Origin of the sequence: Terrabacter sp. C0L_2, assembly GCF_036352015.1 — a bacterium.
Lineage (GTDB): Bacteria > Actinomycetota > Actinomycetes > Actinomycetales > Dermatophilaceae > Terrabacter > Terrabacter tumescens.
Genome location: NZ_CP143557.1, coordinates 3,305,286 through 3,361,026, shown reverse-complemented (window position 1 = coordinate 3,361,026; position 55,741 = coordinate 3,305,286). Strand labels below are relative to the sequence as shown.

Annotated in this window: 53 protein-coding genes, 5 tRNA genes and 1 pseudogene (2 of these 59 only partly in view); 39 read left to right on the top strand and 20 right to left on the bottom strand. The window is 71.7% G+C overall.

The genetic code is table 11. From position 1 onward, the window contains the following. Positions 1-702: the 5' end (the start) of an acyl-CoA dehydrogenase family protein gene (locus U5C87_RS15380; protein WP_330473393.1), read on the bottom strand. It extends 939 nt beyond the left edge of the window; only the first 702 of its 1,641 coding nucleotides appear in the window; its start codon is at positions 700-702; its stop codon lies off the left edge, out of view. 121 nt (positions 703-823) lie between these two features. Between U5C87_RS15380 and U5C87_RS15375 the strand changes: the two genes are divergently transcribed. From U5C87_RS15375 to U5C87_RS15360, 4 genes are all read left to right on the top strand, one after another. Continuing rightward, positions 824-2,023, top strand: coding sequence for a YihY/virulence factor BrkB family protein (locus U5C87_RS15375; RefSeq protein WP_443082134.1), 1,200 nt, complete (start codon positions 824-826; stop codon positions 2,021-2,023). A 90-nt stretch (positions 2,024-2,113) separates the two neighbouring features. Beyond that, positions 2,114-2,186: transfer RNA gene (locus U5C87_RS15370), tRNA-Gly, on the top strand. A gap of 28 nt (positions 2,187-2,214) precedes the next feature. After that, positions 2,215-2,285: transfer RNA gene (locus tag U5C87_RS15365), tRNA-Cys, on the top strand. A gap of 44 nt (positions 2,286-2,329) precedes the next feature. Beyond that, positions 2,330-2,404, top strand: a tRNA-Val gene (locus U5C87_RS15360). A gap of 152 nt (positions 2,405-2,556) precedes the next feature. Here the strand turns inward: U5C87_RS15360 and U5C87_RS15355 are convergent. The 5 genes from U5C87_RS15355 to U5C87_RS15335 all read right to left on the bottom strand — a co-directional run bounded on the left by U5C87_RS15355 (position 2,557) and on the right by U5C87_RS15335 (position 7,529). Next, entirely contained in the window at positions 2,557-2,748 is a 192-nt protein-coding gene (locus U5C87_RS15355; protein WP_330473391.1) for a DNA-binding protein, read from the bottom strand. Positions 2,749-2,804: 56 nt separating this feature from the next. Continuing rightward, the gene (locus U5C87_RS15350) at positions 2,805-3,161 is read right to left on the bottom strand and encodes a DUF1622 domain-containing protein (RefSeq protein ID WP_330473390.1); all 357 of its coding nucleotides are present in this window, start codon (positions 3,159-3,161) and stop codon (positions 2,805-2,807) included. Between the two features lie 208 nt (positions 3,162-3,369). Continuing rightward, on the bottom strand, positions 3,370-5,073 hold the full coding sequence (gene glpD, locus U5C87_RS15345) for a glycerol-3-phosphate dehydrogenase (protein WP_330476702.1): 1,704 nt from the start codon (positions 5,071-5,073) through the stop codon (positions 3,370-3,372). A gap of 23 nt (positions 5,074-5,096) precedes the next feature. Then, the gene (gene glpK / locus U5C87_RS15340; RefSeq protein ID WP_330473389.1) at positions 5,097-6,611 is read right to left on the bottom strand and encodes a glycerol kinase GlpK; all 1,515 of its coding nucleotides are present in this window, start codon (positions 6,609-6,611) and stop codon (positions 5,097-5,099) included. Positions 6,612-6,716: 105 nt separating this feature from the next. After that, entirely contained in the window at positions 6,717-7,529 is an 813-nt protein-coding gene (locus U5C87_RS15335; RefSeq protein WP_443082065.1) for an MIP/aquaporin family protein, read from the bottom strand. A gap of 231 nt (positions 7,530-7,760) precedes the next feature. Between U5C87_RS15335 and U5C87_RS15330 the strand changes: the two genes are divergently transcribed. Together U5C87_RS15330 and glpK (U5C87_RS15325) are read left to right on the top strand one after the other, a co-directional pair. Then, a complete protein-coding gene (locus tag U5C87_RS15330; protein ID WP_330473387.1) occupies positions 7,761-8,528 on the top strand; it encodes an IclR family transcriptional regulator in 768 nt (255 codons plus the stop codon). Continuing rightward, positions 8,525-10,039 (top strand): glycerol kinase GlpK, encoded by a 1,515-nt coding sequence (glpK, locus tag U5C87_RS15325; protein WP_443082064.1) that lies wholly within the window; start codon positions 8,525-8,527, stop codon positions 10,037-10,039. Before U5C87_RS15330 ends, glpK (U5C87_RS15325) begins: the two co-directional genes overlap by 4 nt. Before the next feature lie 28 nt (positions 10,040-10,067). Here glpK (U5C87_RS15325) and U5C87_RS15320 read toward each other — a convergent pair whose 3' ends face one another. After that, positions 10,068-11,456 (bottom strand): DUF1254 domain-containing protein, encoded by a 1,389-nt coding sequence (locus tag U5C87_RS15320; RefSeq protein ID WP_330473385.1) that lies wholly within the window; start codon positions 11,454-11,456, stop codon positions 10,068-10,070. A 40-nt stretch (positions 11,457-11,496) separates the two neighbouring features. Continuing rightward, positions 11,497-11,841 (bottom strand): hypothetical protein, encoded by a 345-nt coding sequence (locus tag U5C87_RS15315; RefSeq protein WP_330473384.1) that lies wholly within the window; start codon positions 11,839-11,841, stop codon positions 11,497-11,499. Between the two features lie 91 nt (positions 11,842-11,932). Between U5C87_RS15315 and U5C87_RS15310 the strand changes: the two genes are divergently transcribed. Both U5C87_RS15310 and U5C87_RS15305 read left to right on the top strand, forming a co-directional pair. Beyond that, complete coding sequence (locus U5C87_RS15310; RefSeq protein ID WP_330473383.1) at positions 11,933-12,406, top strand: ArsR/SmtB family transcription factor; 474 nt, start codon at positions 11,933-11,935, stop codon at positions 12,404-12,406. After that, on the top strand, positions 12,403-13,335 hold the full coding sequence (locus tag U5C87_RS15305; RefSeq protein WP_330473382.1) for a cation diffusion facilitator family transporter: 933 nt from the start codon (positions 12,403-12,405) through the stop codon (positions 13,333-13,335). The genes U5C87_RS15310 and U5C87_RS15305 overlap by 4 nt, the downstream gene beginning before the upstream one ends. A gap of 94 nt (positions 13,336-13,429) precedes the next feature. Here the strand turns inward: U5C87_RS15305 and U5C87_RS15300 are convergent, their stop codons facing one another. Continuing rightward, positions 13,430-14,938, bottom strand: coding sequence for a helix-turn-helix domain-containing protein (locus U5C87_RS15300; protein ID WP_330473381.1), 1,509 nt, complete (start codon positions 14,936-14,938; stop codon positions 13,430-13,432). Between the two features lie 155 nt (positions 14,939-15,093). Here U5C87_RS15300 and U5C87_RS15295 point away from each other — a divergent pair, with 155 nt between their 5' ends. The 5 genes from U5C87_RS15295 (at position 15,094) to U5C87_RS15275 (ending at position 18,977) form a co-directional block, all read left to right on the top strand. Beyond that, positions 15,094-16,170 (top strand): amidohydrolase family protein, encoded by a 1,077-nt coding sequence (locus tag U5C87_RS15295; protein WP_330473380.1) that lies wholly within the window; start codon positions 15,094-15,096, stop codon positions 16,168-16,170. Positions 16,171-16,172: 2 nt separating this feature from the next. After that, positions 16,173-16,988 (top strand): iron-sulfur cluster assembly protein, encoded by an 816-nt coding sequence (locus tag U5C87_RS15290; protein ID WP_330473379.1) that lies wholly within the window; start codon positions 16,173-16,175, stop codon positions 16,986-16,988. Next, complete coding sequence (locus tag U5C87_RS15285) at positions 16,985-18,019, top strand: NAD(P)-dependent alcohol dehydrogenase (protein ID WP_330473378.1); 1,035 nt, start codon at positions 16,985-16,987, stop codon at positions 18,017-18,019. Before U5C87_RS15290 ends, U5C87_RS15285 begins: the two co-directional genes overlap by 4 nt. An 11-nt stretch (positions 18,020-18,030) precedes the next feature. Beyond that, a complete protein-coding gene (locus U5C87_RS15280; RefSeq protein ID WP_330473377.1) occupies positions 18,031-18,543 on the top strand; it encodes a DUF1097 domain-containing protein in 513 nt (170 codons plus the stop codon). Positions 18,544-18,650: 107 nt separating this feature from the next. After that, entirely contained in the window at positions 18,651-18,977 is a 327-nt protein-coding gene (locus tag U5C87_RS15275) for a putative quinol monooxygenase (protein ID WP_330473376.1), read from the top strand. A gap of 65 nt (positions 18,978-19,042) precedes the next feature. Here the strand turns inward: U5C87_RS15275 and U5C87_RS15270 are convergent, their stop codons facing one another. From U5C87_RS15270 to U5C87_RS22665, 3 genes and pseudogenes are all read right to left on the bottom strand, one after another. After that, a complete protein-coding gene (locus U5C87_RS15270; RefSeq protein WP_330473375.1) occupies positions 19,043-19,291 on the bottom strand; it encodes a hypothetical protein in 249 nt (82 codons plus the stop codon). A 141-nt stretch (positions 19,292-19,432) separates the two neighbouring features. Continuing rightward, positions 19,433-20,185 (bottom strand): hypothetical protein, encoded by a 753-nt coding sequence (locus U5C87_RS15265; protein ID WP_330473374.1) that lies wholly within the window; start codon positions 20,183-20,185, stop codon positions 19,433-19,435. 704 nt (positions 20,186-20,889) lie between these two features. Then, positions 20,890-21,171 (bottom strand): annotated as a pseudogene (locus U5C87_RS22665) (hypothetical protein); the annotation flags it as partial. 218 nt (positions 21,172-21,389) lie between these two features. Between U5C87_RS22665 and U5C87_RS15255 the strand changes: the two are divergent. Both U5C87_RS15255 and U5C87_RS15250 read left to right on the top strand, forming a co-directional pair. Beyond that, entirely contained in the window at positions 21,390-22,217 is an 828-nt protein-coding gene (locus U5C87_RS15255; RefSeq protein WP_330473372.1) for a DUF6325 family protein, read from the top strand. Between the two features lie 90 nt (positions 22,218-22,307). After that, positions 22,308-22,616, top strand: coding sequence for an SHOCT domain-containing protein (locus U5C87_RS15250; protein WP_330473371.1), 309 nt, complete (start codon positions 22,308-22,310; stop codon positions 22,614-22,616). A 51-nt stretch (positions 22,617-22,667) separates the two neighbouring features. Here U5C87_RS15250 and U5C87_RS15245 read toward each other — a convergent pair whose 3' ends face one another. Beyond that, positions 22,668-23,498: a class II glutamine amidotransferase gene (locus tag U5C87_RS15245; protein WP_330473370.1), complete on the bottom strand. Its 831-nt coding sequence runs from the start codon at positions 23,496-23,498 to the stop codon at positions 22,668-22,670. A gap of 183 nt (positions 23,499-23,681) precedes the next feature. On the opposite strand from U5C87_RS15245, the gene U5C87_RS15240 reads away from it, so the two are divergent. The 7 genes from U5C87_RS15240 to U5C87_RS15210 all read left to right on the top strand — a co-directional run bounded on the left by U5C87_RS15240 (position 23,682) and on the right by U5C87_RS15210 (position 28,047). Continuing rightward, positions 23,682-23,754, top strand: a tRNA-Gly gene (locus U5C87_RS15240). Between the two features lie 148 nt (positions 23,755-23,902). Continuing rightward, entirely contained in the window at positions 23,903-24,871 is a 969-nt protein-coding gene (ligD, locus tag U5C87_RS15235; RefSeq protein ID WP_330473369.1) for a non-homologous end-joining DNA ligase, read from the top strand. A gap of 61 nt (positions 24,872-24,932) precedes the next feature. Beyond that, the gene (locus tag U5C87_RS15230; RefSeq protein ID WP_330473368.1) at positions 24,933-25,415 is read left to right on the top strand and encodes a glutathione peroxidase; all 483 of its coding nucleotides are present in this window, start codon (positions 24,933-24,935) and stop codon (positions 25,413-25,415) included. Positions 25,416-25,431: 16 nt separating this feature from the next. Further along, complete coding sequence (locus U5C87_RS15225) at positions 25,432-26,484, top strand: anthranilate synthase component I family protein (RefSeq protein ID WP_330473367.1); 1,053 nt, start codon at positions 25,432-25,434, stop codon at positions 26,482-26,484. Between the two features lie 61 nt (positions 26,485-26,545). After that, positions 26,546-27,391, top strand: coding sequence for an aminotransferase class IV (locus U5C87_RS15220; protein ID WP_330473366.1), 846 nt, complete (start codon positions 26,546-26,548; stop codon positions 27,389-27,391). Then, positions 27,388-27,870: a TIGR02611 family protein gene (locus tag U5C87_RS15215; RefSeq protein WP_330473365.1), complete on the top strand. Its 483-nt coding sequence runs from the start codon at positions 27,388-27,390 to the stop codon at positions 27,868-27,870. Before U5C87_RS15220 ends, U5C87_RS15215 begins: the two co-directional genes overlap by 4 nt. A 103-nt stretch (positions 27,871-27,973) precedes the next feature. Continuing rightward, positions 27,974-28,047: transfer RNA gene (locus U5C87_RS15210), tRNA-Val, on the top strand. 101 nt (positions 28,048-28,148) lie between these two features. Here the strand turns inward: U5C87_RS15210 and U5C87_RS15205 are convergent. Next, positions 28,149-28,823, bottom strand: a complete 675-nt coding sequence (locus tag U5C87_RS15205; RefSeq protein WP_330473364.1) for a DUF427 domain-containing protein — start codon at positions 28,821-28,823, stop codon at positions 28,149-28,151. A 265-nt stretch (positions 28,824-29,088) separates the two neighbouring features. Between U5C87_RS15205 and U5C87_RS15200 the strand changes: the two genes are divergently transcribed. From U5C87_RS15200 to U5C87_RS15185, 4 genes are all read left to right on the top strand, one after another. Continuing rightward, positions 29,089-30,462 (top strand): phosphoribosyltransferase family protein, encoded by a 1,374-nt coding sequence (locus U5C87_RS15200; RefSeq protein WP_330473363.1) that lies wholly within the window; start codon positions 29,089-29,091, stop codon positions 30,460-30,462. Continuing rightward, the gene (locus tag U5C87_RS15195) at positions 30,459-31,796 is read left to right on the top strand and encodes an erythromycin esterase family protein (protein ID WP_330473362.1); all 1,338 of its coding nucleotides are present in this window, start codon (positions 30,459-30,461) and stop codon (positions 31,794-31,796) included. Before U5C87_RS15200 ends, U5C87_RS15195 begins: the two co-directional genes overlap by 4 nt. An 89-nt stretch (positions 31,797-31,885) precedes the next feature. Next, positions 31,886-32,236, top strand: coding sequence for a hypothetical protein (locus U5C87_RS15190; RefSeq protein ID WP_330473361.1), 351 nt, complete (start codon positions 31,886-31,888; stop codon positions 32,234-32,236). Positions 32,237-32,276: 40 nt separating this feature from the next. Beyond that, positions 32,277-32,798, top strand: a complete 522-nt coding sequence (locus U5C87_RS15185; RefSeq protein WP_330473360.1) for a flavin reductase family protein — start codon at positions 32,277-32,279, stop codon at positions 32,796-32,798. Positions 32,799-32,858: 60 nt separating this feature from the next. Here the strand turns inward: U5C87_RS15185 and U5C87_RS15180 are convergent, their stop codons facing one another. Together U5C87_RS15180 and U5C87_RS15175 are read right to left on the bottom strand one after the other, a co-directional pair. Continuing rightward, positions 32,859-34,811 carry an acyl-CoA dehydrogenase family protein gene (locus U5C87_RS15180; RefSeq protein WP_330473359.1) on the bottom strand — a complete coding sequence of 651 codons (1,953 nt, stop codon included), beginning with the start codon at positions 34,809-34,811 and terminating at the stop codon, positions 32,859-32,861. A 21-nt stretch (positions 34,812-34,832) separates the two neighbouring features. After that, a complete protein-coding gene (locus tag U5C87_RS15175) occupies positions 34,833-35,534 on the bottom strand; it encodes a TetR/AcrR family transcriptional regulator (protein WP_330473358.1) in 702 nt (233 codons plus the stop codon). Positions 35,535-35,633: 99 nt separating this feature from the next. Here U5C87_RS15175 and U5C87_RS15170 point away from each other — a divergent pair, with 99 nt between their 5' ends. From U5C87_RS15170 to U5C87_RS15160, 3 genes are read left to right on the top strand one after another with little or no spacing between them, the layout of a single operon-like run. Next, the gene (locus tag U5C87_RS15170) at positions 35,634-36,950 is read left to right on the top strand and encodes an acetyl-CoA C-acetyltransferase (protein WP_330473357.1); all 1,317 of its coding nucleotides are present in this window, start codon (positions 35,634-35,636) and stop codon (positions 36,948-36,950) included. A gap of 1 nt (position 36,951) precedes the next feature. Then, positions 36,952-38,271, top strand: a complete 1,320-nt coding sequence (locus tag U5C87_RS15165; protein ID WP_330473356.1) for a 3-oxoacyl-ACP reductase — start codon at positions 36,952-36,954, stop codon at positions 38,269-38,271. 7 nt (positions 38,272-38,278) lie between these two features. Then, entirely contained in the window at positions 38,279-39,136 is an 858-nt protein-coding gene (locus U5C87_RS15160; protein WP_330473355.1) for a MaoC family dehydratase, read from the top strand. A gap of 45 nt (positions 39,137-39,181) precedes the next feature. On the opposite strand, the gene U5C87_RS15155 is transcribed toward U5C87_RS15160, so the two are convergent. Continuing rightward, complete coding sequence (locus U5C87_RS15155) at positions 39,182-40,084, bottom strand: GCN5 family acetyltransferase (RefSeq protein ID WP_330473354.1); 903 nt, start codon at positions 40,082-40,084, stop codon at positions 39,182-39,184. Positions 40,085-40,352: 268 nt separating this feature from the next. Here U5C87_RS15155 and thrS point away from each other — a divergent pair, with 268 nt between their 5' ends. After that, positions 40,353-42,338: a threonine--tRNA ligase gene (thrS, locus tag U5C87_RS15150; protein WP_330473353.1), complete on the top strand. Its 1,986-nt coding sequence runs from the start codon at positions 40,353-40,355 to the stop codon at positions 42,336-42,338. A gap of 100 nt (positions 42,339-42,438) precedes the next feature. Here the strand turns inward: thrS and U5C87_RS15145 are convergent, their stop codons facing one another. Further along, complete coding sequence (locus U5C87_RS15145; protein ID WP_330473352.1) at positions 42,439-42,939, bottom strand: hypothetical protein; 501 nt, start codon at positions 42,937-42,939, stop codon at positions 42,439-42,441. Positions 42,940-43,172: 233 nt separating this feature from the next. Between U5C87_RS15145 and U5C87_RS15140 the strand changes: the two genes are divergently transcribed. Next, positions 43,173-46,454: a GH92 family glycosyl hydrolase gene (locus U5C87_RS15140; protein ID WP_330473351.1), complete on the top strand. Its 3,282-nt coding sequence runs from the start codon at positions 43,173-43,175 to the stop codon at positions 46,452-46,454. Here the strand turns inward: U5C87_RS15140 and U5C87_RS15135 are convergent. Beyond that, complete coding sequence (locus U5C87_RS15135) at positions 46,433-47,356, bottom strand: prolipoprotein diacylglyceryl transferase (protein WP_330473350.1); 924 nt, start codon at positions 47,354-47,356, stop codon at positions 46,433-46,435. The two genes, U5C87_RS15140 and U5C87_RS15135, sit on opposite strands and share 22 nt — an antisense overlap. A 526-nt stretch (positions 47,357-47,882) precedes the next feature. Between U5C87_RS15135 and U5C87_RS15130 the strand changes: the two genes are divergently transcribed. The 6 genes from U5C87_RS15130 (at position 47,883) to pdxS (ending at position 52,953) form a co-directional block, all read left to right on the top strand. Next, a complete protein-coding gene (locus U5C87_RS15130) occupies positions 47,883-48,437 on the top strand; it encodes an HIT family protein (protein ID WP_330473349.1) in 555 nt (184 codons plus the stop codon). 98 nt (positions 48,438-48,535) lie between these two features. Beyond that, positions 48,536-49,159 carry a phosphatidylinositol phosphate synthase gene (gene pgsA / locus U5C87_RS15125; RefSeq protein WP_030146166.1) on the top strand — a complete coding sequence of 208 codons (624 nt, stop codon included), beginning with the start codon at positions 48,536-48,538 and terminating at the stop codon, positions 49,157-49,159. Beyond that, complete coding sequence (locus U5C87_RS15120; protein ID WP_330473348.1) at positions 49,156-50,169, top strand: phosphatidylinositol mannoside acyltransferase; 1,014 nt, start codon at positions 49,156-49,158, stop codon at positions 50,167-50,169. The genes pgsA and U5C87_RS15120 overlap by 4 nt, the downstream gene beginning before the upstream one ends. Beyond that, entirely contained in the window at positions 50,166-51,338 is a 1,173-nt protein-coding gene (locus tag U5C87_RS15115; protein WP_330473347.1) for a glycosyltransferase family 4 protein, read from the top strand. The genes U5C87_RS15120 and U5C87_RS15115 overlap by 4 nt, the downstream gene beginning before the upstream one ends. Further along, a complete protein-coding gene (locus U5C87_RS15110) occupies positions 51,335-51,886 on the top strand; it encodes a hypothetical protein (RefSeq protein ID WP_330473346.1) in 552 nt (183 codons plus the stop codon). Before U5C87_RS15115 ends, U5C87_RS15110 begins: the two co-directional genes overlap by 4 nt. A 218-nt stretch (positions 51,887-52,104) precedes the next feature. Then, positions 52,105-52,953, top strand: a complete 849-nt coding sequence (gene pdxS, locus U5C87_RS15105) for a pyridoxal 5'-phosphate synthase lyase subunit PdxS (RefSeq protein ID WP_229674830.1) — start codon at positions 52,105-52,107, stop codon at positions 52,951-52,953. A 233-nt stretch (positions 52,954-53,186) separates the two neighbouring features. Here the strand turns inward: pdxS and kynU are convergent, their stop codons facing one another. Next, positions 53,187-54,440, bottom strand: a complete 1,254-nt coding sequence (gene kynU, locus U5C87_RS15100) for a kynureninase (RefSeq protein ID WP_330473345.1) — start codon at positions 54,438-54,440, stop codon at positions 53,187-53,189. A gap of 238 nt (positions 54,441-54,678) precedes the next feature. Between kynU and pdxT the strand changes: the two genes are divergently transcribed. Continuing rightward, entirely contained in the window at positions 54,679-55,335 is a 657-nt protein-coding gene (gene pdxT, locus U5C87_RS15095; protein ID WP_330476701.1) for a pyridoxal 5'-phosphate synthase glutaminase subunit PdxT, read from the top strand. After that, positions 55,332-55,741 carry the 5' portion of a YebC/PmpR family DNA-binding transcriptional regulator gene (locus U5C87_RS15090; protein ID WP_030146158.1) on the top strand. 352 nt of this gene lie beyond the right edge of the window, so the window shows 410 of its 762 coding nt (coding positions 1-410); it begins with the start codon at positions 55,332-55,334; its stop codon lies off the right edge, out of view. The genes pdxT and U5C87_RS15090 overlap by 4 nt, the downstream gene beginning before the upstream one ends.

The window sequence follows — 55,741 nt, the reverse complement described above, 5'->3', positions numbered from 1 at the left end:
CGGAGCCTGCGCCAGGACGAGGAAGACGTCGCTCATCGGGGCCGAGCAGAACCACTTGTGGCCCGTCAGGCGGTACGTCTCGCCCGGCAGGGGGCCTCCCGGGGCGGGCACGGCGCGGGTGGTGTTGGCACGCACGTCCGAGCCGCCCTGCTTCTCGGTCATGCCCATCCCCGAGAGCGCGCCCGACTTCTGCGAGACGGGGCGGAGGCCGGGGTCGTAGCTGCGGCTCGCCAGGGCGGGGAGCCAGCGGGCACCCAGGCTGGCGTCGTGCCGCAGGGCCGACCCCGCGGCATACGTCATCGAGACGGGGCAGCCGTGTCCCGCCTCGACGCGGGACCACATGACGAAGCCGGCGGCGCGGCGCACGTGGGCGCCCGACGCCGCGGGCGAGGTCCACGGCTCGGCGGTGAGGCCGGCACCGACCGCCTGCGTCAGCAGCCAGTGCCACGAGGGGTGGAACTCCACCTCGTCGACGCGGTGGCCGCGCGCGTCGTGAGTGCGCAGGACCGGCACGTTGGCGTCGGCGAGCCTCGCGTGCTCCTGCGCCCGCTCGGTGCCGGCGAGGGCGCCGAGGGGTCCCAGCTCGGCGAGGGCCGCCGGCCCGGCCCAGCGCTCGACGGCCTCGCGCAGCGCGACGTCCTCGGCGAGGAAGTCGCGTCCCACGAAGGGCGGCACCTGGTTGGTCACCTCGTGTGTGCTCACCCCGCCGAGACTAGGCGTCGGCCGACCCTGGGGTCCCGCTGGTCGCGTGTCGCGCCGGTCACGCGTCCTGCGCACGGCCGCACCCCGGTTAGCCTCGGACACGATGAGCGCGCGGACGAGGATGCGGACAGTGGTGGAGCGGGTCCCGTGGGGCCTCCCGCTCGCGAGGCTGACGCTCGAGACGATCCGGGTGTGCCTGCGCTACCGCGTCACCGGTCTCGCGGCCGAGGGCGCCTTCTTCATGCTGCTCAGCCTGCCGCCCCTCGTGCTCGGGCTCTTCGGCGGTCTCGGCTTCGTCGGGGGCTGGATCGGGACCGACACGATCAACAGCATCGTCTCCGCGATCCAGGTGTACGCCTCGCGCTTCCTCACCGAGTCGAGCATCAACGAGCTGCTCCTGCCGACCATCGACGACGTGCTCCGCGACGGACGCGTCGACATCATCTCGGTCGGCTTCATCCTCTCGCTGTGGTCGGGCTCGCGTGCCCTTAACGTCTTCGTCGACACCGTCTCGATCATGTACGGGCAGAAGGACGCTCGGGGGATCGTGCACATGCGCGCCTTCAGCCTGCTGCTCTACACGTTCGGCATCCTCTCCGCGGTCGTCGTGCTGCCGCTCATGCTCCTGGGGCCCGGGCTGCTGGCCTCCTGGCTGCCGGACGCCGCCGCGACCGTCACCAAGGCGCTCTACTGGCCGACGCTGATCGTCTTCAGCGTGCTGCTGCTCGCCTCGATGTACCACGTCTCGACGCCGCAGCGCAGCCCGTGGCGGCGCAACGTCCCGGGCGCCGTCCTCGCCATGGCGATCTGGATCGGCGCGTCGTTCGTCGTGCGCATCTCGCTCGAGGCGTCGATGGGCGGGTCGTCGATCTACGGCCCGCTCAGCACTCCGATCGTGCTGCTCATCTGGTTGTACGCGTTGGCCGTCGCCATCCTCATCGGCGCGGGCCTCAATGCGGCCGTGCGCAGCCTGTGGCCCGTCGACCTGCACGAGGGCGCCGACGTGCGACTCGTCAACTGGGCGATGGAGGGGGCCGGGGGACTGCTGACGAAGGTCGAGGGTCATGGGGGCCCGGCCGACGCCGACCCGCCGGCCGCGTACGACGGTGTCGACGAGCCGGGTGACGGCACAGCCGTCTCCGCCTCGGGCAGGGGCCGGCGCGAGCGGGACCAGCAGTTCGAGAGCACGGACCACGGCCCCATCAAGACGGCGATCCAGCGCGGCGTCGGGGACGGATCTCCGCCTGTACCGGGGACCCCCGACGGGAGCTCCGACGGGCGCTCCGACGGGCGCTCGAAGAGGGCCTCGGGACGCGGCTGAGCGCGCTCTGGAGCCGATTTTGTGTCTCGTGGATCGATCGGCTAATGTCTACCAAGCACGCAGCGGGGAAGTTACACCGCTGGTGTTTCCGCGGACGTAGCTCAGTTGGTAGAGCGCAACCTTGCCAAGGTTGAGGTCGCCGGTTCGAGCCCGGTCGTCCGCTCGGAGGCAAAGATCCACTTGCCTTCCACGGTGGAGTGGCCGAGAGGCGAGGCAGCGGCCTGCAAAGCCGCGTACACGGGTTCAAATCCCGTCTCCACCTCGGTGAGACACCACGTAGTATCCAGCAGGACAAGCAAGACCCACGGGCGATTGGCGCAGCGGTAGCGCGCTTCCTTGACACGGAAGAGGTCACTGGTTCAAACCCAGTATCGCCCACCAGCACGAGACAGCCCCTGACCAGCGGAGACGCCGGACGGGGGCTTTTCTCATGCGCGGGCCATGGAGGGCGTGCTCTGACCATCCGGAGGGCCGGCGCCTGGAGAGGCAACGAGAACCTCGTCAGGCGGAAGGCCTCGAGTGCTTCGCCGGGGCTACGAGCGCAAGGAGAGCCCCTCCGAGCCGAGCGCCTCGTTGAGGATGCGCAGCGCGCTGGGGCCGAAGCCGTGGAGGGCGAGCAGCTCGTCCTCGCTGTGGTCGACGAGCTGGTCGAGGCGCGTCACGCCGATCGATGCGAGTGCGCGCGTCGCGGGCGCGCCGATGCTCGGCAGCTCAACGTCAGGCATGCAGCCATGCCAGGCCCGAGCTCCGTCCAGGCGATGCCTCGCGCGGGGGAGGAGGTCTACTCGCTGGGCCGGTCGGGGGCCGGCTTCTGCCACGGCCAGCGCCCGGTGATCTCGAGCTCCAGGGAGAAGCTCAGGAAGGTCCGGATGGCCACGATCAGTGCCAGCACGAGCACGCTCGACAGCGTGGGTGTCACGGCCACCGTGCGGATGATGTCGGCGGCGACGAGCAGCTCGAGGCCGAGCAGGATGGAGCGCCCGAGCTGCTGGCGGAACTGACGGTAGGTGTCTGACGAGCCGGACCGAGCGCTCCGAGCCGCGCGCACCGCAGCCGCCAGCGCCCCGACCACGAGGACCGCGACTCCGGCCGAGTCGATCGCCTTGCCGACCCACTCGATGGTCTCGGTGAAGCCCACGTCGGGTCCTCTCTGAGTCTGCGCCGGAAGCTGGCCCTCCGCCGTCGACGGCGTGGGGTCGAGCCCAGTATGGCGTGGCCCGGTCAGGTCGTGACGACGGTCGGCGTCGTTCCCCCATCTCGAGGCCGGCGGCCCGGGGAGCGGGGAGCGGACGTGCGTGTGGACGTATGCCGCGTGGCGCGCCACGCGGCATACGTCCACGCGGTGTTCACGCGGTGTCGGCCGCAGCCACCCCGTCGCTTCTGACGTCAGGCGCTCCGAGGCGGGCGGCGTCGGCGGTGCGGTCGTCGAGCTCGGACTGCGACTGCAGCTCCGCGTCGAGTCGCGCGTGGTAGTGCCCGACCTCACCGGCCGCAGTGGCTTCGTCCCACCCGAGGATCGGTGCGACGAGGGCGGCGACGTGGCTCGCGCACGCTCGGCCGCGGTCGGGGGTCTCGATGGAGATCCGGGTGCGGCGCGTGAGGATGTCGTCCAGGTGCAGGGCTCCCTCCGCGAGCGCTGCGTAGGCGATCTCGGCCTTGAGGTAGGTCGGGGCGCCCTCGAGCGGTTCCCCGAGCTCCGGCTGGTCGCTCACGAGCGCCAGCACCTCCTCTGTGAGGGATCCGTAGCGGTGCAGCAGGTGCTCGAGCCAGGCGACGTGGAGACCGGCTCGCCGGGCCCGCACGTGACGCTGGTTCCACGCGGCGGTGTAGCCCTCGGCCCCGACCAGGGGTACCCGGTCGGTGCACGACGGGGGCACCTTCGACGGCAAGGACTCCACCGCCGCGTCGACGGCGTCCTGGGCCATGACGCGGTAGGTCGTGTACTTGCCACCGGCCACCATGACCAGCCCGGCCACGGGGCTCGCGACCGCGTGCTCGCGCGAGAGCTTGCTCGTGGCCTCCGACTCGCCCTGGAGCAGCGGCCTCAGTCCGGCATAGACGCCGACGATGTCGTCGTGCGTCAACGGCGTCTGGAGCAGCCGGTTCGCGTGGCCGAGGAGGTAGTCGATGTCGCTGCGACTGGCCGCCGGGTGGGCGAGGTCGAGGTCCCAGTCGGTATCGGTCGTCCCGATGATCCAGTGCGTGTCCCAGGGGATGATGAACAGCACGCTCTTCTCGGTGCGGCTGATGATGCCCGTGGTGGCCTGGATGCGGTCGCGCGGCACGAGGATGTGGACGCCCTTGGAGGCGCGGACGTTGAACTGCCCCCGGCCACCGACCATCTCCTGGATCTCGTCGGTCCAGACGCCGGCGGCGTTGATCGTCCGCTTCGCGCGCACCTCGTGCTCGGCGCCCGTCTCGAGGTCGCGGACCGTCGCTCCGACGACCCGGTCTCCCTCGCGCAGGAAGCCGGTGACCCGGACGCTCGTGGCGCAGAGCGCGCCGTACTGTGCGGCCGTGCGCGCGACCATCATGGTGTGCCGGGCGTCGTCGACCTGGCCGTCGTAGTACTGCACCGCGCCTACGAGAGCGTCCTTGCGCAGCGACGGGAAGGCCCGCAGCGCCTGCCGCTTCGTGAGGTGCCGGTGACCGGGCACCCCGTGGCGGCCGCCCATGGTGTCGTAGAGCAGCACGCCGCTGCCGACGTAGGGGCGCTCCCAGAGCCGGTGTTGCAGCGGGTAGAGGAACGGCACGGCGCGCGCCAGGTGCGGCGCGAGGGTGTTGAGGATGAGCGAGCGCTCCCTCAGTGCCTCGCGGACGAGCGAGAAGTTGAGCTGCTCGAGGTAGCGCAGTCCGCCGTGGATGAGCTTCGAGCTGCGCGAGGACGTGCCGGCGGCATAGTCCCTTGCCTCGACGAGCCCGACGCGCAGTCCCCGTGTCACGGCGTCGAGAGCGGCCCCCGCGCCGGTGACACCACCACCGATGACGAGCACGTCGAGCTCCTCCTCGGCCATCTGGCGCAGCGCCTCGTCACGGCCGGCGCGGTTCATGGGGGTCGCCTGCGTCTCCACGCTCACACCTCCACCCAGTCCAGGGTCCGCTCCACGGCCTTGCGCCAGCCGCGGTAGCCGTCCTCTCGCTCCTCCTCGGTCCACGAGGGGTCCCACCGCTTGCTCTCGTTCCAGTTCTGGCGCAGCTCGTCGGGGGTCTCCCAGAAGCCCACGGCCAGCCCGGCGGCATACGCAGCGCCCAGCGCCGTCGTCTCGGCGACGACCGGCCGGCTCACCGTGACGCCGAGGACGTCGGCCTGGATCTGCATGCAGAGGTCGTTGGCGGTCACGCCTCCGTCGACCTTGAGCACCTCGAGCTTGACGCCGGAGTCCTTCTCCATCGCGTCCGCGACGTCGCGGCTCTGGTAGCAGATCGCCTCGAGGGTCGCCCGGGCGATGTGCGCGTTGGTGTTGTAGCGGGAGAGCCCGACGATCGCGCCGCGGGCGTCCGAGCGCCAGTACGGTGCGAACAGGCCGGAGAAGGCGGGCACGAAGTAGCAGCCGCCGTTGTCCGGCACCTGGCGGGCGAGCGACTCGCTGTGGCTGGCGCCCTGGATGATGCCGAGCTGGTCGCGCAGCCACTGGACCGCCGAGCCCGTGACGGCGATCGACCCCTCGAGGGCGTAGACGGGCTTGGCGTCGCCGAACTGGTAGCAGACGGTCGTCAGCAGCCCGTTCTTCGAGCGCACGAGCTCCTCGCCGGTGTTGAGGAGCAGGAAGTTGCCCGTGCCGTAGGTGTTCTTGGCCTCGCCGGCGGCAAGACACACCTGGCCGACCATGGCGGCCTGCTGGTCACCGAGCGCGGCCGAGAGCGGCACCTCCCCACCGAGCGGGCCGTGGGCGAGGGTCTTGCCGTAGAAGCCGGGGTCGGAGGACGGCCGGATCTCCGGCAGCATCTGGCGCGGCACCCCGAAGATCTCGAGGAGCTCGTCGTCCCACTCGAGGGTCTCGAGGTCCATCAGCATGGTCCGGCTGGCGTTGGTGACGTCCGTGACGTGCACGCCCCCCTCGACGCCTCCGGTGAGGTTCCACAGCAGCCAGCTGTCGGTGGTGCCGAAGAGGGCGTCCCCGCGCTCCGCTGCCTCGCGGGCTCCGGGCACGTTCTCGAGGATCCACTGGATCTTGCCGCCGGAGAAGTAGGTCGCCGGGGGCAGCCCGGCGCGGCTGCGGATGAGCTCGCCACGCTCGTCCTTGTCGAGGGCCGCGGCGATCTTGTCGGTGCGCGTGTCCTGCCAGACGATCGCGTTGTAGAAGGGGCGACCGGTGCGCTTGTTCCAGACGACCGTGGTCTCGCGCTGGTTGGTGATGCCGAGGGCGGCCAGGTCGGAGGCGCACAGTCCCTTGCCGTTCATGACGGTCTGCAGGACCGCGCTCGTGCGCTCCCAGATCTCGACGGGGTTGTGCTCGACCCAACCGGGCCGAGGCATGATCTGCTGGTGCTCGAGCTGGTGCCGGGCGATCTCGTTGCCCCCGTGGTCGAAGATCATGCACCTGGTGCTCGTCGTTCCCTGGTCCACCGCGGCGACGTAGTCAGCCATGGTTACTCCTCCTTGAGTCGGTCGTGCGTGTATGCCGTGTATGCCGTGTGCTGGCGTGTGGTCTGCGCGTCGGGAACGGGAGTCCCTCTGCACGAGCGGGTTTCGTCAGGAGACGCTGGCCCGCTCCGGGTGTGCGTGGGGCTCTCCCGCCGGCACTTCGCCGACCTCGTTCGGCTCGTCGTCGTCGGGCAGGTAGCGCTCGACCAGGCCGACGTAGGCGCCGGCACCGAGCAGGCCGCCGATGACCGGGGCCACGATCGGCACCCAGAAGTAGAGGGCGCCGTTCTGGTCCTCGAAGGCGGTCCCGTATCCGGTGAGGAACGACGCGAGCCTCGGGCCGAAGTCGCGGGCCGGGTTGATCGCGTAGCCGGCGTTGGCGCCCCAGGCCATCCCGATCGCCACGACGATGAGCCCGATGATGAAGGGTGACATCCACTGCACCGGCGCGCTGTTGCGCACATCGGTCACGGCGAGGATGAGGAAGAGCAGGATCGCCGTGCCGATGACCTGGTCCATGAAGGCGCTGCCGATGCTGATGGGCAGTGACCCGTTGCCCGGCAGGGTCGAGAAGATGCCCTGGGTCGCGATCGTGTGGCCCGGGTCGACGTTCGCGATCGCGTCGGCGTAGGCGAACCTCACGATGAGCGCGGCGACGAAGGCCCCGAGCGTCTGGACCAGCGCGTAGGGGAGCACCTTGCGCCACTCGAACCCCTTGAACACGGCGAGCGCCACGGTGACCGCCGGGTTGAGGTGGGCGCCGCTGATCCGGGCGGCGACGTAGACGCCGAACGTCACGCCGAGGCCCCACGCCCACGCGATCGAGTCGTGGCCACCGAGGCCGTCCTTGCCGGTCACGACCTGCGCCACGACGCCCACCCCGAAGAGGATGAGGACCATGGTGCCGAGGAACTCTGCCACGAGCTCTCCCGTGAGAGTGCGTCTGTGAAGACCGTCCATGTCGACTCCTTTGTCGTTGAATCTGCTTGCGGTTCGGGCGGATCGCCCGTCTTGCAGTCAATGACCGGAAACGTACGAAGCGTCACGCGGTCCGACAACGCCGTGCGTTCGCCATCGCCGAACGTCCGGGCGTTCGCCATCGTCGAACGAGCGCCCCTTTCGGCCGATCCGTCCCCGACCTACGCTCGTGACATGTCCGGACCCGTGCAGTCGGTGGAGCGCGCGGCCGCCATCGTCCAGCTGCTGGCCTCCACGGAGGAGCCACTGGGGCTGGCGCAGATCGCGGCCGCGCTCTCCCTGGCCAAGACCACGGCGCACGGCCTCCTGGGGACGCTGTGTGACGTCCGGTTCGTCGAGAAGGACGAGGACGGCTGCTACCGCGTCGGACGTGACCTGCTGCAGATCGGGTCCACCCGCCTCGACCCGAACGAGCTGCGGGCGCATGCGCTCAACTGGACGGATGCACTGGCCGCTCGCACCGGTTGCGCGGCCCGCGTCGCGATGTTCCGGGAGGGCACCGCGATCATCGCCCACCACGTCTTCGCCATCGGCTCCCAGGAGCAGACGTTGGAGGTCGGCCGCCGCATCCCGCTGCATGCCACGGCCCTGGGCAAGGTCCTGCTCGCCTTCGACCCCGGTGCCGCCAGGAGCGTCCTCACCCGCCCGGTCCAGAGCTTCACCTTCCGGACCATCACCGAGCGGTCCGCGCTCCTGCGCGAGCTGGCCGACATCCGTGAGAACGGGCTGGCCGTCGCGGTGGGGGAGTGCGAGCCGGAGATCGCCGGCATCGCCGCCCCGGTGCGGGACCGCGGCGGCTACGTCGTCGCGTCCGTCGGCATCACGGGCAGCGTCGACGAGCTGTGCGACGCGAGACACCGTCCGCGCCAGACGCTCGAGGACGAGGTGCTCCGCGTCGCCCGAGCCGTGTCGCGGGAGTTCGGGCACGGGCGCGCTGCATGAGGGAGCGATACGTGGCCGCCATCGACCAGGGCACCACCTCGACGCGCTGCCTCGTCTTCGACCACCAGGGTCGACTCGTCGCGCTCACGCAGGAGCAGCACTCCCAGCACTACCCGCGGCCCGGATGGGTCGAGCACGACGCGGCCGAGATCTGGAGGCTGGTCTGTCGTCTGCTGCCGGAGGCCCTTCGAACGGCCGGCATCGACCCGACCCAGATCGTGTCGCTCGGCCTGACGAACCAGCGCGAGACCGTGGTCGTGTGGGACCGCCTCACCGGCGAACCGGTGACCCCGGCCATCGTCTGGCAGGACACCAGGACCGGTCCGCTGCTGCCCGCCATCGCCGAGGAGCTCGACGCGACCGTGATCCACGCGCGGACCGGGCTGCCCCTGGCCACGTACTTCACGGGTCCGAAGCTGCGCTGGATCCTCGAGAACGACGAGTCCCTGCGTGAGCGCGCCGAGGCGGGTGAGCTGCTCTTCGGCACGATGGACACCTGGCTGCTCTGGAACCTCACCGGTGGTCCCCGTGGCGGCGTGCACGCGACCGACGTGAGCAACGCGAGCCGTACCATGCTCATGGACCTGCACACCCTGCAGTGGGACGACGAGCTCCTCGCCGTGATGCGGGTGCCCACACGCGCGCTGCCCGAGATCCGGCCCACCATGGGAGCCCACGGAGTCACGACCGACCCGGTCGCCGGCATACCCGTCGGTGCGGTGATCGGCGACCAGCAGGCTTCGCTCTTCGGGCAGACGGCCTTCGACTCCGGCGAGGCCAAGTGCACCTTCGGCACCGGGACCTTCATGCTGCTCAACACCGGCGACCAGCCTGTCCTGTCGAGGCACGGGCTCGTCACCACGGTCGCCCACCAGATGCAGGGCGAACCGACGGTGTATGCGCTCGAGGGGTCCGTGGCCGTCGCCGGCGCTCTCGTCGAGTGGTGCCGAGAGAGCCTCGGGCTGATCCGGTCCCCGGCGGAGATCGAGACGCTCGCAGCGTCCGTCGACGACAACGGCGGCTGCTTCGTCGTCCCCGCGTTCGCGGGTCTCTACGCGCCGCACTGGGAGAGCCGGGCCCAGGGCATCGTCGCCGGGCTCACCGCCTACATCACCAAGGGGCACATCGCCCGGGCCGTGCTGGAGGCGGTGGCCCTGCAGACCCAGGAGGTCCTCGCCGCCATGAACAACGACGCCGACCTGCCGTTGCTCAGCGTCGCCGTGGACGGCGGCATGACGAGCAACAACCTGCTCATGCAGACCGTCGCGGACGTGCTGGACGTGCCCGTCGTCCGACCGATGATGGCCGAGACGGTCGCCCTCGGCGCTGCCTACGCGGCGGGACTGGCCGTGGGCTACTGGTCCGACCAGCAGGTCCTGCGTCGCCAGTGGCACCGCGCCGCTGAATGGCACCCCATGATCGACCCGCAGAGGCGCGCGCAGATGCTGCAGCAGTGGGCGCGCGCCATCGAGCTGTCCGTCGCCTGGGGCCGCCCGCATCCTCCCGGGTGAGCGCCGGGCGCGCGTCGGGTGCGCGCGGTCACATCCTGCTGATGGCTGCGGGCGTCCACCGGCCGTCGAGGACGTCTGACCCAGGGACGTACACGCGGAGCATGGGTCGGAACGGCCCCGCGGGCGCCGGGAGCCAGTTCGCCCGCGCCGCAGTCTCTTTCGGCTCCTTGGCGCTGATGCGGATGGTGAGGCCCCCGTCGGCGTCGAAGACGAGTCCAGGCGTGCGGTCGCCGATGGAGTAGCGCTGGATGGGGTTGTCGACGAGGTAGTAGTCGGGAACGTCGTACATCGTCAGCGACCAGAAGCCCTCGTTGGGCGGCGTCGGTGCCAGGGTCAGCGTGTAGTCGTGGGCGCCGGTCAGCTGCTGTCCGTGGTCGTCGACGTACGTGCCGAGGTAGGCGGCCTCGTAGGCATGGTTGCCCCACAGCCCACCCAGCGCGGCGCCGGCCCGGATGAGCAGGCGCCGGTCGGAGTCCTCGATCCTCCATCTGGCGTCGTCGATGGTGCCGACTCCGAAGTGGTCGAGGTTGTAGTCGAAGACGTGCAGCGTGATGAGCCAGCCCGCGACCTCCGCCACCTGGCCGCCGCGCAGGGACTGCTGCAGGTGCTGGGTCCCTGCGGAGTGGCCCTGCTCCAGAGCTGCGCGCACCTCGACCGGTGCGGTGTCGAGGGGCGCCTCACCCGTGAGCCACAGCCTCGCGAACGAGGCCTGGAGATCCTTGTCGCGCGCCGCCGGGGGAAAGGGTCGCGATGCGCGACGGTACTTCTCCCAGAACTGCAGGGCGGGGGAGAGGCCGTCGAGCCCGTCCGTGCTGGGCAACCCGGCCAAGGATGCGTCGGACGGCTGGAGCGGCGTCAGGGTCGTGGCGTCCTGGAGGGCGTGCACGGCGGCGAGGTCGCCGTCCGCGTCGACGGCCCAGCGACCGACGATCGAGCAGATCGCGGTGGGGGACTCGATCGCGGTGCAGTCCGAGGGCACCTCGCCGGTCCAGCCGGGAGGCGTGATGAGGAAGCGTCCGGGCCCCGTGCCGGTGGCGCGCTGACCGACGTAGGCGAAGTTGTCGGTCCACGCGCTGACGAACTGCAGGACGTAGTACCTGCCGTCCGTGTCGGGCACCTCGAGGACCAACGGCCCGTTCGACAGGTCGAGCTGTGACATCGAGTAGACGGTGTCGTTGTTGATCGTCACGAACTTGTCCTCTGGCCCGGACAGCGTGCGCGCGTGGCTGAACGAGTTGAACGCCGCCGCGGGGTTGGCGCCGACGCCGGTGGTGACGTAGCGCGCGACCTGGTCGAGGTCGAAGACGAGGGGGAAGCCGTAGACGAAGGCCCGGAGGGCCAGCTCGCCCAGGCCGTCGGCGTCGACGTCCGGGCTCGACGGGCTGAAAGGGGTCACGGGGCCGGGTACCGCGGACATGAGGGACTCCAGACCTAGGGGTGGTGACGGATCGAGAGGTTCACGTGCTGCGGCCGCTGGTGTCGTTTCCGAGACGCCGGGCTGAGATGCGCCGCTGGGAGAGCCAGCCGAGGACGGCCAGGGCTCCGACGAAGAAGAGCGCCGTCCGGAAGACGACCCTCACGAGGACCCACACCGCGACCGCTCCGGCGGCCGCGACGAGCAGCGCGATCCCGGTGGACGCACCGAAGACGTCGGCCAGCAGCCAGACGACGGCGAAGGCGGACACGAGCACGGCCAGGTTGAGGGACGCCACCCCGGCAAAACAGAGGATGACCCCCACCGCCACGACGACCCATCCGCTCATGTCGAGCATGGCATCACAGTGCGTCAGGGGCGACGTCATCCCCCGAGGGTGAAACAGGCCGTCCGCCCGGGCAGCAGCGCCCGGACCTGACTGTCGAGGAGGCTGGCCGCACTTGTCGTAACATCTGAGCATGCGTTCAGATGAGGCGGTCATCGGTATCGACGCCTGCACCGACCACTGCGTGCACCCGGAGACGGTGCGTCACGTCCGCTCCCGCGCCCTGCCCGAGGGCGACCTGGTCCAGGTCTCGGCCGTCTTCAAGCTGCTGGGGGACCCGACCCGGGCCAAGCTGCTGTACGCGCTGCTCGAGGCGGGTGAGCTGTGCGTGTGCGACCTCGCCGCCGCGACCGGTGTCGCCGAGACCACGGTGTCCCAGTCCTTGCGGCTGCTGCGCGCCTCGCGGGTCGTCACCGCCCGGCGCGACGGGCGCCTGATGTACTACCGCCTCGCGGACGCGCACGTGCGCATGCTGCTCGACCTGACCCGGGAGCACATGACCCACCAGCCCACGACCGAGCTGCCCGCCCCGGTCGAGCCGGTCGAGCCGGTCGACCGAGTCGGGCTCGCCCGCACCCGCTCGAAGGCGGCGAGGGCGCGCGCATGAGCCACGGGCACGGTCACGGACACGGCGCGGGCGTGTCAGCCGCCGTCGCGCACCGGTGGCGGCTGCAGCTGGCCTTCGGGCTGGTCGCGGTGTTCTTCGTCGTCGAGCTCGTCGTCGGGCTCACGTCGCGGTCGCTGGCCCTCATCAGCGACGCCGGCCACATGGCGGCCGACGTCGTGGCGCTCGGTGCGGCCCTCGTCGCGACGCGCATCGCGACCCGCAAGGACACCACCGGGCGACGGACCTTCGGCTCCTACCGCGCCGAGGTCTTCGCCTCCGGGCTCGCCGTGCTGCTCATGCTCGGAGTCGCCGTCTACATCTGCATCGAGGCGGTCGGACGCATCGGAGCAGAGCCGGAGGTCGCCTCGGGGCCGATGCTCGTCGTCGGTGCGCTCGGACTGGTCATCAACCTGATCAGCATCGCGCTGCTGCGGGCCGGCGCGAGCGAGAGCCTCAACGTCAAGGGCGCCTACCTCGAGGTCCTCGCCGACACCTTGGGCTCGGTCGGCGTCATCGCCGCCGCCGTCCTCGTCGGCAGCACCGGCCGGCCGTGGTGGGACACCGTCGTGGCGCTCGCGATCGCGCTGTTCGTCGCGGTCCGCGCCGTCCTGCTCGGCCGCGAGGTCCTGGCCGTCCTGGGCCAGCACGCGCCTGCCGGGATGCACCCCGACGAGGCCGAGCGGGCCCTGTCGCAGATCGACGGGGTGGTCGAGGTCCACGACCTGCACGTGTGGACGCTGACGTCGGGGATGAACATCGCGACGGCTCATCTCGTCACCGCCGCCGTGCGGCCGGGGGAGTCCGCCGCCGACACGGCCACGATCCTCGCGCAGGCGGCGGACGTCATGCGCGAACGCTTCGGCATCGAGCACGCCACGCTGCAGGTAGAGCCCTCCGGGTCCAGCGCCTGCACCCAGACCTCCTGGTGACACCCGGCACGGGCGCACCACTGCCGATGACACCTGACCACCCTTCCCGACGTATCGAGCCCAGGCGAAGCGGGGCCCCGCGGCCCCCGAGCCCTCAGTCCTTGAGGACGTGCAGGTCGTAGTGCGCGAGCTTGCGGTAGAGCGTCGCTCGGCTCATGCCCAGCTCGACGGCTGCCTCGCGCATCGTGGTGCCCGCGCGGGTCAGGCAGCGCACGATCTCGTCGCGCTCGAACGCCTCGATCCGGGTCAGGCGCCGGCGAGAGCCGCTCAGCACCTCCGACGGCAGCTGCGCCAGGTCGATGACGTCGGCCCGGCCCGCTGCCTGGCGCACCGCGCGGACGAGCTGGTCGACGTTGCCCGGCCAGCCGCACGTCGTCAGGGCGCGCTCGGCCACGGGGGTGAAGTCGATGGGCCGCCCGCGCGTGCGCTCGGCCACGTGGCGCGCCAGCGGCAGGACGTCGTCGAGGCGCTCGCGGAGCGCGGGGACCTCGACGACCGTGTCGACGAGGGGCGCGAGCCCCGAGGGGATGTCTGCGAACGACTCGGCGGTCAGGCACCACGGCGCGCCCGCCTGCTCGGCCGGCACGCGTGACGCGTTCGCGACGACACCGACGAGCGAGGCCGCAGCGAGCGCGGGGAGGAGGTCGACGTTGCGGACCACGACCGACGTCCACGGCTTGCCGAGCTCGGGCGCCCAGGAGGCGAGCCACGCGTCCACGTCTTCCGGGTCGGGGGAGCTCACGCTGAGGATGCGGTCGCGAGGGCGCGCCCGGCGCATCGCCTGCGCGAGCAGGGTGGCCCGGCCGGCGCCCGTCTCGCCGACCGCAGCCACGACCCGGCCCCGGGCGATGGCGTCGGCCGCGCGGTCGACGGCGTTCGTCCACGCGGCCGACAGACCGCTCAGTGTGCCCGCGCCGGGCTCTAGCCGGGCCGTCTCGACCCGGAACACCTGGCCACGCGGTGCCGGTCGGGGTGTCTGACCACGTGACCGGGCGAGCATGAGGGAGGCCGTGTTGCCTGCCGCCGACTGCGCGAGGGCGAGGAGCAGGTCGCCGCGCGACTTGGACCAGGTCGTCAGGTTGACGCTGCCCTCGAGGCGGCCGGTCAGGGGGTCGATCACCGGTGCGGCCGCGCACGTGTAGGTGCAGAGGCTGAGGGAGTAGTGCTGCTCGGCACGCACGAGCGACGGCGTCCGGTCGGCAAGGGCCATCCCGAGCCCGTTCGTGCCGGCCTCTCGCTCGGAGAAGGAGAAACCAGGTGCGAGGTGGACGGTGTCCAGCGCCCGGAGCAGGGAGGTGTCGCCGCTCAGGCGGTTAAGCACGAGGCCGTCGGAATCGGTGAGCATCAGGCTGATCGGCTCGTCGGCGAGGGTCTCGTGGAGACCCTTGAGGACCTCGTTACCGCACTGGGAGAAGAGCGAGTCGTCCTGTCGGGTGCCGGCGAAGAACGGCTCGACCGACTCGAGCGGCACTCCGTAGCCCTCGCTGCGCTGCCACGAGGCGATGACCCGCCCCGGGACGGCGCGCTGCTCCGGAGCACGCCCGTCCAGCGAGCCCTGACGACCCCACCGCTCCGGCAGGGCTCCGTCGTGCATCGGCACCATCGCCGCCTCCTCGAAGCCGTTCCGACGGTACCTCGCGGCACGCCAGCGCGACTGCGGACGCAGTCTCAAATTGAGACACCGACCCCCCTGACCTCGCTCCGGTCCGCTCCTACCGTCGACAGGGATCAACGACGATCGCACCCCGAGGAGACCTGATGTACAGCAAGGACGGCGAGAGCTACTTCATCGTCGACGCGCACGTCGCGTTGTGGGACGCCCGGCCCGAGAACCAGCGGAACATCCACGGCAAGCAGTTCATCGACTGCTTCTACGACTACCACCGCAACCTCAGCCCCGAGTCCGAGGTCTGGAGCTACGAGGAGTACCTCTACCAGGGCGGCGCCCGGCTCAAGAAGGACCTCTTCGAGGACGGCTACGTCGACCACGCGATCTTCCAGCCGGCCCACCTCGGGGAGTTCTACGTCAACGGCTTCGGCCAGACCGAGGAGGCCTCACAGCTGGCCAAGGCCGATCCCGCGCGCCTGACGTACAACCACCACTTCGACCCCCGCAACGGCGAGCAGGGCCTCGACCAGCTGCGCGCCGACGTCGAGCGGCTCGGCTTCAAGGGCGTCAAGCTCTACACCGCGGAGTGGCACGGCGAGAGCCGCGGCTGGAAGCTCGACGACCCCTGGGCCTACCGCTACTTCGAGCTGTGCCGCGAGCTCGGCGTCACGAACATCCACGTCCACAAGGGTCCGACGATCCGGCCCCTCGACCGCGACGCGTTCGACGTGGCCGACGTCGACCACGTCGCCAGCGACTTCACCGACCTCAACTTCATCGTCGAGCACGTCGGGCTGCCGCGGCTCGAGGACTTCTGCTGGATCGCCACGCAGGAGCCCAACGTCTACGGCGGCCTCGCCGTGGCCATGCCCTTCATCCACACCCGTCCCCGCTACTTCGCCCAGATCCTCGGCGAGCTGCTCTACTGGATCGGCGAGGACCGCATCATGTTCTCGAGCGACTACGCGATCTGGACCCCGCGCTGGCTCGTCGAGAAGTTCGTCGACTTCCAGATCCCGGAGGACCTGACGGAGTACGCCCCGCTGACGACGGCGCAGAGGAAGAAGATCCTCGGCCTCAACGCGGCCAAGCTCTACGGACTCGACGTGCCCGTCGAGCTCCGGCTCCCCGACGCCGACGAGCCCGCCACGGGCCCCCGCGGCGCCGACGACGTGGCCGAGCGGGCCGCCGACACGCAGGGTTCGGACGCCCTCGCGGGGGTGTGACCGTGGGACTCGCCCCGCTCACGACGCCGCCCGACACCGGGAGGAGGCACACGGCATACGCAGCCCTCTCGGTCGTGCTCGACCCCGAGCTCGACGAGCCGATCACCGACCTCGGCTTCGTCCGTTCGCTCGAGGTCGACGGTGCGACGGTCACGGCGCACCTGCGGCTGCCGACGTCGTTCTGCTCGCCGAACTTCGCCTTCCTCATGGCCTCCGACGCCAAGGACGTGCTGACGGCGCTGCCGTGGACCGAGCACGTCGTCGTCGAGCTCGACGACCACCACGACAGCGACCTCATCAACGCGGGACTGGCGGCCGACGCGGGCTACCGCGGCACGTTCCGGCACGAGGCCGAGCAGGACCTCGACGAGCTGCGCGAGACGTTCCGCCGCAAGGCGCACACGGCCGCCATGGAGCGCTGCCTCTCGGCCCTGCTCCGCGCCGAGCCGACGCGCGAGGTCGAGCAGCTGGGCGACGTGACGATGGCGGACCTCCCGGACGACGAGCAGACGCGGGCCCTGCGGCGCAGGCGCGCGGCGCTCGGGCTGCCCGACGCGCCGACGGCCTTCGTCCTCGTCACCCACGACGGGACGAGGTATGCCGCAGCCGACGTGCCGCTCGCCCTGCGCCGGGCGCGCTCGACGCGCATCTCGATCGACGGCAACGCCCACTTCTGCCGCGGTCTGCTGCGCACCCGCTACCCCGGCTCCGGCGACGACCAGGCAGAGCGCCTCGACGGCGCCGAGCCCGCCGACGCCCGACCGGCCCCGACGCCCACGTTCATCCCCCTGACCCAGCTGAAGGAGCACCTGTCATGACCACCATGCGAGCCGTCCAGGTCGTCGGCTACCACGCGAACCTCGAGATGGCCGAGGTGCCTGTTCCCGAGCCGACGGGTCCGTTCGACGTCGTCGTGCGCATCGGGGGAGCGGGTGTGTGCCGCACCGACCTGCACATCCTCGAGGGCCAGTGGGCCGAGAAGTCCCAGGTCGCGCTGCCCTACACGATCGGCCACGAGAACGCCGGCTGGGTGCATGCCGTCGGCAGCGCCGTCACCAACGTCCGCGAAGGCGACAAGGTCATCGTCCACCCGCTCATCACGTGCGGCCTGTGCCGTGCCTGCCGCTCGGGCGACGACGTGCACTGCGAGAGCAACCAGTTCCCCGGCATCGACACCAACGGCGGCTACGCGGAGTACCTCCGCACGTCGGCGCGCAGCGTCGTGCGCATCGACGACTCGCTCGAGCCGAAGGACGTGGCGGCGCTCGCCGACGCCGGCCTCACGGCCTACCACGCTGCCGCCAAGGCGGCCCGTCGCCTCACGCCCCGTGACCGTGTCGCCGTCCTGGGGGCGGGGGGACTGGGGCACATCGGGATCCAGGTACTCAAGGCGCTCTCACCCGCCGAGATCGTCGTCGTCGACCGCAACCCGGACGCCGTCAAGCTGGCCCTGTCCATCGGGGCCGACCACGGTGTCGTCGCCGACGGCACGCAGGTCGACCAGGTGCTCGACATCACCGGTGGCACGGGGGTCGAGGTGGTCGTCGACTTCGTCGGTGAGGGCGGCGCGACGGCCGAGGGCATCGCGATGCTGCGACGGGCGGGCGACTACCACGTCGTCGGCTACGGCGAGAACATCGACGTCCCGACCATCGACATCGTCTCGACCGAGATCAACATCGTGGGCAACCTCGTCGGGTCCTACAACGACCTCTGCGACCTCATGGCGCTCGCGGCTCGGGGGTCGGTGAAGCTGCACACGCAGACCTACGCCCTGGACGACTTCCAGACCGCCGTCGACGACCTGAACGCGGGCAACGTCCGCGGCCGGGCCATCCTCGTCCCCTGAGAGGCGTGGACATGAAGAGCTATGTGGGAGTGGGCGTCTCGGTCGGCGTGCTCGCCGGACTGTGGACCCAGGTCAGCGTCCAGCTCGGCCTGGTCACGTGGGTCGCGTTCATCGCGTGGGCCTGCTACTTCGCCGCGGGGGGTGGCTTCACCGGCTTCCGCAAGGGCCTGGCCGCCAACCTCAGCGGCGTCGTCTGGGGCTGGCTCGCCAGCCTCGTGGCGGCCCGGCTGACGTTCGACGGAGCGCTCGCGATGATCGTGACGGTGCTCGCCTTCGTGCTGTGCGTGCAGGCCGCCGCCTCGGTCCTGTCGTTCATCCCGGGAGCCTTCGCCGGCACGGCGGTCTTCTTCGGCACGTCGTTCGCCTTCTGGCCGACCGTCCTGGCTCTCGTCGTCGGCGCCGGCCTCGGCTGGGCGTCCGGGGTGCTCGGCGAGCGCATCCAGAAGACCGTCGACCGGAGGTCCTCGGCCGGGACCGCGGGGACGGCCGAGCCGATCGACCCCGTCACGCCTGCCGCGGCCTGAGCCGCACGTCGGGTGGCGTGCCCTGAGCGGGTACGCCACCCGACGAGGACCTGTCGACAACCCACCCGTCCCCGCACACCCCCGAGCCAACCCAGGAGTGATCAGCCTTGATCTTCATCACCGCCAAGTTCCCCGTGAAGCCCGAGCACGCCGACGACTGGCCCCAGATCTCCCGGGCCTTCACCGAGGCCACCCGCGCCGAGGACGGCTGTCTGTGGTTCGACTGGTCGCGCAGCCTCGACGACCCGAACGAGTACGTCCTGGTCGAGGCTTTCCGCGACGAGGCGGCAGGCGGTGCCCACGTGCAGAGCGACCACTTCAAGGAGGCCACGTCGAGCCTCCCCGCCTACCTCACCGCGACGCCGAAGATCGTCAACACGACGATCGAGGGCACGCAGTGGTCCGAGCTCGGCGAGATGGCCGTCGAGAGCTAGCCGGCGCGCGTCCGTTGCGCGGTGCGGGGCGAGGGAGTGCGTGTGCCTCGATCACGACGTACTCCTCAGCGCTGATCGCGCCGCCGTCGAGCAGTGTCGTGGCCTGGGACCGATGGCCGACCGTCGACGACGACGTGCATGGAGGTCACCTCCAGCCCCAGCCCCGTCAGAGTGGCAAGCACCCCCACCAGCTCCCGGCTGTCGTGGATGGCAACCGTCAGCGTCGTGCACGTTCCGTCGGTGCCGGTCCACACGGCATACGGCCAGACGTCCCGCTCGTCCACCTCGCCAGTGACGACGACGACGGCCTGCATGTCCATCCACCTCCATCGGCGCACCCTGTGCGTATGCAGCATGGCGTGGGCGCCGTGGTGGGCGCGTCACCCCTCCGGGTGGAGATCGGCGCCGCGCCGTCGGGGCGGTGGGCCGCCCGGGCCGGCCGGGCCGGCCGGGCGTCAGTAGAGCTCGAGCTCTGCGGCCCGCCGAATTCGCCAGTAGTCGAACCACCCGAGGTACGCCACGGCCGGCGCCACGGTCGCGAGTCCTACCCACCCACGTGCGTCGGCACGCCTGAGCACGTCTGCGGCGAGAGCGGCCACCTCGCCCGGACGCCCCTCGGTGACCGCCGGGAAGCACGACTCGGCGAGGGCGGTCAGCTCGAGGGCCACCAGCCCGGTCGCGTGCGCGGTGGCAGCCGACGAGCGGAGCAGCTCGAGGGGCGCCGGCCCGTGACTCTGGAGACGCGCCTCTCCCATTCCCACGAAGACCTCGGCCGACGCGCGGACCGCGGGGTCCGGCTCACACCCCTCCCCGTGCAGGCGTCGCAGCAGCGCGACACCGGACGCGACAGCCGCGCCGAGCCCGTGGTCCAAGCCGGTGCGGAAGAGGTCGACCACTGCCGCACGATCGTCGAACCGGACCCGGTCGGCCGGTGGCAGGAGCTCGCTCGCGCTCCGAGCGGCCGCGATCTGCGACCGCGCAGCCTCGAGCCGGCCTCGCTGAGCCAGGAGCAGGGCCTTGGCCAGACGGATGTCGCCGACGCCGGCCGTCGTGACGGGCAGCGCCTCCACCGCGTCGAGCACGGCGTCGGCCCGGCCCTGGAGGAAGAGCTCGAGCCAGTGGTCCCCGAAGATCCTGGCGGCGGTGTCCGCGTCGCCCGCCGCGATCGCGTGGGAGATGGCGCGCGCGCCGGGTCGAGCGGCTCCCACCACTGCCCGGCCCGGACGTGGAGGGCGGCGGCACGTTCGGGGGAAGCGGCGCCGAGCCTGCGGCGCAGATGCGCGGCGAAGAGGGGGTGCCAGTGGAACCAGTGCTCGTGCGCGGTGACGCGACCCTGCTCGAGGAACAGCCCGTCGGCGAGGCACTTCTCGAGGTAGCTCTCCGCGTCCTGGGTGCCTCGGACGGCGTCGACGAGCGAGGGCCACACCTCGTCGTCGAGACAGCTGTCGAGCACGAAGCTCCTGACGTCGTCGTCGAGCGAGGCAAGGACCTCGGTGGCGAGGTAGTCCGCCAGGGCCGGGCTCCGTCCGAGCTGGACCGACGCCTGTCGAGGCCTGGCGCTCTGGCGTGCGGCCAGGACCGCCATCCGGACGCCTGCAGGCCACCCGTCGGTGACCCGGTGGACCCTGTCGACAGTGTCGGCGTCCAGGTCGAGGCCCGCAGCGCGTACCGCCTGAGCCGTCTCCTCCGGGCTGAACGCGAGGTCGGCGTGACCGAGGTAGGTCAGGCGGTCCTCAAGCCGAAGGCGCTGCAGTCGCAGGGGCGGGACGACGCGGGCCGCGATCGCGATACGCATGTTGGCGGGCGCCCACCGGAGCACGTGGTCGACGACCCGCGCCGAGCCGTCGGATCCCGCGAGGTTCTGGAGGTCGTCGAGGACCAGGGTCACCGGTCGCGCGTTGTCGTAGCGCGCCTCGAGGAACGCGTCGACCACGGTGATCGGCTCCGCCCGCAGAGCCGAGGAGCGCAGTGGCTCGAGGGCGGCACGGAGCCCGTCGTCCCCGGTGCGCCACTCGCCCGAAGCATCAGCGTTCCACTCGTCGAGGCCTGCCACGGTGGCGGCGGTCAGCAGGTCGGAGACCAGCCGCACGGGCTCACGGTCCGAGGCGTCCACGGTCAGCCACAGCGCAGAGCCGTCCCGGCAGGAACGCCGGCCGGCGGCCGCGAGGACCGTCGTCTTGCCGTAGCCGGCCATGCCCGCGAGCACGACCACCGGCCGCTGGTCCAGCAGCGAGAGCAGGCGCGGACGTCGGATGAGCCCCGGTCCCGGCACGGGGAGGGTCATGCGCGCCTGACGCGGCCCGACCATGTCAACCTCATCGGTGGATGCTGGTGACCCCTGACTCTTCGAGGCTAGTCACGGACCGTCGCGGCCTGCGGTGAAAGCCGCGTTCCCGGGATGTGAGGCTGACCATGCTCTGGTACGAGATCGTGCTCGAAGGAGAGCTCGAGGTCGACCTGAGGGATCCGTCGGTCCCGTTCCAGTGCGTCAACCGGTCCGGGACGACCGTCCTCCGGGTCCCGGTGCTGCACGCCCTCACCCTGTCCCGGGTGCTCGGCCTGTTGGAGTCGCTGGGTATCGGCGTCCGCGCCCTGCACCGGCTGCCGGGCGCGGGCGCCGAGGGCCATGAGCCCGCCTCCTCCGCCCCGGCCGGTCTGTCGCAGCGCCCCAGTCATCCTCGAGGAGAGATGCACCCGGGTCACGTCGCGCTGCATGCTCGAGCGGTCAGGGGACAGCCGCGAAGGAGGCATGACATGGGTGTCAACGTCGACGTCGGACCGATCGACTACCTCGCACTGGAGTTCCCCGGTGCTCGCCTGACGGGGGAGGGCATGGCCATCCTCGTCGACCTCGTCGACCGGGGGATCATCCGGATCCTCGACATGAGGGCCCTGGTGCGGGGGCAGGACGGAGCCGTCACCGCGGTCGCGATCTCCGACCTCGACGGAGGCGGGACCCTCGACCTCGCCGTCTTCGAGGGTGTGGAGTCGGATCTGCTCGACGAGGAGGACCTGGCGCACGCGGCCTCACTCGTCGAGCCCGGCAACGCGGTGGCCCTCCTCGTCTACGAGAACTCGTGGGCCGGACCGTTCGTCTCGGCCATGCGCCGGGCCGGTGCCGAGGTCGTGGCGAGCGTCCGCATCCCCGCCGATGCGGTCATCGCTCGCCTCGAAGCACTCGACGCGCTCGAGCCGGCCACGACCTCCGGCGGGGCGGGACACGTGGCCGACGCCGGGTAGGCGTCGAGCGGGGACGAGACGCACCGGAACGAGGCCAGCCCATGAGCCCGTTCCGACCATCAGCACGGACTTTCAGTGAAGGAGCACGCCATGGGACTCATCGGAGGGATGGCCCGGACGGCCGTCGTGGCCGGGACGGCGACGGCGGTGTCGAACCGGGTGTCGCGCCGGCAGGCGGGACGCTGGGCCGCACAGGAGCAGCAGGCGGCCCCGCCGCAGCAGTACGCCGCGCCGCCGCAGTACGCCGTGCCACCACCGCCACCCCCGCCCCCGCCGCCGTCTCAGCGGGACCCGGACGTCGACCTCGCGCGGCTCCAGCAGCTGGGTGAGCTGCGGGCCTCCGGGGTCTTGACCGAGGAGGAGTTCCAGATGCAGAAGGCCCGCATCCTCGGGGGGTGATGCCCTCGGACGACGATGGTCGCGGGCGCCGAGCGCCCGCGACGACGGGGCTCAGGCGACGCGGGCCGGACGGATCGGCGCGAACGCCCGGATCTCGTCGTCGCCCGGCTGGATGATGCCGCAGGAGGACTCCGGCACCTCGCGCCAGGCACCCGGGAGGTCCCGCAGGGGCTCAGACACGATGAACCTGGTGTCGTCGCCCAGGGTCTGGAGCATCTCGACCTCGGGGTGGAGGTCGCGCAGCTGCGCCACGTTCGTCGAGTGGAAGAGGGTGCGGCTCGCGTGCTGGGTCGAGTAGCGGAACGCCCAGACCGACGTGCCGTCGCTGGCCGCCATGGTCGCCTGCACCGGGTTCGCGACGCCACGACGCTCCGCGAGGTCCTCGACGAAGCCGACAGCCCGGGCCACCCCGGTGAACGGGTCGTCCTCGAGCCCGAAGGTCAGGGCGATGAAGAAGAGCGCCTCGGAGTCGGTGGAGCCCTGCACGTCCGGGTAGAGCGAGGCGTCCACGGCGAACATGATCTCGCGCTTCAGCTCGTGGAAGCCGAAGACCGCACCGTTGTGCATCCACAGCCAACGACCGTGCCGGAACGGGTGGCAGTTGCTGCGTTGCACCGGGGTCCCCGTCGACGCGCGCACGTGGGCGAAGAGCAGGGCCGTGCGCACCTGGGTGGTGAGCTCGCGGAGGTTCTCGTCGTTCCAGGCCGGATCCACGCTCTTGAACACCGCGGGCACGGGACTCTCCCCGTACCAGCCGATCCCGAACCCGTCGCCGTTCGTCGTCGTGGCCCCCATCCGCGAGTGGAGGCTCTGCTCGATGAGCGAGTGCTCCGGCTTGAAGAGGAGGTCCTCGGCGAGGACCGGGTCACCTGAGTACACCATCCAGCGGCACATACCTTCAGGCAACCGGCGGGGGTGCGGGTGCGCATCACTCTCCGGGGATGACGCTCGACTGCTGTCGGGAACCACCCGAACGGCCACTCGGAGAGCGGGTTTCGCACTCCGGCCACCCGTCCGCTATGGTCTACCTCGCACCCACGGAGCCCCGGCTCCGGAGGTTGGCAGGCGGACGTAGCTCAGTTGGTAGAGCGCAACCTTGCCAAGGTTGAGGTCGCCGGTTCGAGCCCGGTCGTCCGCTCAGCTGGAAGGGCCCGTCGACTCACGTCGGCGGGCCCTTCCGCACGTCGGGGCGTATGCCGTCCGGCCGGTCCGGGCGCCACGGCGTGCGGTCGGCACCGGCCGGCCGTTCGAGCACCGGCGGGCGTGCGGTCCGTAGGCTGTCGCCCATGGCTGCGTCGAGCAAGGCCCCCGCGGAGGAGATCGAGGTCGGCGACCACACGGTGCGCCTCTCGAGCCCCGACCGCGTCTACTTCTCCGAGCGGGGCGAGACCAAGCGCGACCTCGTCGACTACTACCTCTCCGTCGGGCCGGGCATCGTGGGCGCGTTGCGGGAGCGGCCGTGCATGCTGCACCGCTTCCCCAAGGGGGTCGACGGGCCGAAGGTGCACCAGAAGCGCCTCCCCGCCGGCGCTCCGCCCTGGGTCGAGACCGTGCGGCTGCACTTCCCGCGCTACGGCCTGCACGCCGACGAGCTGTGCGTGACCCGCCTCGCCGACGTCATCTGGGCGGTGCAGATGTCGACGGTCGAGTTCCACCCCTGGAACAGCCGCCGCGCCGACACCGAGAGCCCCGACGAGTGGCGCATCGACCTCGACCCGATGCCGGAGTGCGGCTTCGACAAGGTCCGTCGGGCCGCGGCCACGACGCACGAGATCCTCGACGAGCTCGGTGCCGTCGGCTGGCCCAAGACCTCGGGCGGGTCGGGGCTGCACGTCTATGTCCGGATCGCCCCGGACTGGGGGTTCAAGGACGTCCGCCGTGGAGCGCTGGCCTTCGCCCGTGAGGTCGAGCGCCGGTTGCCCGATGACGTCACGACGACGTGGTGGCGCAAGGACCGCTCCCCGAAGGACCTCTTCGTCGACTACAACCAGAACGCCCGCGACCACACCATCGCCGCCGCCTACAGCGTGCGCGGCAACCCGCGGGGCACGGTCTCGGCCCCGCTCGCGTGGGACGAGGTCGCCGACGCCGAGCCGCAGGACTTCACCATCGCGACCATGCCGGAGCGCTACGCGCGCCTCGGGGACCTCCACGCCGGCATCGACGACGCCGTCTTCGACTTCGCCGCGCTGCTCGAGTGGGCCGACCGCGACGAGCGCGACGGTCAGGCCGTGCCGCCCGAACCCGACGCATGACCCATCTCGACCGGCCGCCGCTCCGAACCACCCACCGACACCGCAACACAGAGGAGACCACGTGACCGTCCTGCACGACTTCAAGGCCACCGCCATCGACGGCGAGGAGGTGTCGCTCGAGGAGTACGCCGGCGACGTCATCCTCGTCGTCAACACCGCGAGCCAGTGCGGCTACACCCCGCAGCTCGCTGGACTCGAGACGCTCTACGAGACCTACCGCGCCCAGGGCCTGACCGTGCTCGGCTTCCCGTGCAACCAGTTCGGCGGCCAGGACCCCGGCAGCGACGAGGAGATCGGGGCCTTCTGCCAGAAGAACTACGGCGTCACCTTCCCGATGTTCTCCAAGATCGACGTCAACGGCTCTGACGAGCACCCGCTCTACACGTGGCTCAAGTCCGAGAAGGGTGGCCTGCTCGGCAAGAAGATCAAGTGGAACTTCACGAAGTTCCTCGTCGCCCGCGACGGCACCGTCATCGGCCGCTACTCGCCGACGACCGAGCCGGCCGACCTCGCCGCCGACATCGAGAAGGCCCTCGCCTCCTAGGCCCTACGATCTGCGGGTGGACCACGCCCGCTTCGCCGACCGGGACGCGCGCGAGGTGCTCGACGTCCGTCACGGCCCGGAAGCCCTCGACGCCATCACGCGTGAGGGCTTCTGGGCCGTCGTGGCCACCTTCGAGGGCGCCGTGACGGCGGTGCGCTTCGCCGAGGTCACCCCGAGGTCGTATGCCGTGGGCCGCAGGAGCGCGCGTCCGCCGGCTCCCGCCGCGGGCTGGGAACCGCTCGACCGCCACTGGCGCACGTCGCTCGACCGGACGGCATACGTCCGCGCTGTCCAGGAGGTCCGGGAGCGGATCGCCGCGGGCACCGTCTACCAGGTCAACGTCTGCCGCGTCCTCAGCCACGAGCTCGACGGCGACGCGGACCTCGACGGTCTCGATGCGCTTCTGCGACAAGGCAACCCGGCGCCTCACGCTGCGCGCATCCGGTGCGACGCGGCCGGTCTCGACGTCGTCAGCGCGTCACCCGAACTCTTCCTCTCCCGCCGCGACGGGCGTCTGGTGACACGGCCGATCAAGGGGACGGCCGCCACGGCCGAGCAGATGCTGCCCAAGGACTTCGCCGAGAACGTCATGATCGTCGACCTCATGCGCAACGACGTCTCCGGCGTCTGCGAGCCGGGCACGGTGTCGGTCGACGAGCTGTGCGCGGTGGAGGCGCACCCGGGTCTCGTGCACCTCGTCTCGACCGTCAGCGGGCGCCTCCGGGACGGCGTGGGCTGGCCCGAGATCTTCTCTGCCGCCTACCCGCCGGGGTCGGTGTCGGGGGCGCCGAAGTCGAGCGCGCTCGAGGCCATCCACGACCTCGAGACGGCGCCCCGTGGGCCCTACTGCGGCGCGATCGGCTGGGTCGACGCCGACCGCGGCGAGGCCGACCTGGCGGTGGGCATCCGCACCTTCTGGGCGGAGCCCGACGACGACGGACGCCGGTGGCTGCGCTTCGGCACCGGCGCCGGGATCACCTGGCACTCCGACCCCGAGGGGGAGTGGGCCGAGACCGAGCTCAAGGCCGCCCGCCTCATCGGGCTCGCCGCCGGCACTGTGACACCATGAACACTCCCGTCGGACGCCCTCGGGCGGCCGTCGAGCCACGACGAAGGGACAGCACCGGCACATGAGCTCCACCACGCGCGTCTGGGTCGACGGTGACCTCGTCGACCCGACCGGCCCCTCCGTCTCCGCCCTCGACCACTCGGTGACGGTCGGCGACGGCGTCTTCGAGACCGCCAAGATCGCTGCCGGACAGCCCTTCGCGCTCACGCGCCACCACCGGCGCCTCGAGCGGTCGGCCGCCGGGCTGGGCCTGCCGCCCCTCGACCTGGCGTTCGTCGACAAGGGCGTCGCCGCCGTGCTCGACGGACCGACCATCGACTTCGGCCGGCTGCGCTACAGCGTCACCGGCGGCATCGGCCCGCTGGGGTCCGACCGTGACGACGCCTCGCTGACCTACATCGTCCTCGCGGCGCCGCAGCCGCTCCCGCCGGTGAGCGGCAAGCTGACGGTCGTGCCGTGGACGCGCAACGAGCGCTCGGCGGTCGTCGGCCTCAAGACGACGTCCTACGCCGAGAACGTCGTCGCCCTGTCGCGCGCCAAGGCCGAGGGCGCCGTCGAGGCCGTCTTCGGCAACACCCGCGGCGAGCTCTGCGAGTGCACGGGCAGCAACATCTTCGTCGTCGTCGACGGCGTCGTCCTGACCCCGCCCGCGGACTCGGGTCTGCTGCTCGGCATCACCCGGGAGCTGACGATCGAGTGGGGTCGCGCCGCCGGGATCGAGATCCGCGAGGAGCCCCTGCCGCTCGAGATCCTGCAGAGCGCCGACGAGGTCTTCATCACGAGCTCCACGAAGGACGTCCTGCCGATCCACGCCGTCGACGCTCGGACCATGCCGGCCGAGCGGCCCGTGACGAGCGAGCTGCAGCGGATCTTCCGCAGCAACGCCGAGCGGGACTCGGACCCGTGACCGGGCGCGAACCCGGAGGCCGCCGGGACGACGACACCCCCGTGGACTACTCCGACCGCAACGTGACGCTGGACGCCGTCGAGGACCGCTGGGCCTGGCGGGCACGGCTGCGCAGCAACCGGGCCACCCACCTCGTGTGGCGCACCGCCGTCGGCGTCGTCGGTGGCCTCGTGACCGTCGCCGGCCTCGTCATGGTCCCGGCGCCCGGGCCCGGCTGGCTCGTCGTCTTCTTCGGCCTGCTGATCCTCGCGAGCGAGTTCGAGTTCGCCCAGCGCTGGCTCGACTTCGCCCGGCACCACGTGAGCCGCTGGAACGACTGGATCATGGGTCAGGCGATCTGGGTGCGCGGCGTCGTCGCGCTCGGCACGCTGCTGATCGTGTGGGGCGTCATCTGGGGCTACCTCGCCTGGGCGGGCATCCCGCAGTTCGTCCCGCAGTGGGCCGAGCAGCTGCTGACGCAGGTGCCGGGGGTCGACTGACCGGTCGCGGACAGGTCATCCCGGGGGCGATTAACGCACGGGCGTCCGCACCGGCTATTGTTTCCCTCCGACGCCCCGACGCCCTGTCGGCACAGGGGCGCCCGGACGTGTAGCTCAGCTGGTTAGAGCGCTCGCTTCACACGCGAGAGGTCAGGGGTTCGAGTCCCTTCACGTCCACCGAACGAGAACGAGCCGCACTGCGCAGTCGCAGGGCGGCTCTTCTGCTTCCCGGGTGTCGAGGGGCGTATGCCGGGTGCCTCGTCCCGCGGCGCGCTGGGTCAGTCGCCGGGCATCGAGGTGTCGACGGGCACGCCGTCGACGAGCACCACCGCGGGCCGCCAGAAGCAGACGAGGTCCTTCACGGGCAGGGCGTCGTGCAGCGGGTCGGGGTAGAACCACGCGACGTCCGGCGCCCCTTCGGCCCCGAAGTAGCTCGCGACTCCCTTGTAGGCGCAGACGGTGTGGTGCGCCGACGCCGTGAGCAGGTCCATCCGGACGTCGTCGCGCGGCAGGTACCACCGCACCGGCAGGTGCGCCTCGACGAGCATCGTCGGGCGGTGGGACTCGGCCACAGTGACACCGTCCACCTGCACCCGGACGTGCCGGCTGCTCCGCAGCACGTCGATCCGCTTGAAGGGGTCGTGGGGATGGCTCATGACCGGCTCGTCCTCCTCCAGCCAGTCGAAGGGGCCCCAGGGGAGCACGACGCGGCCCCCGAGCTCGGGTGCGTCGGGCCGGAACGCCACCTCGCCGCGGTCACCCAGGTGCAGCGACCGACCCGGCACCGTGTGCCAGTCGTCGTGGCTCGGGGGCAGCACCGGCGCACGCAGCTCCGGCACGGGTGACGGGTCGTGCTCGGTGAGGTCGAGGTCCAGATCACCGGGCGGGACGGCATACCAAGGCACGATGCGGCGCGGCTCGAAGACGAGCATGGCGTCACGCGTGTCGAGCACCGTACGACCGTCGAGCACCGCCCGGATCCGCTTGGGCGAGCGAGCGGGCGTAGCGCAGCTCGGCGAGGCCGAGGAACCATTGCCGCTCCAGGTCGATGGCCATCACCCAGTGTGCGCCTGCCGTTCGCTCGGCGACAGCGGTTCGCGCCCGACGCCGGTGGGACCAAGGTCTCTGTCGCCGCGCTCGACCCGGGGCGACGATGAACGGGAGAGACCGCGGCGTGACCGCGCCCGCGCTCGCTCGTCCGCGCGGAGGGAGGACGTCATGGTCGTCTTCGAGGACCGGTGGGACGCCGGTCGGGTGCTGGCCGAACGGCTGGCATTCCTGCGGGCCCAGGACGTCGTCGTGCTCGGGCTGCCCCGGGGCGGGGTCCCGGTCGCCTCCGTCGTCGCGGAGTCCCTGGACGCCCCGCTCGACGTCATCGTCGTGCGCAAGCTCGGCGTCCCGTTCCAGCCGGAGCTCGCGATGGGCGCCATCGGAGAGGGTGGGATCCGGGTGGTCGACCGCATGCTGCTGGCGCGCGCCCGGGTCAGCGAGGAGGAGCTCGCCGCGGTCGAGGCCCGTGAACGAGCCGTCCTCGACGCCCGGGTCGACCGGCTGCGCCGTGGCCGTCCGAGGGCCGACCTGCACGGTCGCGTGGCCGTCGTCGTGGACGACGGGATCGCGACCGGCTCGACCGCGCGCGTCGCGTGCCGGGTCGCACGGCAGCTGGGCGCCGAGCGCGTCGTGCTGGCCGTCCCGGTCGCCCCGGCCCAGACCCTGCGTGAGCTGCCCGAGGCCGATGCCGTCGTGTGCGTGTCGGCGCCGCAGCACTTCCGGGCCGTCGGCGCGCACTACGTGGACTTCTCGCCGACGACCGACGACGAGGTCGTCGCCCTCCTCGAGCAGGCCGACCGTCGCGCCCGGGCCGCCGGCACGGGTGATGCGGCCGGGGCAGGCGACGACCCCGGCGCCCACCCAGGCTCCGCCACCGACGAGGACGTCGTCGTCCCGGCCGGCCAGGTGTCGATCGAGGGACACCTTCGACTGCCGGCTCACGCCACCGGCGTCGTGGTGTTCGCCCACGGCAGCGGGAGCAGCCGGCACAGCCCACGCAACCGCTATGTGGCCGACGTCCTCCACGAGGCGGGACTCGGCACGCTGCTCCTCGACCTGCTGACGACCGAGGAGGAGGGTGACCGCGCCGCGGTGTTCGACATCCCGTTGCTCGCGACCCGCCTCGGGTCGGCGACGGACTGGCTGGCAGGGCGGGCCGACACCGGCTCCTGCGCCATCGGCTACTTCGGGGCGAGCACCGGTGCAGGGGCGGCGCTGTGGGCCGCCGCCGAGCCCAGTGCGCACATCGCTGCGGTCGTCTCCAGGGGCGGCCGCCCGGACCTCGCCGGCCCGAGGCTCGCAGCCGTCCGCGCCCCGACCCTGCTCATCGTCGGCGGCGCCGACCGCGAGGTCCTGGCCCTAAACAGGCGGGCCCGGGAGTCCCTGACCGGGTGCACGAGCGAGCTGGCGGTCGTCCCGGGGGCGACCCACCTGTTCGAGGAGCCCGGGACGCTCGCCGAGGCAGCCGCCCTGGCCCGCGACTGGTTCGTCGTCCACCTCGGGGTGGTCTCGCCCGCATCGGCCCGGGGGAGGATGTCATGACCGTCTGGGGCGGATCTCCGGAGGGGGCTGGGGCGACCGGCACCGAGCGGATGGCCCTGGAGGTCCGCACGCTCGCCGGGCCCCTGCGAGGGTCCACCGACCTCGACGCGCTCGTCGAGCGCGTGCGTGGTGCGCGGTTCGTCTGCGTGGGGGAGGCCTCCCACGGGACGAGCGACTACTACCGCTGGCGGGCCCTGCTCAGCCGGCGTCTCGTCGAGGAGCACGGCTTCACGTGGATCGGTGTCGAGGGGGACTGGCCCGACTGCTGGCGGATCAACCGCTGGGTCCGGGGCGAGGCCGACCAGGACCTCGACGCGGTCGGCGTCCTCGACCGGTTCGAGCGGTGGCCGACGTGGATGTGGGCCAACCGCGAGGTCGCCGAGTTCCTGACGTGGCTCCACGCGTACAACCTGGCGCGACCCGAGTCCGCCCGGGTGGGCTTCTACGGGCTCGACGTCTACTCCCTCTGGGACTCGCTCTGGGAGATCATGGGCTGGCTGGAGGCCAACGCCCCGGAGTCGCTGCCGGCGGCGCTGCGCGCGTGGCAGTGCTTCGTGCCCTACGGCGAGGACCCGCACCAGTACGCCCGCAGCACGCGGCTCGTCCCCGCCGGCTGCGAGGCGGACGTCGTGCGCCTCCTCGTCGAGGTGCGCGGCCGGGCACGCGAGCGGTCCGGGGACGCGGAGATGCTGGACGTGGTGCAGAACGCCGAGGTCGCGACCAACGCCGAGCACTACTACCGCACCATGGTGCGCGGGGACCGCCAGTCGTGGAACGTCCGCGACCACCACATGGTCGACACCGTCGAGCGGCTTTCCCGCCACGGCGGCCCGAGGTCGCAGGGGATCGTCTGGGAGCACAACACCCACGTCGGCGACGCGCGTGCCACCGACATGGCGCGTGAGGGGCTCGTCAACGTCGGCCAGCTCCTGCGGGAGCGGCACCCCGCCGAGGACGTCGCGCTCGTCGGTTTCGCCTCACACCGCGGGACCGTGCTGGCCGCGGACTCGTGGGGCGCCCCCGAGAGCGTCCTGCCGGTCCCGGTCGCCCGCGCCGGCAGCCTCGAGTCGCTGCTCCACGAGACCCTCGGCGCGCCCGCCCTGCTCGTCTTCCCCGACGACCGGTCCGGGCCGTGGCTCTCGAGCTGGTTGGGGCACCGGGCCATCGGGGTCGTCTACCACCCGGAGCGTGAGGTCGGGAACTACGTGCCGACCCGGATCGGCGCCCGCTACGACGCCCTGCTCTGGCTCGAGCGCACGACGGCCGTGCATCCTCTGCACCACGAGGCCCGCCCGACCGAGCCCGAGTTCGAGACCGAGCCCACCGGCTTCTGAGGTGCGGTGCAGGGCGACCCGCCCACCGGACGTCGGCCGCTGCACGTCGCAACCGCCTGCTGCCGTGCCGGCGGGCTAGCGTGTGGCTCATGATCGCCACGGTCTCGAGCCTGTTCATCTATCCCGACTCCGACGCGCCCGGGCAGCAGCTCGACTCGGTGGAGATGACCGAGACGGGCCCCGAGGGCAACCGCTCCAAGAAGCACGCCGTGCACCTCGTCACGGCCGACGACTACGTCGAGACCCACCCCAAGGCCAACATCGTCCTCGACATGGACTCGTCCGGCCTCGAGAAGCTCGTCGGGCGGGTCGTCCGGCTCGGCGAGTGCACGCTCGAGATCACCCAGACGCCGTCGCAGTGCGCCGGTGTCTACGCCCGGGTGCTCGAGCCCGGTGAGGTGACGGTCGACGACGCCCTCTTCGTGGCCGAGCCCGAGTGACAGGCCGTCCCGCACCGTCTGCGTCCGCCGGGACCCGCTCGTGACGATCCACACCGAGCACCCGTTCGACACGCCTGAGGGCGACCGCGACCAGGTTCGCCGCATCCGGGGTCGCATCGGCGGCACCGTCTCGCTGTGGACCTCGGGAGTCGGGATCGAGCGGGCCGGGCTCACCGTGTCGTCCTATCTCGTGGCGACCGGTGACCCCGCCCGCGTCGTGGGGCTGCTCCACGCCGAGTCGGACCTGCTCGACCGCTTGGAGGAGACCGGGACGGCCGTCGTCGCCCTGCTCGGCGCACGGGACCAACGCCTCGCGGACTCCTTCGCCGGAGCCATGCCAGCGCCGGGTGGGCCGTTCCGGCTCACCGAGTGGGAGCAGACCGAGTGGGGCCCTCGCGCGCTGTCGGCCACGACGTGGATGGGGGTCCGCCTCGACCCGGCGAGCCGCCACGACGTCGGCTGGTCGGTGCTCGTCGAGGCGACCGTCGAGCACGCCGAGGTCGGGGACGACGAGGCGCCGCTCGTGCACCGTCGGGGGCGCTACCAGCGCCCGACGGCCTGACCCGCGGCCCTGACCCAGGGCCTGACCCACGGCGTTGACTGCGGACCCGCCCGCCGGTCCTCAGGCGGTGCCCGACATCTCCGTCGTCAGCAGGCCCTCGGGGATGCCGAACGCTTCGACGAGGGTGACCGCGTGGGGTCGCAGCTCCGCACACAGCTCGTTGACCAGTGCGGTCAGGGCCTTGGCGCGCGCGGGGCTCAGCCGGTCGTGCTCGAGGTACCAAGCCTTGTGGCGCTCGATCGTCGCCAGCACGTGGAGGTCGCACACCTTGGCGAGCAGGGCCCGCGCCCCGTCGTCGGTGCAGTCCTCGACGGATGCGGCGAAGGACTCGGCCACCGTGCGTTCGACGTGGGCGGCGCCGGCCTCGACGAGGTGGTCCTGCGTCGCGTTGAAGACGGCGAAGGCGTCGGCGCCGGGCGCGGTGGCCTGCCGCAGGCGGCGGGCCAGCCCCTCGATGAGGTGCTCCTCGCGCTCGCGGAGCAGGCGCAGCTGCGTGCCGCGGATGCCGAAGGTGACGTCCTCGTCCCTCCCGGGGGCGGCGTCGACGAGACGCTGGATGATGCCCCGGGCCGACGAGCGTTCGATGACGGTCCCACCGACCAGCTTGGCACCGAACCGCACGATGCCCGCGGTGTCGAGGTCGCCGAAGCTCGCCTGGTACTCCGTGAGGAGGGACTTGGCGACGAGCTGGAGCAGGACGGTGTTGTCGCCCTCGAAGGTGGTGAAGATGTCAGTGTCGGCCTTGAGTGCGGCCAGGCGGTTGGCCCAGAGGTAGCCGGCGCCGCCGCAGAGCTCTCGGCACTCCTGGATCGTGTCGGTCGCGTGCCGCGTCGTCAGCACCTTGATGCCGGCAGCCCGAGTCTCGAGCTGCCGCTGGTCCTGCTCGGACGTCGTGCGCCCCGCGAGCACGTCGTCCATCGCCGAGACGAGCTCGTGCTGGGCGAGCTGAAGGGCGTATGCCGTCGCGATCCTCGGCAGGAGCCGACGTTGGTAGGTGCGGTAGTCCAGGACGGTCGTCTCCACGTCGCTCCCGGGCGCGGCGAACTGACGTCGCCCCGCGGCATACCTCGTCGTGACGGCCAGGGCGGATCGGGCGGCCGCGCCCGCGCCGCCGGCGACGGAGATGCGCCCGCGCACGAGGGTGCCGAGCATGGTGAAGAACCGGCGGCCCGGGTTGTCGATGGGGCTCGAGTAGGTGCCGGCGTCGTCGATGTCGCCGTGGCGCCCGAGCAGGTTGGTGCGCGGGACTCGCACGTGGTCGAAGAGGAGGCGGCCGTTGTCGACCCCGCCGAGGCCGAGCTTGGGGCCGCAGTCCTCGATGGTGACGCCCCGTGCGGGAGAGCCCGAGTCGTCGCGGAGCGGGACGAGGACGCAGTGCACGCCGCGTGACTCACCGCCGACAACGAGCTGGGCGAAGACGGCCGCGACGTGTCCGTCGCGGGCCGCGTTGCCGATGTAGTCCTTGCGCGCGGCGGCCTCGGGGGAGTGGACGACGAGCTCGTCGGAGTCCGGGTCGTAGGTCGCGGTCGTGAGCAGGCTCTGCACGTCGCTGCCGTGACCCGTCTCGGTCATCGCGAAGCACCCCTGCAGCTCGCCCGAGATGACCTGCGCCAGCAGGTGGTCGTGGCGGCTCGTGCCGAGGAGGGAGACGGCGCCGCCGAACAGCCCCCACTGGACGCCGGCCTTGACGAAGAGCGAGAGGTCGGCGTGCCCGAGCATCTCGAAGGCCGCGACGGCGTCGCCGTATCTTGCCGTGCCGCCCTGCCGCTCCGGGAAGCCTTGTGCGGCATACGGTTCCGCAGCGAGGGAGGCAAGCTGGGAGGTGACGCGGGCCCGGTGCTCGTCCATCGCCAGCGGTGCCGGCGGCGGTCCGTACGTCTCCGGGTCGAGCGCGCGGCAGTGCTCACGGACCTCGCCGAAGGGCCCGTCGAGGTGGGCTCGCAGCGCTGCGGCGAGGGTGGTGTCGTCGTGGTCAGGCGCGGTAGGGGTGGGTGGGGCTGCAGCGGTGGACATCTCGTGCCTTCCGGTCGGACCTCAGGAGGTCGCTGCGGGCGTGGTGGTGGGTGTCGCGAGGACGGGCGCGAGCCCGTGCCAGGCCAGCTCGGTCAGGGAGTCGACGACGGTGGCGCGGGGGGCCCGATCGGCCTCGGGCGTGGCGAGCCAGTCGTCCGCGACGGCCCTGACGGAGCCGACGAGCGCGATGGCCCAGGTGCGGGCGCGGGACGGGTCGGCCGTCGTCGCCCGGAGCGACTCGAGGAGCAGCCCGGTCAGCCGGTCGGTGACCTGGTCGACGGTGCCCCCCACCGGGTCGTCGACGAGCGGCCGGTCGACGAGTGGACGGTTGACGACGAAGCGGTAGACCTCGGTGTCGGACTCGACGAGGGCGAGGTAGGCCTCGACCGTGGACGCCACGAGCTCCCGTGTGTCGGTCGCCGGTCGTCCAGCGCCACCGAGCGCCGCTCCGACGTTGCCGACGACCCGGCCGTCGATGCGCTCGGCCACGGCGCGGTAGAGGCCGGCCTTGTCGTCGAAGTGCCGGTAGATGACGGTCTTCGACGTGCCCGCCTCGGCGGCGATGTCGTCCATGCCGACGCCGGCGCCGTGGGTGCGGATGGCACGGATGGTCGCGTCGACGAGCGCGGCGCGGCGCTCGGCGCGGTGCCGCTCCCACCGGGAGTCACGTCCGTCCCGCGGCGTCGCCGGCGGTGCGGCAGAGGTGGCCACGTCGTCGTCCATGTCTCGAAAGTAACAGGTACTTGCTGTATCGACTACTGCCGGTTTCGGATATCTTGGACGACGACGACAGGTCAGACAGCCGACAGCAGGAGAGACCCCATGGCTTCCCAGAACACCCCGCGGTCCACCCCGCCCGCGCCGCGCCCGCCCCGGCGCGTCGCCGTCCTCGGGGGCAACCGCATCCCGTTCGCCCGGTCCAACGGGCCCTACGCCAAGGCGTCGAACCAGGACATGCTGACAGCGACCGTTGACGGCCTCGTGGCGCGCTACGGGCTCGCCGGGGAGCGGCTCGGTGAGGTCGTGGCCGGCGCGGTCCTCAAGCACAGCCGCGACTTCAACCTGACCCGCGAGACCGTGCTCGGCACGCGTCTCCACCCCACGACGCCGGCCTACGACATCCAGCAGGCCTGCGGCACCGGGCTCGAGGCGGCCGTCCTCGTCGCGAACAAGATCGCGCTCGGCCAGGTCGACGCCGGCATCGCCGGTGGGGTCGACAGCGCCAGCGACGCACCCATCGCCGTGAGCGAGGGGCTGCGCCAGACGCTCCTCGCCGCCAACCGCGCCCGGTCGGCGGGCGCTCGCGCCAAGGCGCTCGCCGGACTGCGGCCCGGCCACCTCGTGCCGTCCATCCCGGAGAACGTCGAGCCGAGGACCGGCCTGTCGATGGGCGAGCACATGGCCCTCACCGCCGCGCAGTGGGGCATCACGCGTGAGGCCCAGGACGAGCTCGCAGCTGCGAGCCACCGCAACCTCGCCGCCGCCTACGACCGCGGCTTCTTCGACGACCTCGTCACGCCCTACCTCGGCACCTCCCGCGACACGAACCTGCGTGCCGACTCCACCGTCGAGAAGCTGTCGAAGCTGAAGCCGGTCTTCGGCAAGGGCGATGGCGCGACGATGACCGCCGGCAACTCGACGCCGCTCACCGACGGCGCCTCGGCCGTGCTGCTCGCCAGCGAGGAGTGGGCCGCCCAGCACCGCCTGACGCCACTCGCGTGGTTCGTCGACGCCGAGACCGCCGCCGTCGACTACGTCCACGGAGACGAGGGGCTGCTCATGGCCCCGGCCTACGCGGTCCCGCGCCTGCTCGCTCGAAACGGCCTGAGCCTGCAGGACTTCGACTTCTACGAGATCCACGAGGCCTTCGCCGCGACGGTGCTGACGACGCTCAAGGCGTGGGAGGACCCGGACTTCTGCCGTGAGCGCCTCGGTCTCGACGCCCCGCTCGGCTCGATCGACCGGACGAAGCTCAACGTCAACGGCTCCTCGCTCGCCGCGGGCCACCCCTTCGCCGCCACCGGCGGCCGCATCGTCGCCTCGCTCGCCAAGCAGCTCCACGAGGCCGGCGGCGGCCGGGGCCTCATCTCCATCTGCGCTGCCGGTGGGCAGGGCGTCGTCGCGATCCTGGAGGCCTGACATGAATGATCTCTTCACGACCATCGTCAGCTCGCCCGTGGCTCGCAAGGTCGGCGTGCCCCAGCCGACCCCCCTGCGCCGCTACGAGCCCGGCCTGCCGCTCTGCGAGGGCCCGGTCCTCGTCGCCGGAGGCGGCCGCTTCGCGGAGGGCATCGCGGCCTGGCTCGCCAGCGCCAGAGTTGCCACGGTCGCCACGGCCGCGGACGCCGCGGACCGTGTCGGCGCCGTGGTCCTCGACCTCAGCACCGCCACCGACCCGGCCGACCTCGACCAGCTGCGCCTGCTCGGGGCGCCGGCCGTCAAGGCCCTCGCGCGCAACGGCCGCGTCGTCGTCGTGGGCACCGACCCGTCGACGCTGACCGACGTCGCCGAGGTCACGACCCAGCGCGCCCTCGAGGGCGCGGTGCGCTCGCTGGGCAAGGAGCTCCGGGGCGGCGCCACGGCCAACCTCGTTCTCGCGCAGGGAGATGCGCAGGGCGGCGTCCGCTCGGCCGTGGAGTTCTTCCTCTCGGGTCGGTCCGCCTACGTCGACGGCCAGGTCGTGCGCGTCGACGAGTCCACGAGCCCCGACGCCGACGCGCTCCGTCCGCTCGAGGGCAAGGTCGCGGTCGTCACCGGCGCCGCGCGCGGCATCGGGGCCGAGATCGCCAAGGTGCTCTCCAGGGACGGGGCGACCGTCGTCGCCGTCGACGTGCCGGCAGCCGGCGACGCGTTGGCCGCCGTGGCCAACGAGGTCAAGGGCACCGCGCTGCAGCTCGACGTGACGTCCGACGAAGCTGGCCGCCGCATCGTCGAGCACGCCACGTCACGCCACGGCGGGCTCGACATCGTCGTGCACAACGCGGGGATCACCCGCGACAAGCTCTTCGTCAACATGGACGACGACCGCTGGCGCAGCGTCATGGAGGTCAACCTCCGCTCGATCCTCCGGATGAACGAGGCCATCCTCGGCGAGGGGGGCCTGGCCGACGGCGGTCGCATCGTCTGTGTCGCCTCCATCGCCGGCATCGCGGGCAACCGCGGGCAGACCAACTACGGTGCGAGCAAGGCTGGTGTCATCGGCCTCGTCACCGCGCTGTCGCGCCAGGTCGCGGAGCGCGGCATCACCGTCAACGCCGTCGCCCCCGGCTTCATCGAGACGGAGATGACGGCGCGGATCCCGTTCGCCACGAGGGAGATCGGCCGTCGGATGAACTCCCTGCAGCAGGGTGGCCGGCCCAAGGACGTGGCCGAGACCATCGCCTGGTTCGTGCAGCCGGGAGCCGCCGCCGTCACCGGTCAGGTGGTCCGCGTCTGCGGCCAGAGCCTGCTCGGCGCGTGAGGTCGCGATGACGAAGGAGATCACGCTCGACGGCGCCCCGGACCTGCGCCGCATCTACGCGACGGCGGCCCTGCGCCGAGGCAACGCGAGCGACACGCTCCCCGACGTGCGCTACTCCCGGGCCGGCATACGCCTCGAGGTCGACGACGTCGTCGCGTATGCGCGGGTGTGCCGGTTCCCGGTCACCGGCACCCTGCCGCCGACCTATCCGCACCTCGTCGCGTTCCCGCTCCAGATGTCGGTCATGAGCGGGGACCGCTTCCCGCTCCCGCTGCTCGGGGCCGTCCACGTCGAGAACCGGATCGAGGTCCTCAGGCCCGTCGACGTCGACGAGCCGCTCGACGTGTCCGTGTGGGCTCAGGACCTGCGGCCCCACCGCCGGGGACGCCAGGTCGACCTCGTGTCCGAGGTCGGCGTGCGCGGCGAGGTGGTGTGGCGGGGCGTCAGCACGTACCTCTCACGCGGGGCGGAGCACCCAGACGTCGAGGCCGTCGAACCGCCCTCGACCGAGGCGCTGACCGGCGTCTCGGGAGGCCCGGTGTGGCGTCTCGGTGAGGGCACGGGTCGGTCCTACGCCTCCGTGTCGGGGGACTGGAACCCCATCCACCTGCACGCCCTCACGGCCAGACCGCTGGGCTTCCCCACGGCGATCGCCCACGGGATGTACTCCTACGCAAGGGTGCTCGCGTCCCTCGGCCCGCGTCTCCCCGCAGCGGGGCTGTCGAGCCGGGTCTGGTTCCGCAAGCCCGTACGGCTGCCGTCGACGGTGCGGCTGCGCACCGCCTTCGAGCCGTCCAGGTCGCTCTCGGTGCTGGAGAACGTCAAGGGCGACATCGAGCACGCCGTGGTCGAGAACACCTGGTGATGCCGACGACGTCGCGGGCGCCGGGCGCGCGCGACGTCGCCGCGTTCAGGGCCGCCAGACCCAGTTGCGCCGGTCGTAGACCTCGACGAAGCCCGAGCGCAGCATGTTCTGGAGCGACGGGTTGTGCGCACCCTCGGACTCCTGCCACGTCTCGGTGCTCATCCACCCGCACCCCGCGGCGCGAGCCGCCTCGACCCGCACGCGCATGAACGCCGACTGGGCGCCGCGGCCCCTGGCCTCGGGAAGGGTCGCGGCACCGCAGAAGGCAGCCGCAGGACCGGCGACGTGCAGGTTGGCTGCCGCGACGAGCCGGTCGCCGTCCCAGGCGCCGTAGGCGGTGAAGCCCCGTCCACCGGCTCCGGCGGCGGCGAACATCGACAGCAGGTGCGGCTCGGGCGGCATGCCGAATCCCGTGGCGAAGACGCGGGCGTACGCGTCGGTGTCGTCCCTGCCGATCGTGCCGATCCGGAGCTCGGTGACCGAGGGGCTGACGGGCACGTCGGCGTGCCGGAGCAGCTTGGCCCACACGGACCCGCCGACGATGCCGTGCCGGGCGCACAGCTCGTCCCAGTCCTCCGGCAGCAGGGACGGAGCGACCTGCAGCGTCATGGCCGGGGCTCCGGCCGTCGCGTAGAGGTCCACCAGGTTCGCGACGAGGTCCTCGGTGACGGGCGCCGCCAGCCCGAACCCCAGGGCCTTGTTCCAGTAGCCGCCCGTGGGGTCGGCAGCCATGACGACGGCCACGCCTCCGGCGACGCGCTCCGAGTGCATGCCGAGCGCCCTCCTGGCCTCGGTCGGCGCACCGTCGTGCAGGGCGAGCATGAACTCCGCCTCGGCGGTCTCGGCGAGGGCGACCGTGGCGGTCAGGTCCAGGCCAAGGGCGGCCAGAGCTCCCGGCGAGGCACCGGGTGGCCTGCCCGGCCCGGTGTCGTCGGTCGTCCCCTCCATGACGCACTCCCTCCGTCGGCGCCGTTCCGAGCGGCTCCCCGGCTCACCAGTATCCGCTCGGAGGTGCGGTCGGAGGATTGGTTCGAGCCCACTGGGGCCCCGCTCATGGCCCGCTCAGGCCCGCTCACGCCTGCTCAAGGGGCGCCGACAGCCAAACCGCGTCGCCCGTCCTGTCGGTGTCTCGATACCCTTGCCGAGCCGCACCCAGCGGCTCACACCCACGACCCGTCGCCCGCCGCCGGGTCCTGTCGAACGAGGAGCACCAACCGTGTCTGCACAGATCACCGTCACCGTCGCCGGAAGCGAGCGATCGGTCGCGGAGCAGACGACGGCGGGTGAGCTCTTCGAGGGTGACCGCGCCGTCGTCGTCGCGCGTGTCAACGGTCAGCTGCGCGACCTCTTCCACGTCCTCGGCGACGGCGACACCGTCGAGCCGGTGACCGTCGACAGCGAGGACGGCCTCGCCGTCCTGCGCCACTCGACCGCCCACGTGCTCGCCCAGGCAGTCCAGTCGCTCCACGCCGACGCCAAGCTCGGCATCGGCCCGCCCATCCGCGACGGCTTCTACTACGACTTCGACGTCGAGACCCCGTTCAACCCCGATGACCTCAAGGCCCTCGAGAAGGCCATGCAGAAGATCATCAACGAGGGGCAGACCTTCTCCCGTCGCGTCGTCACCGACGCCGATGCGCTGGAGGAGCTCAAGGGCGAGCCGTACAAGTGCGAGCTCGTCGGCCTCAAGGGCGGCAACGCCGACGAGGCCGCCGAGGGCGCGGGCGTCGAGGTCGGCGCCGGCGAGCTGACGATCTACGACAACATCCGCCGCGACGGCACCCGCGCCTGGGGCGACCTCTGCCGAGGCCCGCACATCCCGAGCACCAAGCTCATCGGCAACGCCTTCAAGCTGATGCGCTCGGCCGCCGCCTACTGGCGCGGCTCGGAGAAGAACCCGCAGCTCCAGCGCGTCTACGGCACCGCGTGGCCGACCAAGGACGAGCTCAAGGCCTACCTCGACCGCCTCGCCGAGGCCGAGCGTCGCGACCACCGTCGCATCGGCGCCGAGATGGACCTCTTCAGCTTCCCCGACGAGCTCGGCTCCGGCCTCGTGGTCTTCCACCCCAAGGGCGGCGTCATCAAGCGCGAGATGGAGGACTACGTCCGCCGTCGGCACATCGAGGAGGGCTTCTCCTACGTCGGCACGCCGCACATCAGCAAGGAGGCGCTGTTCCACACCTCCGGGCACCTGCCGTACTACGCCGACACGATGTTCCCCCCGATGGAGCTCGAGGGCGCGAAGTACCAGCTCAAGGCGATGAGCTGCCCCATGCACAACCTCATCTACCAGTCGCGCGGGCGCTCGTACCGTGAGCTGCCGCTGCGCCTCTTCGAGTTCGGCGGCGTCTACCGCTACGAGAAGTCGGGCGTCGTGCACGGCCTGACCCGCGTGCGCGGCATGACGCAGGACGACTCGCACAGCTACGTCACCGCCGAGCAGGCCCCCTCCGAGATCAAGCACCTGCTCGACTTCGTGCTCGGGCTGCTCAAGGACTTCGGCCTCGACGACTTCTACCTCGAGCTGTCCACCCGTGACACCGAGGGCGAGAAGTCCTCGAAGTTCATCGGCTCCGACGAGCAGTGGGAGGCCGCCACCAAGGTGCTCGAGGAGGTCGCCACGGCGTCCGGTCTCGAGCTCGTGCCCGACCCGGGCGGCGCCGCGTTCTACGGGCCCAAGATCTCGGTGCAGGCGCGTGACGCCATCGGACGCACCTGGCAGATGTCGACGATCCAGTACGACTTCAACCAGCCCGAACGCTTCGGTCTCGAGTACCAGGCCGCCGACGGCTCACGCCAGCAGCCGGTCATGATCCACTCGGCCAAGTTCGGCTCGATCGAGCGCTTCCTCGGGGTGCTCGTCGAGCACTACGCCGGCGCGTTCCCGGTGTGGCTGGCCCCGGTCCAGGCCCTCGGCGTGCCGGTGGCCGAGGACTACGCCGACTACCTCGGTGAGGTGCTGGACCGCCTCAAGCGCAAGGGAGTTCGCGTCGAGCTGGACGCGAGCGACGACCGCTTCCCCAAGAAGATCCGCAACGCGAGCAAGTCCAAGGTGCCCTTCACGCTCATCGCGGGCGAGGAGGACCGCGCCGCCGGCGCCGTGTCGTTCCGCTACCGCGACGGCTCGCAGAAGAACGGCGTCCCGGTCGACGACGCGATCGCCGAGATCGCGGCCGCGATCGAGAGCCGCGCCCAGGTCTGAGGTCGCACCCGCCACGACCGCGTATGCCGTGTGGTGACGCACGAGGAGCCCCCGCCGACGACGTCGGCGGGGGCTCCTTCGCTACGGCTGCGGTGCTCCCTCAGAGGATCGGCAGCGTCACCCCGGCCGCGGTGCACACGCCGGCGTTGCCCATGACCGCCGCGCCGAGGCGCGCCTTGGTGTCGGCAGACACCGACCCGTCGCGGGTGTCGCTCAGCTCGAGCGTCCACAGCTCGATGACGGCGTAGAGGCCCCGGAACTTGTCCGGTGCCTGCTCCTTCTGGGACCTCGCCTCGTCGTGGAGAGCCGTCCACGCGGCGCTGTCGGCGACGTCCTTCTGGCCCTGGGCGTGGACGCGACGGTTGAGCTCGACGTAGGCCTCGCAGTGCTTCTTGGCGACGGGGACGTCGGCGTCGTCGAAGACGACCGTCGACGGCGACCCGCCCGGGCCGTCTGCCGTCTCCGCCGTGGTGGCAGAGGCGGTCGATGTGGCCGACGCGGGCGACGAGGCCGAGGGCGTGGCCTGGCCTGTCCCGGAGGTCGAGCAGCCCGCGACCGCGAGCGTGCAGAGGAGGGCGGCGAGCACCCTGGTGGCGAGCATGGAAGTGGTACCCCTGTCTGTCGGCGACCCGAGCGGTCGCGTCGCGAGCGTACGAGGCCGTCCGTCAGGTGCGGATCGCGGGGTGGCCGAGGGCGCGGAGGAGGGACACGGCATACGACCTGTTTGTCCGATGTCCGGCGTCCATCGGACAGGCCAGGCGTCTCGGGTTGCCCGTCCCACCGGACGACACGAGTCTCGGGAAGGACACCGTCGTCGCCCCAGAAGGAACGTCCATGCGCACCGTGCTCCGCTCGCTCGGCACCGTCGTCCTCGCCGCCACCGCCCTCGGGCCAGTGCTGCCGTCCGGCGCACCCCCGACGGCTGCGGCCGCCGAGCCGCTCGTCGGCTCCGTCAACCCGTTCATCGGCACCCAGGACAACGGCAACACCTTCCCGGGTGCCAGCGCCCCGTTCGGGATGGTCCAGGTCAGCCCCGACACCGGAGGAGAGGGTGGCTACGACTACTCGCAGAAGTCGATCTACGGCTTCAGCCAGACCCACCTGTCCGGGGTGGGCTGTCCGGTCGTCGGGGAGCTGCCCGTCATGCCGACGAGCGGCGCCATCACGAGCGTCGACTCGTCGCGCTACGCGTCGGCGTACTCCCACTCCGACGAGGAGGCGAGCCCCGGCTACTACCGCGTGGGGCTGCCCGCCTACGGCGTCCAGGCCGAGCTGACAGCGACGGACCGCACTGGGTGGCAGCGCTTCACCTTCCCGGCCGACAAGGCCGCCAACGTCCTGCTCAACACGGGCAAGGCCAACATGCGCGTCTTCGACTCGGAGGTGCACGTCATCGGCGACCGCGTGGTCGAGGGCCGCATCCACGACGGCAACTTCTGCGCGGGTAAGGACGAGCACACGGTCTACTTCCGCGCCGAGTTCGACCGGCCCTTCAGCTCGTTCGGCACCTGGAGCGGCTCCACCCTGACGGCCGGCGCGCGTGATGCGTCGACCAAGGCCGGCGGCAACGGCGCTGCCCTGACGTTCCCCCACGGCACGACCTCGGTGACGATGAAGGTAGGCCTCAGCTACACCGGAGCCGACGGCGCGCGGGCCAACCTCGCGAAGGAGACCGGCGACGGCTTCGACTTCGACGCGACGCGTGCCGCCCTGACGCAGCGGTGGGAGTCCGAGCTCGGCAAGGCCCGCATCACGGGCGGCACCGACGAGCGACGGACGGCGTACTACACGGCGCTCTACCACTCGCTCATGCACCCCAACCTCGCCTCGGACGTCGACGGGCGCTACCACGGCTGGGACGGGAAGAACCACGTCGCCGACGGCTACACGCCCCGGCAGAACTTCTCGCTGTGGGACACCTACCGCCCGCAGAACCAGCTTCTCGAGGTGCTCGCCCCCGACGTCGCCCGCGACTCCTACCTCTCGGTGCTCGCCATCGGGCGCGAGGGTGGCTGGCTGCCCCGCTGGGCCCTCGTCAACAGCGAGACCAACATCATGACCGGCGACCCCGTGACGCCGTTCCTCGTCGAGGGCTGGAGCAAGGGCTTCCTCGCCGGGCACGAGGCGGAGGCGTACGCGCTGCTCAAGCAGAACGCGACCGAGCAGCCGCCGGCCGACAGCCAGTACAACGGGCGGTCTGGCCAGCACTGGTACGAGAAGCTCGGCTACATCCCGTTCGGCCTGCGGGTCGGCACCGACTGCGTCTCGCACGGGGGTGACAACGACTGCGCCCACCCGGCGTCCGCGACGATGGAGTACTCCGCGGCCGACGCCTCGCTCGCCCTCATGGCCAAGGGCCTCGGGCACACCGCCGACGCCTCGATGCTCACCGAGCGCAGCGGCTGGTACAAGAACCTCTGGGACGCCGGCACGCAGTCCTTCCGTCCGCGGATGAGCGACGGCACGTGGCTCGACCCGTACGACCCCGTCGAGGCCTCGCACGCCTTCCACGAGGGCGGCTCGTACCAGTACCAGTGGCTCGCCCCGCAGGACCCCGCCGGCCTGGTGAAGCTCATGGGCGGCCGTGCGACGACCGAGAAGCGCCTCGACGACTTCTTCGCCTACGACAAGCTGCTCACCGACCCGGCCGGGACCGCCCGGACCGACTGGATCGAGGCGACCTACGCCTACTACAGCAAGCCGACGTACAACCCCAACAACGAGCCCGACCTGCTCGCGCCGTACACCTACGCGTGGGTGCAGCAGCCGGCGAAGATCGCGACCGTGGCCCGCGCCGCGTTCACGCTCTTCACCGACGGGGCCGACGGGATGACGGGCAACGACGACCTCGGCACGATGTCCGCGTGGTACGTCTTCTCGTCATGGGGCCTCTACCCGACGATGAGCGGCGCGAACTACTTCGTCGTCAGCTCGCCGCAGTTCGAGCGCGTCGACATCGATGTCGCGACGCCGTCGTCGGTGCGGACCGGGCAGGGCGGGTCGCTCACGATTACGGCCCCCGGTGTCTCGGACGACCGGCGCTACGTCCAGACGCTGACGGTCAACGGCACGAAGACCACGAAGAGCTGGGTCGGCTGGGACGCGCTCCGTCAGGGTGGCACGCTTGCCCACACCGTGGGCACGACGCCGAGCCGCTGGGGCACGACCCCCGCGGACGTGCCGCCGTCGGCGGTCCAGGCGAGCCGCGACCCGCGTCTGTCGCTGTCGATGACGGCGCGCCCCAACCCGGTGGTGGTTCCGACCGGTGCGCGTGAGGCGCGACTGTCCGTCGACCTCGTCGGCCAGGCTCCCAAGAGCCTGCCGGTCACCGTCGACGTCACGACGCCGCAGGGCTGGTCGGCCGCGGTGGGTTCGGGTGGAGAGGGGGCGACGGTGCTGCACAGCAACGGCGTCCCGGCGAGCGCGTCGGTGCCCGTGACCCTCGCGCTGCCGGCAGGGCTCGGTGCCGGTTCCCACGAGGTGCGGGTCACGGCCTCGGCGCCCGGTGCCGAGCCCGTGACGAGGACCGTCACCGTTCAGCTCCAGGAGGCGCTGTCCTGCGTCTCGGGCGCCGCGGGCTGCGCCGTCGACCTCGCCCCGGCACGCAACCACGACGGGACGGCGACGGTCGCCGCCCCGAGCGAGGGCAACTTCGACAACAGCGGTTGGAGCTATGACGCCGCGCTGCTCCCGGCCGCGGGCACGTGGGACTGGAACGGAGTGTCGTATGCCGCCCCGGTGACCTCCGGCACGACGCCGAACTTTGTCGAGGGGCGCAGTCAGACGCTGCTCGTGCCGGCCGCGAGCCGCAGCGCCATCCACGTCATCGGCTCGACGCACAACGGCGACGTGTCGACGGCGCTGCGCCTGACCTACACCGACGGCAGCGTGCAGTCGGTGCCGATCTCGCTGACCGACTGGGCCGCCGGAAGCGGTCACAACGGCAACGCGGTGGCCATCGCGATGGACCACCGGATCAAGGGTGGCTCAGGCGTCGACGGGCCGCCGGTCCAGCTGTTCGGCACCACCGTGGCCGCGGACCCGGCCAGGCAGCTCCAGTCGATCACCCTCCCGGCCGACAACCGCTTCGAGGTCTACGCGGTCTCGCTCGGCTGAGGCTCTCGCGTCTCGTCCGCCTCCGGGTCCGGTGCCGTCGTGCGCCGGGCCCGGAGGCCGAGCAGGCCCACGAGGCCGACGACGAGGAAGAGGGCGGACAGGTACTGCGCCTGGCTCAGCGCCAGCGGTCCGTGCAGCTCGTTGACGCGGAACGGCTCGATGGCGAGCCGCTCGACGGCTGCGAGCACGATCCAGAGGCTGAACAGCCAGCCGGCCCGGTACGGGTGGCGCCGCAGCGCCCAGAGGACCACGAAGAGGACGAGTGCCATCGCCGTCTCCCAGATCGGCGTCGGGTGCACGCCGGGGGCCGGGATTTGCACCCCGAGGATGTTGCCCTCGTACTGCTGGACCCACAGCCACGACGGCAGCCACCCGGGCTTGTCGGCGAGGTCGGCAGCGACACCCCAGTCGCCGTCGCCCGAGACCTGGCAGCCGATGCGCCCGACGGCGTAGCCGAGCATCAGGGCCGGAGCGGCTGCGTCGAGGAACGGCGCGACCCGGATTCGCTTGCGGCGCAGGATGACCACGCCCACCGCAGTCGCTACGACCAGGCCTCCGATGATGTTGAAGCCGTTGCTGCTGAAGACCTGCCCCACCGGGTCCGCGAGCACCGCGCCCGGGTCCTCGGCCAGCGAGAACAGCTTGGCGCCGGCGATGCCCGACAGCAGCATCGCGGCCGCGAAGGTCGTCGTGAGCTCGTCGAGCGCCTCGAGCGACGCCGGACCGCCGAGCTCGCCGGCGGACCAGCGGCGACGCAGCTCGATGCGCAGGACGAACGTGGCGGCGACGAGAGCCACCAGCACCAGCAGGCCGAACATCGGCATCGGCAGCGGCAGGTCGGCGCCTGTCAGGGCCTTCACGACATCACTGAGGTAGGGGTATGCGTCGTCCGGGGTGGGCACAGGCGAACCGTAGGTTCCCGGCGATGCCGCAGCAAGCCGCGGAGGAGAGCGTTCGAGGTGAGAAAGTTTCGCGGAAGTGGTTGCGCCGCGGCTCGGGCGGGGTTACAACTGACGTACCGAACCGCTTCGGCGGAACGGCTTCCGAATCGCTTCGGTGATGACGAAGAAGAAGGCCCGGGAACTCATACTTCCCGGGCCTTCACCTTCCTGCCGTGCCGGCGCCCGAGCGCACCGGACGGGCTCCAGGTCGCCGGCCCTGCGGCTCTCACACCCGCAGGGTCGTTCCCTGTCCTGCCCCGTCGCGACCTGCCGCGACGGGCACCCGAGCCGGGGGACGGCGAAGGCCCTGCGGTCTCACACACCGCAGGGCCCGTCATCCATTGAACCCAATCTCGTGGCTCGCGTGAAATCGACACGCTGCGCACGGGACGGGAGCGGGGCTCGCCGAGACCTCGCCAAGACCTCGCCGAGACCTCAAGGAGCCCTCGATCGGAGCCGATCCGGGGCCGCCCTAGGATCTGACACCATGACGACCCAGGGCAGTGGCACCGAGTCGGCGGCCGAGTTCGCCCACGTCGAGGACGGTTTCGAGCGGCTCTGGACGCCGCACCGGATGGCGTACATCCTCGGCGACAAGCCGACCGAGGCGGCCGGGCACGGCTGCCCGTTCTGCGCCGCTCCGCAGAAGCCGGACGCCGAGGGACTCATCGTCCACCGCGGCGAGCACTGCTACGTCGTGATGAACCTCTTCCCGTACAACCCCGGCCACGTCCTCGTCTGCCCGTACCGCCACGTCTCCCTCTACGTCGACCTCACCGACGAGGAGACGACCGAGTTCACGGCCCTGACGAAGCAGGCCATCGGCGCCCTCCAGGGTGCGTCTGAGCCGCACGGCTTCAACCTCGGCATGAACCAGGGCGCCGTAGCCGGGGCGGGCGTCGCGGCCCACCTGCACCAGCACATCGTGCCGCGGTGGAGCGGCGACTCGAACTTCCTGCCGATCATCGCGCAGACCAAGGCACTGCCCGTGCTCCTCGAGGACACCCGCTCCCGCCTCGTGGCGGCCTGGCCCACCGACTGACCAGAGCCGCCCACGAGGAGCGGGCCCCGACGCGGCGACGCGCCACGACGCGAGCGCGGGGGCCGCGCACCCCGCGCGGTCAGTACGCTGTTGCCACCATGCTCAACAGACTCCTGCGTGCGTCGATGACCAAGATCCTCGGTCCGATCGCCCACCTGTTCCTCCGGCTCGGCATCAGCCCCGACATCGTCACGATCGTCGGCACCCTCGGGGTGTGCGTCGGGGCGCTCGCCTTCTTCCCTCGCGGCGAGATCTGGGTCGGGGTGCTCGTCATCACGGCCTTCGTCTTCTCCGACAACGTCGACGGCATCATGGCGCGCGAGTCCGGCCGGTCCAGCAAGTGGGGCGCCTACCTCGACTCGACGCTCGACCGTGTGGGCGACGCCGCGATCTTCGGTGGCCTCGTCCTCTACTACGCCGGCCGCGGCAACAACCAGCTCATGGCCGGGCTGGCCCTCAGCTGCCTCATCCTCGGCAGCGTCGTGTCCTACGCCAAGGCCCGCGCCGAGGGCCTCGGCTACACCGCCAACGTCGGCATCGCCGAGCGTGCGGACCGGCTCGTCGCCGTGCTCGTCGCGGCCTTCTTCGCCGACCTCTTCGGCTCGACCGTCCTGCTCGGCGTCGTCCTGGGCCTGCTCGCCGTCGCCAGCTTCGTCACCGTGCTGCAGCGGATGCTGACCGTGCGCCGTCAGGCACTCGCCTCCGGTGAGGTGGGCGCGTGACCGGCCTGCCCCGCCGGGCGACCGACGCGGTGAGCGTCGTCGGCTTCAAGCTCGGGTGGTCGGTCGTACGCGCCCTCCCGGAGCGGGCGGCATACGCCCTCTTCGACCGCGTCGCGGACGTCGCGGTGCGGCGGGACGGCAAGGGCATCCGGCGCCTGCGCTCGAACTACTCACGGGTGCGCCCCGAGCTGTCCGAGGCCGAGCTCGACACGCTCGTGCGCCAGGGGATGCGCTCGTACATGCGCTACTACTGCGAGGCCTTCCGGCTCCCGTCGCTCTCGCGGGCGCAGGTCGACGGCGCGGTCGTCGTGCGCGGCGACGCCGAGGTGCGGGAGCTGTGCGCCCGCGGCGAGGCCGTCATCGCGTTCGTGGGTCACCTCGGCAACTTCGACCTCGCGGCCGCCTGGTCCGCCGGCAACCTCATGCCGGTGACGACGGTCGCGGAGCGGCTCAAGCCCGAGGAGGTCTTCCAGGAGTTCGTCGCCTTCCGGCGCAGCATCGACATGGACATCATCCCGCTCACCGGGGGAGATGACCCGTTCCACGGGCTCCTCGACGCCGCTCGCGGCGGGGGCCGGATGATCGCGCTCGCCGCCGACCGCGACCTGACCAACGGCGGGGTCGAGGTCGACCTGCTCGGCCACCGCGCCCGCATGGCCAAGGGGCCGGCGGTCCTGTCGCTCATGACCGGCGCGCCGCTCTACGCCGCCCGGATCTGGTACGAGCCGGCGCCCGCGGGCGAGGGGCTCGGCGGCCACCGCACGGTCATCGAGTTCAGCGAACGGCTCGTGCCGCGGGTGCAGGGCACCACGGCCGTTCGCGCGGCGGACCTCATCCAGCAGTGCGCCGACCACCTCGCCGTGACGATCCGCGAGCACACGTCGAGCTGGCACATGCTGCAGCGGGTCTTCGTCGACGACCTCGCCGCGCCCGTGAAGCCCTCCGCCTCGGCCGCCTCAGCTCCAGCGGCCCCCGCGGCGTCGGAACCCGTCGCAGGCGCGACGCCGTGAGGATCGGGATCGTGTGCCCCTACTCGTTCGACGTGCCCGGCGGAGTGCAGTTCCACGTCCGGGACCTCGCCGAGCACCTCATCGCACAGGGGCACGAGGTGTCGGTGCTCGCGCCGGCCGACAGCGAGACCGAGCTGCCCGACTACGTCACCTCCGCCGGACGCGCCACGGCCGTCCGCTACAACGGCTCGGTCGCGCGGCTCAACTTCGGGCCGGTGACGGCCGCGAAGGTGGGCCGGTGGCTCGATGCCGGCAACTTCGACGTGCTGCACCTGCACGAGCCCGTCACCCCGAGCATCAGCGTGCTGGCCCTCATGGCGGCCGAGGGGCCGATCGTGGCGACCTTCCACACCTCGATGCTGCGGTCGCGGACGATGCAGACGGCCTACCCCATCATCCGGCCGAGCCTCGAGAAGATCTCGGGCCGCATCGCCGTGAGCGAGGACGCCCGCCGCACCGTCACGACCCACGTCGGCGGCGACGCCGTCGTCATCCCCAACGGCGTCTACGTCGACCGGTTCGCCGAGGCCCCGCGCCGCTCGGCGTGGATCGGCACCCCTGCCTCGCCCACCATCGCGTTCCTCGGCCGGATGGGCGAGCCGCGCAAGGGGCTGCCGGTCCTCGCCGCCGCCTTGCCCGAGGTGCTGCGCTCGGTGCCCGGCCTCAGGGTCCTCGTGGCCGGACCCGGCGACCCGGAGGAGGTGACCGAGGGCTGGCCGCCGGAGGTCGCCGCCGCGTGCGAGTTCCTCGGGTCGGTCTCCGACGACGACAAGGCCTCGCTCCTGGCGTCGGTCGACGTCTACGTCGCGCCCAACACCGGGGGCGAGAGCTTCGGCATCATCCTCATCGAGGCGATGAGCGCCGGTGCCTGCGTGCTCGCCAGCGACCTCTCGGCGTTCTCCCGCGTCCTCGACGGCGGCACGGCGGGCGCCATGTTCGCCAACGAGGACCCGCACGACCTGGCGCGCACGCTCGTCGACCTGCTCCGCCGCCCGGACAGGCGGGCCGAGCTCGCAGAGGCCGGTCAGCGCCGTGCCCGCCTGTTCGACTGGTCGGTCGTGGCCGACGAGATCCTCGCCGTCTACGAGACGGTCATCGAGGGACGCGCGGCCGCCGACTGGCAGCCGCAGGGTCGCTGGAACCGGTTCCTGCGCGGGGGTGCCCGATGAGCGAGATCCTCTCGTGGGTCTTCGCGGTCCTCTTCGTCCTCGTCGTCATCGCCTGGTACCTCTCCTACACCGCCGCCCGGCTCGACCGCCTGCACGTGCGGCTGAGCGGCACGCTCGCCGCACTCGACGCGCGGCTCGTGCGCCGGGCCGAGGCGGCCGTCGAGCTCGCGAACAGCGGGCTGCTCGACGGTGCGACCTCGCTCATCCTGGCCAACGCCGCGGCCGAGTCCCTCGAGGCGCCGTCGGAGCACGGCGAGGCCCGTGAGCTGGCCGAGAACGACCTGACCGACGCCCTCGACCTCGCGCTCACCCCCGAGACCGTCAGCTCGCTGCGCTCCACCGCGCTGGGTGAGGACGTGCTCGCGCGCCTGTCGTCGGCGTGCCTGCGGGTCCAGCTCGCCCGGCGCTTCCACAACGACGCGGTGACCGACGTGCGCCGCGTGCGCCGCAAGTGGACGATCCGGCTCTTCCACCTGGCCGGCTACACGCCGCTGCCGCACACCGTCGAGTTCAACGACGAGTCGCCCGAGCACCTCACCGTCGCCTGACGCGTATCACAGCAGGTCGCCGCCGACCGGACCCGGTCGTGCGCGGTCCAGGGCCCGGTCGTGGGCGGCGCTCTCGTGGGCCTACGCTTTGAGGCAACCCCAACACCCAGATCACGGGAAAGCAGGACATCGTGAGCACCACCCCGACCACGGGCAGCACGCCCGCGGCTGACCAGCAGGCAGCGGGCTCCACCGGCACGACGCGCGTCAAGCGCGGCATGGCCGAGATGCTCAAGGGCGGCGTCATCATGGACGTCGTCACGGCCGAGCAGGCCAAGATCGCCGAGGACGCCGGCGCCGTCGCCGTCATGGCACTCGAGCGGGTCCCCGCCGACATCCGCGCCCAGGGCGGCGTGTCGCGGATGAGCGACCCCGACATGATCGACAGCATCATCGAGGCCGTCTCGATCCCCGTCATGGCCAAGGCCCGCATCGGCCACTTCGTCGAGGCCCAGGTGCTGCAGAGCCTCGGCGTCGACTACATCGACGAGTCCGAGGTGCTGACCCCGGCCGACTACGCCAACCACATCGACAAGTGGCAGTTCACGGTGCCCTTCGTCTGCGGCGCGACCAACCTCGGCGAAGCCCTGCGCCGCATCACCGAGGGCGCGGCGATGATCCGCTCCAAGGGCGAGGCCGGCACGGGTGACGTCTCCAACGCGACGACGCACATGCGCACGCTGCGCGCCGAGATCAACCGCCTGCGCTCGATGAGCCCCGACGAGCTCTACGTCGCGGCCAAGGAGCTCCAGGCCCCCTACGAGCTCGTCAAGGAGGTCGCCGAGGCCGGCAAGCTGCCCGTCGTGCTCTTCACGGCCGGTGGCATCGCCACCCCCGCCGACGCCGCCATGATGATGCAGCTCGGCGCCGAGGGCGTCTTCGTCGGCTCCGGCATCTTCAAGTCGGGCAACCCGGCCCAGCGCGCCGAGGCCATCGTCAAGGCGACGACCTTCCACGACGACCCCGACGTCATCGCCAAGGTCTCCCGCGGCCTCGGCGAGGCGATGGTCGGCATCAACGTCGACGAGATCCCGCAGCCGCACCGGCTCGCCGAGCGCGGTTGGTGACCTCCGGCCACCCAGCCACCCGCTGACGTATGCCGTCGTGCCCACCGGGCGCGGCGGCATACGCACGTCCGTCCCTCCTGGGTGGGGTGGGCGCTGGCACAGGCGAAGCGACAACGTCGACGTGCTGGTGGGGCGGCACTGCGCCGACTGCCACCGGGATCGATCAGCGGATGATCCTGCGTCCGTTGTGGTGATCACCCCACCGGACGCAGGACCATCCGCCGCACGACGTGTCAGGTGACGGCGCCGCGCTCGGCGAACTCCGGGCGCTCGAACTCGCGTCCGTCGAGAACCTCCTTGACGTGCACGGCTGCCCGCACCGCGTCGACGTGCGTGACGTAGAGCGGTGCGAAGCCGAGCCGGATGATGTCGGGCTCGCGGAAGTCGCCGATGACGCCGCGGGCGATGAGCGCCTGGACGACGGCGAAGGCCTGCGGGTGACGCAGCGAGACCTGCGACCCGCGCCGCTCGGGGTCGCGCGGCGTGGCGAGGGGCAGGTCCACGCCGAGGGTGTCGAGCGCCTCGATGAAGGTGCCCGTCACCGACAGGGACGCCGCACGCACGTCGGCGGGGGAGTAGCCGTCGTATGCCGTGAGCGCCGCCTCGAGGGCGAGCACCGACAGCAGGGGCGGGGTGCCCACCCGGGCGCGGGTGATGCCGGGCGCCGGCTCGTAGTCGGGTCGCATCTCGAAGGGGTGGGCGTGACCCTGCCAGCCGGTCAGCGGCTGGTCGAAGTCGTCCTGGTGGCGGGTCGCGACGTAGAGGAACGCCGGGGCGCCGGGGCCGCCGTTGAGGTACTTGTAGCCACAGCCGATCGCCAGGTCCGCACCTCCCGCGTCGAGGTCGACCTCGATGACCCCCGCGGAGTGGCACAGGTCCCAGCACGCGAGCGCGCCGACCGCGTGGGCGGCCTCGGTGACGGCGCGCAGGTCCCACAGCTCGCCCGTGCGGTAGTCGACGCTCGAGTAGGACGCGAGGGCCAGGGCGTCGCCGACCTCGGCGATCGCCGCGACCGCGTCTCGCGGGTGCACCCGGCGCACCTCCAGGCCGGCGAGCGCGGCGGCGGACTCGGTCATGTAGAGGTCGGTCGGGAACGAGTCGGGGTCGGTGAGCACCACGGTGCGACCCGGCCGCAGGCGTCCCGCGCCGATGACGGCCTTGAAGAGGTTGACGGACGTCGAGTCGGTGACGACGACCTGGCCCGGTGCGGCACCGACGAGCCGCCCCACGATGTCGCCGACGCGGGTCTGCGCGCCCCACCAGTCGGCCTCGTTCCACGACCGGATCAGCCGCTCGCCCCACTGTCGGTGCATCACGTCGTCGACGACCGCGGGCACGGCCTTCGGCAGCGCACCGAGCGAGTTGCCGTCGAGGTAGATGACGTCGTCGGGGAGGGAGAAGAGCTCTCGCGCGTCGCGCAGGGGTGAGGCGTCGTCGGACTCCGCAGCGCGGGCGATCAGGTCGTCATGGGTGTGCACCGTCGTCATGGGCGCAACGTATCCGTTCGGGTCCCGCCGACGTCAGGGCCGGTCCCGCTGCCGTCTCGTATGCCAGACGCTCCCGGTGCGCCGACCCGTGGCCGTGACCTCGACGCCGGCGCTCTAGGCTTGGCCGGTGAGCACGACCACGACCACCGGTACGCCCCCGAGTCCCGCCCCGCCGCCGCAGGCCGACGACCCGACGGGCGGCGTCAGCGACACCGGCGACGCCGGTGGGCGACCCCGGATCGGGGTCCTCGCTGTCCAGGGCGACGTGCGCGAGCACCTCGCGGCACTGACCGCCCTCGGGGCCGAGACCGTCACGGTCCGCCGCCCGGCAGAGGTCGAGCAGGTCGACGGCCTCGTGATCCCCGGCGGCGAGTCGACGGTGATGGACAAGCTCGTCCGCGCCTTCGACCTGCGCGAGCCGCTCGTGCGCCGGATCTCCGAGGGGCTGCCGGTCTACGGCTCGTGCGCCGGCATGATCATGCTCGCCGACCGCATCGCCGACGGCCGGCCCGACCAGCAGACCCTCGGCGGGCTCGACATCACGGTGCGACGCAACGCCTTCGGCCGACAGGTCGACTCCTTCGAGCAGGACCTCGACTACGCGTGGAGCGATGCGACGCCGCCGGCTTCGACCGGCACCGTGCACGCCGTCTTCATCCGCGCACCGTGGGTCGAGCAGGCCGGTCCGGACGTCCAGGTGCTCGCCCGCGTGAGCGAGGGCGCGGCCGCCGGTAGGATCGTCGCGGTCCGGCAGGGCAACCTCATGGCCACGTCCTTCCACCCTGAGGTGGGGGCCGATCGCCGGATCCACGCCGAGTTCGTCTCGATCGTCAGAGCGCACCGACTCCAGCAGTCGGGTGCACGCCAGTCACCGGAACGCGAGGACACTGCATGAGCGGCCACTCCAAATGGGCCACCACGAAGCACCAGAAGGCGGCCAAGGACGCCAAGCGCGGCAAGCTCTTCGCCAAGCTCATCAAGAACATCGAGGTCGCGGCCCGCCAGGGCGGCGCCGACCCCGCGGGCAACCCGACGCTCTACGACGCCATCCAGAAGGCGAAGAAGACCTCGGTCCCCAACGACAACATCGACCGCGCGGTCAAGCGCGCATCGGGTGCCGAGGCGGGCGCGGCCGACTGGCAGACGATCATGTACGAGGGCTACGCCCCCAACGGCGTCGCCGTGCTCATCGAGTGCCTCACCGACAACCGCAACCGTGCCGCCGCCGAGGTGCGCACGGCCCTGACCCGCAACGGCGGCCAGCTCGCCGACCCGGGCTCGGTGTCCTACGTCTTCAACCG

Excerpts from the sequence above, each read along its gene's own strand:
- U5C87_RS15255 (WP_330473372.1), top strand. The coding sequence starts at position 21,390 with ATGCTCTGGTACGAGATCGTGCTCGAAGGAGAGCTCGAGGTCGACCTG.
- U5C87_RS15155 (WP_330473354.1), bottom strand. The coding sequence starts at position 40,084 with ATGGAGGGGACGACCGACGACACCGGGCCGGGCAGGCCACCCGGTGCC.
- U5C87_RS15145 (WP_330473352.1), bottom strand. The coding sequence starts at position 42,939 with ATGCTCGCCACCAGGGTGCTCGCCGCCCTCCTCTGCACGCTCGCGGTC.
- U5C87_RS15280 (WP_330473377.1), top strand. The coding sequence starts at position 18,031 with ATGAAGAGCTATGTGGGAGTGGGCGTCTCGGTCGGCGTGCTCGCCGGA.
- glpK (WP_330473389.1), bottom strand. The coding sequence starts at position 6,611 with ATGGCTGACTACGTCGCCGCGGTGGACCAGGGAACGACGAGCACCAGG.
- U5C87_RS15170 (WP_330473357.1), top strand. The coding sequence starts at position 35,634 with ATGGCTTCCCAGAACACCCCGCGGTCCACCCCGCCCGCGCCGCGCCCG.
- kynU (WP_330473345.1), bottom strand. The coding sequence starts at position 54,440 with ATGACGACGGTGCACACCCATGACGACCTGATCGCCCGCGCTGCGGAG.
- U5C87_RS15245 (WP_330473370.1), bottom strand. The coding sequence starts at position 23,498 with ATGGTGTACTCAGGTGACCCGGTCCTCGCCGAGGACCTCCTCTTCAAG.
- U5C87_RS15285 (WP_330473378.1), top strand. The coding sequence starts at position 16,985 with ATGACCACCATGCGAGCCGTCCAGGTCGTCGGCTACCACGCGAACCTC.
- U5C87_RS15250 (WP_330473371.1), top strand. The coding sequence starts at position 22,308 with ATGGGACTCATCGGAGGGATGGCCCGGACGGCCGTCGTGGCCGGGACG.
- U5C87_RS15295 (WP_330473380.1), top strand. The coding sequence starts at position 15,094 with ATGTACAGCAAGGACGGCGAGAGCTACTTCATCGTCGACGCGCACGTC.
- glpK (WP_443082064.1), top strand. The coding sequence starts at position 8,525 with ATGAGGGAGCGATACGTGGCCGCCATCGACCAGGGCACCACCTCGACG.
- U5C87_RS15160 (WP_330473355.1), top strand. The coding sequence starts at position 38,279 with ATGACGAAGGAGATCACGCTCGACGGCGCCCCGGACCTGCGCCGCATC.
- U5C87_RS15220 (WP_330473366.1), top strand. The coding sequence starts at position 26,546 with ATGAGCTCCACCACGCGCGTCTGGGTCGACGGTGACCTCGTCGACCCG.
- pgsA (WP_030146166.1), top strand. The coding sequence starts at position 48,536 with ATGCTCAACAGACTCCTGCGTGCGTCGATGACCAAGATCCTCGGTCCG.
- pdxS (WP_229674830.1), top strand. The coding sequence starts at position 52,105 with ATGGCCGAGATGCTCAAGGGCGGCGTCATCATGGACGTCGTCACGGCC.
- U5C87_RS15315 (WP_330473384.1), bottom strand. The coding sequence starts at position 11,841 with ATGACGTCGCCCCTGACGCACTGTGATGCCATGCTCGACATGAGCGGA.
- U5C87_RS15355 (WP_330473391.1), bottom strand. The coding sequence starts at position 2,748 with ATGCCTGACGTTGAGCTGCCGAGCATCGGCGCGCCCGCGACGCGCGCA.
- U5C87_RS15200 (WP_330473363.1), top strand. The coding sequence starts at position 29,089 with ATGGTCGTCTTCGAGGACCGGTGGGACGCCGGTCGGGTGCTGGCCGAA.
- U5C87_RS15270 (WP_330473375.1), bottom strand. The coding sequence starts at position 19,291 with ATGCAGGCCGTCGTCGTCGTCACTGGCGAGGTGGACGAGCGGGACGTC.
- U5C87_RS15130 (WP_330473349.1), top strand. The coding sequence starts at position 47,883 with ATGACGACCCAGGGCAGTGGCACCGAGTCGGCGGCCGAGTTCGCCCAC.
- U5C87_RS15110 (WP_330473346.1), top strand. The coding sequence starts at position 51,335 with ATGAGCGAGATCCTCTCGTGGGTCTTCGCGGTCCTCTTCGTCCTCGTC.
- U5C87_RS15320 (WP_330473385.1), bottom strand. The coding sequence starts at position 11,456 with ATGTCCGCGGTACCCGGCCCCGTGACCCCTTTCAGCCCGTCGAGCCCG.
- U5C87_RS15305 (WP_330473382.1), top strand. The coding sequence starts at position 12,403 with ATGAGCCACGGGCACGGTCACGGACACGGCGCGGGCGTGTCAGCCGCC.
- U5C87_RS15165 (WP_330473356.1), top strand. The coding sequence starts at position 36,952 with ATGAATGATCTCTTCACGACCATCGTCAGCTCGCCCGTGGCTCGCAAG.
- U5C87_RS15175 (WP_330473358.1), bottom strand. The coding sequence starts at position 35,534 with ATGGACGACGACGTGGCCACCTCTGCCGCACCGCCGGCGACGCCGCGG.
- ligD (WP_330473369.1), top strand. The coding sequence starts at position 23,903 with ATGGCTGCGTCGAGCAAGGCCCCCGCGGAGGAGATCGAGGTCGGCGAC.
- U5C87_RS15195 (WP_330473362.1), top strand. The coding sequence starts at position 30,459 with ATGACCGTCTGGGGCGGATCTCCGGAGGGGGCTGGGGCGACCGGCACC.
- U5C87_RS15140 (WP_330473351.1), top strand. The coding sequence starts at position 43,173 with ATGCGCACCGTGCTCCGCTCGCTCGGCACCGTCGTCCTCGCCGCCACC.
- U5C87_RS15190 (WP_330473361.1), top strand. The coding sequence starts at position 31,886 with ATGATCGCCACGGTCTCGAGCCTGTTCATCTATCCCGACTCCGACGCG.
- U5C87_RS15180 (WP_330473359.1), bottom strand. The coding sequence starts at position 34,811 with ATGTCCACCGCTGCAGCCCCACCCACCCCTACCGCGCCTGACCACGAC.
- U5C87_RS15375 (WP_443082134.1), top strand. The coding sequence starts at position 824 with ATGCGGACAGTGGTGGAGCGGGTCCCGTGGGGCCTCCCGCTCGCGAGG.
- U5C87_RS15330 (WP_330473387.1), top strand. The coding sequence starts at position 7,761 with ATGTCCGGACCCGTGCAGTCGGTGGAGCGCGCGGCCGCCATCGTCCAG.
- U5C87_RS15300 (WP_330473381.1), bottom strand. The coding sequence starts at position 14,938 with ATGGTGCCGATGCACGACGGAGCCCTGCCGGAGCGGTGGGGTCGTCAG.
- glpD (WP_330476702.1), bottom strand. The coding sequence starts at position 5,073 with ATGAACCGCGCCGGCCGTGACGAGGCGCTGCGCCAGATGGCCGAGGAG.
- U5C87_RS15310 (WP_330473383.1), top strand. The coding sequence starts at position 11,933 with ATGCGTTCAGATGAGGCGGTCATCGGTATCGACGCCTGCACCGACCAC.